Genomic DNA, 57,671 nt, shown 5'->3' on the forward strand with positions numbered 1-57,671 from the left:
CCCATAAGGGACTTGCACCCTCTAGATTAATATTTTACCTTTCGGTAAAACAAAAGATGCCCATACTGGGCACACACACTGTATATGAAATCATAGCACCCTTCGGGATGCTACGCTTCATATACTAAACGTTAGCAAACATTTACCACGACGTCATTTCCTGAAATAGGTTGACCAAAAATCAATCATTTAATTCAGGATCAAGATGAAAGACAACAAACCTCCCTGCCCAAAAAAAGAGTATCAAAAAGTAAGTTTTGAACTCAAGCTAATGATCATTGACCAAATTCAAAATGGTCAGATCTCTATTAATTATGCTGCTAAATCCTATAACGTTTCAAGATCTTCTATTGACTATTGGCTAAAAAAATACAGTACCTTAGAACAAAAGAAACGAGGTATGAGCAAACAAGATGAGATCAAAAAGCTAAAAGATAAGATCGAAGAACTCGAGTTTATTAAAGAGTTTCAAAGGGATTACATTGCTAACCTGGAGAACCTATCAGGACTCGATCTGGCAAAAAAGCATTTGCCCGAAGCATTGGCCAAGGAAATAGAAAAACGCAAAAGAGACCTTTTAAAATGAAATGGGTCTACCAATGCTTCGGGATATCTAAACAAGCTTTTTACAAGCGTCTGGCAACACATCAAAAGTCAAACCAACAAGAACAAGTCATACTTAACCTTGTTGAACAAGTCAGAAAAGAAATGCCAAAAACAGGCAGTTTAAAGCTGTATAAATCAATCAAGCCGGCACTTTTGAAAAGAACATCAAAATGGGCAGAGATCGCTTCTATCTACTTCTTAGAAAACATCGACTCCTCATACCAAGAACTAAAAGAGCACACATTACAACAAACTCTAAGCATCACTTTTATAAATATCCCAACCTAATTAAAAACTTCATCCCTAAAGCTGCAGAGCAGCTATGGGTAAGTGACATTACCTACATCAAAACAGATGGTGGTAATGCATATTTGGCACTGGTAACAGACGCGTACTCCAAAAAAATAATGGGTTACAAAATTGATGATCATATGAAAACGAGCCTCTGCATAGATGCGCTGAAAATAGCTTTAAAACAAAGACAGTACCCCAACCAAAAGCTCATTCATCAACCAGACAGAGGTCTGCAATACTGTAATCCTACCTATACTAACTTTGCTGAGAATAACGGAATCAACATCAGTATGACACAACAATACGATCCCTATGAGAACGCTGTAGCCGAAAGAATAAACGGAATATTGAAACAGGAATTTGGATTGGGTAAAATAATTTTAAGTCTGAAATTGGCTCAGAAAATGGTTAAAAAAGCAGTCAAAATCTACAATTCAAAACGAATACACTACAGCCTGAAATTTAAAACACCAGACTTTGCTCACAGTAATCAAAATCACAATTACAGACAGTACAGAAAAATACCGATATTAGTAACCCTATAAAAACAAAATAGTAAACCAAAAAATGGTCAACCTATTTCAGTATAAGACAATCGTGCTTAAATTCAGCATTTGAACTAATTTTAAAGTTTTTGCAAAAAAATGTCCAAAAATGAATTCGCCAAATGTCTTTAGAGTGAACTAAAACATTTTACAATGAAAAAATATTTATTACTTCTTCACGAAGACATCGAAAAAATGCAAAATCTTTCACCGAAAGAAATGGAGAAATTGACGAATTCCCATATGGCTTGGGCAGAAAAATTAGGCGAATCTGGACATCTGATTTCTGGCGAGGGACTTGAAGAAAATAGCGTACAGATTTCTGGAAAGGACAGTATCGTGAAAGATGGAACATTCTTGGAATCAAAAGAAATGATTGGTGGCTACTATTTACTACAAGCCAAAGATTTAAAAACGGTTATAGAATTGGCAAAAGGTTGTCCTTGCCACTTATGGGGCGGAACTACCGAAATCAGACCGATAATGGAATATGAAGAATAATATATCTTCGCTTGTCGAATCGAGTTACAGAACATTTTACGGAAAATTATTTTCAGCTCTTTTTAGTCAATTCGGTGCTAATTATATAAGTGAAATCGAAGATGCAATTCAAAATTCATTTTACAAATCTTTAAAAAGTTGGAAACCAAACCAAGTTCCCGATAACAAAGAAAATTGGCTTTTTATTGTTGCCCGAAATGATATAATTAACCAAATAAAAAAAGATAGCCGACTGCAATCACAATCTGATTTTATAACAAACGTAGAAACAGAAAATCTAAAAGAAGATTTAAGGCTAAAAACTATTTTATTCTTATCTAAGTCCAAAAAGGTATCGTCAAAAGTAAAAGTGATTTTTGTTCTAAAAAATATCTTTGGACTGCATATCAAAGAAATTAGCGAATGCACTTTACTATCTCAAGATGCTATTTACAAAAGTATAAACAGGGCTAAAAAAGACTTTCGACAATCTACAAAAGATGCAAATTTCGATTTGACTTTTGAGCAAATAGCTGATAAAGAAATTGAAATTGTGGAAGAAATTCTATATGCAGTTTTCAATATTGGTTTTGACTCTTTCAACGAAAAAACCAATTCAATTATCAATGAAGATTTATGTTTAGAGGCTTTATCACTTTCAAAAATTTTGTCCGACAAATTTCAGCAGGTAACAACAAAAAATCTTCTTGCATTATTTTGTTTTCATCTTGCCAGAATTCCGTCAAAGGTTAAAAATGACAAAATCATTTCATTCTTTGAACAGGACAAAACCAATTGGAACCAAGACTTTATCAAATTAGGTTTCCATTATTTGGAAAAACCTGAAAAGCTCAATAAATATTATATAGAGGCTTTGATTGCAAGCAAGCATATGACAGCCACGAAGAACGACATTGAACATTGGAACGGAATAATAGAACTATACCAATTATTAATTTCGGTTTCAAATTCGCCAATTACGAAATTGAACCTTTGTTATTGTTTAAGTAAAGCACAGAGAATCGAGGAGGCAAAAGAATTATTGGAAATTGTCGAAAACGAATTACCGAACGAACACATCTATCTTTCTTTGGTAAAGGCTAACATTTTCGTAAGCAAACAAACCTTGGAATCCGAAAAAATCATTGACCGAGTATTAAAAAATATAAACCAAAATATCAGACGGGAATATATATTGGAAAATATGTCAGCTGACTTCTGAACAAAACATTAAATTATGCGAACACTATTTATAATCCTAATATTAGCATTTACCACATCTTGTACGGAAAGGAACAATTTTTCAAAACAACAAGACCAAAACCAAAAAATAGTTGAACAGTATTTTGAATATTTCAACAATCACAATTGGCAAAAAATGGCAGAAATGTACCTTGAAACAGCGGAATTTAAAGACCCATCGCTTGGCGAGGGAATTGTAAAGATGACAACAGCAGAAATAGTTGCAAAGTATTCGGAACTGAATGGGATATTTAGTGACATACAAGATAACGTAATACAAACTTATGCATCTGGCGAGAAAAATATAATAGTGGAATTTGTGTCAAGAGGGACTGCACCAGATAACTCGAAATTTGAATTGCCTATTTGCACAATATTTACAATCGAAAACGGAAAAATAATTAAGGATTTTTCGTATTTTGACAACTTCGAGGAATAAAGCCAGCGCACAACAAAGAACTCCTATGAAAAGAATTAGTTCAGTTTTTAAATTTAATATTTATTTTAATTAATTCATAATGATGATTTTGGGGTGTTGAATAGTTGATAATTCCGATAGGATTATCAATCATTCAATACCATATAACTTGCTCCTACTCCTATGTGTGATCAATACTCTTTATAGATTGTCACCAGCATCTGTTTGATTATAGTTATAATAAACCCGGCCACTAGCTGAGGTATGTGATAGTGTTATAAGGTCACCTTCTTTGTTTTGTGATACGAGCTTTTTAAATTTTGATTGAGCTTTGTTATTAGTTAGGTATATTCTCTTTTTATGAGATAACCCCTATCACATAGGGAATCTCTGTCTTTATTACTGCCAATGTCCTGCTAAGTAATTTTCTGGCTATTTTCACAATTATTGTCTTTACGTTTTTACCTAAATGCTTGCGATAATAGTCTTGCACAACAGGATCTGTCCGTATGGCTTGCCAAGCAGCTCCTATAAAATAACTCCGCATCAATCTATGAGCACATCTTGTAATACCAGTGTTTCTTATATTATTTCCACTTTGATAAATACCTGGGGCGAGTCCTACGTAACCCGCTAGTTGTTTTAAGTTATTAAAACCTCTTAAATCCCCTAATTCGCTAATAATACCACAGGCCACTATCCCGCCTATTCCTGGAATACTCCTTAGGAGTATGTAGTCTTTCTTAAAGTGAACTTTACAGTAGCGGCGAAGCTGGGAGGAGACATCACGCAGATCTTTATCTACAAATCTAAAATAGGGAATATGACTATCCAACGCCATTCAATCTGCGGAATAGGCAAAATCAACATTGTCTAACCAATCACGAAAAGAATGGCTCCAATGAGAATTATCAAATTCAACAGGAATAGGAATACCTTGGTTTAAAAGCAAACCCTTTATAAGGCTTTTTATTCTTCTAAAATTCTTGACCAAATCATTTCGACGCCGAAATAGAGATCGTAATTGCTCTCGCTCTTGATTAGGTACATGAATACCTTGCAGACGGCTATCCTTGAGTTCTCTTGCAATGAGTTGCGCATTAATACGATTAGTCTTAGTAAATTTTTCTTTCCCCTTTCTATGGATATCCGCAGGGTTTACAACCAATGAGTGCCAGCCATATTCTTCAAAAGACCTATGAGCCTAATAACCACAGCTTCCGGCTTCATAAGCTGTATAGACATCATATCCGCTATAATGACGATCCACATAAAACCTGAGCTTAACTGGATCTGGATTCATTGAAAATGTCTTACCAGAAGAAATATCGGTAGCACAATGTACTTTCCAGCTACACTTGTGAATATCAATGTCAATATATAGCTTTGAATAGTGATTTGCTTTGTTTCCATATCTTATTGTATTAGTGCCTATTAAAGATACTGGACTCGCTACTTTTACATAGATGCTGAGGTAAAAAACAACTCTTTCCTAGTTTAAATTTGAGACATATTTATCCTTTGCTAAAATCTGTCACTACAGATCTTAACTGTTTCATTTATTCCTTTTTCGACCTATTCTTTAGCTAGAACAGATACGTAATTCTCATCGTAGGATAATCCAAATTTAGCAACAGCAAAGGCTTGTTCTAATAGCTTATTAGCTACTGCTATCAACGATAATTTTTTACTCTTGCCCTTAGCTACAATCCGTTCACAAGTATCCCTGCAGCCTTTGTTGTACTTAAAAGCATTTTGACCTCCTCCCATTAATTCGAACATTTAAAATTTAAATCAAAGTTCCAGCTACTAAAAACATAATGAATTTGACGAAAAGAAAGTAATAGATAAAAGTTGGCTGAAGACCATCACATAACATTACAGGAAACAAGTAAAAAACATTAAAAATCCTTCAAGTTTGTTAAAAAGGGGCGAATTCGGTGGAGGTAAAATCTCAATGTCTTTTCGAGCCCAGTAAAAGCAGTAAAATTTCAATTTTGGATAGTTCCTCTTTCTCCGCTGAAAAGCCCCGTAAACGTACTGTTTACGGGGCTTTATTCTTTTATATCTGTTGGAATCTAATACTCCTAAAAGATAAACACTTTTTTTTCCAAAATGCAACTAAAAAATATAGTACGTGCTTATATGCTGCTTATGCCTTTTGCTAAAGTTACATTTTAAGTCTTAAAAATTGCATTAAAACAGGTTGTTACCCCTAAAAGTAAAATACCTACCAAAAATTGACTACCAAACACTAATAACTTAACTAATAAATTTATTAATTGGAATATGGTATAAATCGGATAGCTATTACCCAACTTAGTGTTAGAAAACTATAAAAACAGTTTTAAAACTAAATTTGCAGTTTATTATTTCATATATTGAACGTTTATCAATTATTGTTTTATGAAAGTCATACTGTATTTCAGCTTTATAATTCTAATTCTACCCATATATGGTCAAAATGCGAACAATTACAAAATCACCTACGAACTCACTTATAAACCAGATACAACCGATTTAAATCAAATCAAAAAAGAGCGTATGTTGCTCTATACTAACAGCAAGAGTTCCCTGTTTCTGAGCTATGGGAGGATTTTAAAAGATTCTATGCGCGGTAAGTTTGGAATAGGCGACATAGGAAGTACAGCCTACAAAAAAGCTTCAGCTGCTGCTAAAACAGATTTCAGTTACAGACTTTATAAAAGGCCGCTAGAATCTGAAGTTTTTCATTGCTTGAAAATAGCGACTGATAATTACTATTATTCTGAAATTTCTAGTTTTGATTGGCAAATAAATCAGGAGACCAAAACCATCTTAGGTTATTCTGCTCAAAAAGCTACAACACATTTTGCCGGTAGGTATTACGAAGCCTGGTTTTCAACTAAAATTGCAATACCAGAAGGCCCTTATAAATTTTCAGGCTTACCAGGGCTCATTCTCGAAATATCGAGCACAGACAAGGATTATAAGTTCTCAATTGTTGGGCTTGAAAAAACATCGTTCTTTCTTTCCTGTTTCACAAATACCACCTAAATCCTTTCAGCAAAGTCCTAAAAAAGAACTTCTAGAACTACAAAAAGAATATTATAACGACCCTATAGGCTTTATTAATAATTGGGTAGGTAAAGGTGGCAGAACTGTGCATATAGGACTGCAAGGAAAAGCCAAACGCGATCATTATGCAAAATATGGCAAGAGTGGTATGCCATCACTGAATAATTTTTTAGAGCTGGATTAGATGAAACATTTTTTCTTTACAATATTACTACTGATAGCTTGGTCATCCATTTATGCTCAGGACCTTCAACAAGTCGCATATACCTATAAAGCTACCTACGAACTTCAATTTAAAATAGACTCTACAGATTCTGAGTCTATAAAATCAGAACCGGTACTGCTATACCTCAGCACCAATCAATCTCGCTATTTGAGCCTTAGCCAACAGTTGAAAGATTCTCTGTTTTCCACGTTAGATCGAAAAAACCGAAGTATGGCAGAATTTAGTCGCGTGCGATCGATGATTCCCAAAACAGAATTCAATTATGTAATCTTTAAATCAAAACCTGAAAACAAACTGGTCTACGCCGAAAAGATTTTTAAAGATAAATTCAAATACATGGAAGATCTAGAAATGCGAGACTGGCAAATTAAAGCAGAGACTAAAGAAATTTTAAGCTACACAGCTCAAAAAGCAGAAATTGAATTTGCTGGAAGAAACTATACTGCCTGGTTTACTGCTGAAATTCCTTTTAGTGACGGGCCTTATAAATTTACAGGATTACCTGGTCTTATTTTGGAGATCTATGATGATCAAGATCACTATCATTTTACACTAAGTGGCTTTCAGAAATTCAGTAAGCCGGTTGCTCCTTTTCTTAATTTAAATACCTACAAAACCATCGCAAAATCAGACTTGCTTCAGATAAAAGAAAACTTTGATGAGGATCCTATTTCTGCTTTGGAAGCGGCCGGTGTAAAGCTTGACTTTGCAAATTCTTCATTAAGTAAGACTCAAGCAAAACGCGATCTTTCCAACTCAAAATCTAAAAAGAACAATCCAATTGAGCTCATTACAAACTAATTCGTTAGTTTTAACTATGGATTTAGTTTTTATTTCAAAAGAAGTTTCAGTTTTATTCATTCTAAAAGCTTCATATGAATATTAAAAAAAGTGATATAACTCTAAAAATCAATGCTGTATTTAAAACTTTTTTCTAAAAGTGATTTTCGATAAATAACTATATAAGAAATAGATACACTCAAGTATTAGATAAATAGAAACGGAAAAGTAATGCTTGTAGAAACAACTCTAAAAAAACTACTTTAAAATAATGCTATAATGGATTCTAATATATATATAAAATGAAAACCTCTTACCTCCTCTTTATAATTTTAATACCCATTATAAGCTTCAGTCAGTTTAAAATACAAGGCAAAATAATAGACCCTGAAAATAAAGAGAATTTAGAGATTAACTTAAGCATCAGGAGTGAAATAGAAAAAACGATTCCTGTTAAAATTAATGATGCTTCTTTCTTTCTAGAATATACAATTGACGAACCCATAAATAGCATGCTGCAAATTCAAAATGCTGGAAAGTCTAAATCTGTCAAAATTCTGGTTGATAGAAATAGTTCATACAATGTGGATTTGGTGCTAGAAGATGAGCAAAAATATTTTGATGATAAATGGTTTAAAATTGAAACTAAATCTTCCTACTATCAAGTCTGGAGAAACTTTTACGATGAACAAAATGAACTGTATTTAAAAAAGAGAAACACACTTAGTCTCTTTGAGGTAGGTGAAATATCTAAGAAAGAACTTGACCGGCAAATAGATGCAATAGAATTTAATATCACCCAAGCTTTTAAAAAATTAGCTACAGAGCATCCTGACAACTATGCTACGCCATATATTATTACGGGAGCACCTGATTTTGGCAAGCACTATTTTCCCTATTTTAAAGCACTTTCACAAAATGTAAGAACTAGTTATTGGGGTAGAACGCTTAAGTCTCGTTTAGAAGACTCAAAAACCAATTTATCAAATAACACTGCAAATTCATCAACCATTTTAGGTTCTCGATTTGCAGTATTGAAAGGCAATACACTTTCAGGAAATTACCAAGAATATTCATCAGCAAATTTAAATTCAAAACTCACTCTTATTGATTTTTGGGCAAGTTGGTGTGGTCCCTGTAGAAAAGAAAATACAGCACTAAGCGTTTTAAACAAAAATTACTCTAAAAGCGAATTTCAAATTATAAGCTTCTCGTTAGATACAAACCAAAATAAGTGGGAAAAAGCTTCAAAAATAGACAACATAACGTGGAAAAACATTTCTGATCTAAAAGGAGTAAAATCTTATATCATGAATGATTTTCAAATCCAACAATTACCTAGAAATATTTTGGTAAATGCTGAAGGTAAAATTATTGCTTTGGATAAAACAGGAACTAATTTAAAAGATTTTGTAAGTGAATATCTAAACAGTAATCCTTAATTCAATTTATTATTAAAAAACGGTCTAATATGCGTCTCTATACTTATTCCTTTTTCCTTATCACTTTTCTAATTTCATCATTGGGTTTCAGCCAAAACAAACTCAAAGGAAAACTAGAATATAAAGTAACTTATAAATTGAGCTTTCAGCTCGATTCTACTGATGCAGATTCGCGAAAGTCTGAATTGATGATTCTTTACTTAGGTGAAGACTTTTCCAAGTATTTAAGCCGTGCAAAAACCATCGCCAACCCCATCGTGGTACAAGGGAATTCTGCGCATACCTCGCGCAATGCCTTGACCCATTTTCATTATGAGATCATAAAAGAACGAGAAAAAGATAGCTTATTGTATCTGCTCAAAATCCCTAAAATGGAAGATCGCTTTGTCTATGCAGAATCTAAGCAGCAATTTGATTGGCAAATAGCGCAAGAAACCAAGACTATTGAAGGCTTCACTGCACAAAAGGCAACAACCACTTTTGCCGGTCGGGAGTATACCGCTTGGTTTACTACAGAAATCCCCATCTCAGATGGGCCGTATAAGTTTAATGGTTTACCGGGTTTGATTCTTGAGATCACCGATACGCAAGGCTATTGGGATTTTAAGTTTGTAGGGCTGGAAAAACTTACGCCTAAGATTGCCTACCGACTCAACCTCAAACAATATGAGAAAACCACCAGGCCTTCGCTTGAAAAGCTTTGGCATCGCTACCGAAGCGATCCTATGGGCTATGCTAATAATCCTAATGTTGTTGGAACTCCTGAAGTAGATCAATTTTATCGAGACGCGTTTGCCGAGATGTTAAGTAAAGAAAATAATCCTTTAGAACTAAAATAGGTTGAAGCATAGATATGGATTGATAGTGCTTATTTGGTGTTGGGTTTCGGTCCTTAATGCGCAAGTGATCCTTACGGGCACCGTTAAAGAGGAGGCCAATAAAAACCTAAGCGGGGCGATACTTACCATCAGTAAAGATTCGGTTTCCTCGATTCTCGCCTATGCGATCTCTAAAAGCGATGGAAGCTTTAAAATACGTATCGATAATGCTCCGGAAAAACTCTTTATCAAAGCTTCGTATATAGGGCTTACCACCTTCAAAAAAACGCTTGAGCGCAAATCTCAAGAACTGGAGATCCAACTGCGTCCATCTTCAGAAGCATTAAAAGAAGTAGTAGTCAAATCAGAAATCATTCAGCGGCGTGGCGATACGCTTAGTTTTTCAGTAGAAGCTTTTAAAGACAAAAACGATCGCGTCATTGCCGATGTCTTACGTAAAATGCCGGGTATTGAAATCAAACCCGGCGGGCAAATTCACTATCAGGGCAAACCCATTCAAAAGTATTATATAGAAGGGCTTGATTTGCTTGAAGGGCGCTACAGTCTGGCCAATGAAAACCTTGCTGCAGATGCAGTTTCAAAAGTTGAAATCCTCGAAAACCACCAGCCAATACGGGTTTTAGACAGTCTGGAATTTTCTGAGCGCGCCTCGCTCAACATCAAATTAAAAAACGACGTCACCCTAAGCGGAACCGCAAAGCTTGGTTTGGGCGCAACTCCGCTATTGTGGGAAGCCAATGTAACCCCGATGCTTTTTAATAAAAAGCGCCAGTTTATTGCGAGTTATCAAAGCAACAACACCGGGAAAAATGTTGCCAATCAGGTACGGGATTTCAGCTTCAATCCAGAAGGTACTACCTATAATATTGCCAAAACAGATTGGGTTTCCTTGCTCAATCCTGCAACGCCGCCTTTTTCTCAAGACCGCTGGCTCGACAATAATGTGCATTTAGCTTCGGCTAACGGAATTCAGCGGTTGAAAAGTGATCTGGACCTCAAAGTGAATCTCTCGTATCTCAACGATTACCAGCAACAGCAGGGGAGCACACAGACTACCATCTACACACCGCAGGATACGGTTTCGATTGCAGAAGCAATTGATAATCGCCTTTTTATAAAGAATTTTCAAGGGAAGGCTACCTTAGAACAAAACACTAAAAAGAACTACCTAAAAAACCAATTGGAGTTTAATACCTATCGCAATACCCAGCGGGGCATGGTGCAACGCACAGATGCGGAGATCGCACAACATTTAAGCACTCCTTTTTACGGGTTTAAAAATAACTTGGATCTCTATAAAACCTTCGGTAAGCAATTGGTGCGCTTCAGTTCAAATACCGGATTTTCAGAATCTGATCAATTTTTAAAGGTGCGCCCGGGGCAGTTTGAAGACGTTTTAAACGCCGGGAACCCGTATGCAGAAAGTCTGCAAAATATCGAATCCTCAAAATTATACACCGACAATTCGGCGGGAATGACCAAAATGCTGGGCAAATTTACCACCACCTTAAAACTGGGGTTTGCGCAACAAAAAGAGTCGCTAAAGAGTGCTTTGGTCTTGGAGGAATCTGATACACCACTGGGCCATGCTTTTCAGAATGACACCCAATTTCATACTTCAGAAGTTTATCTCCAACAAAGTTGGCGCTTTAAGAATACTTCAGAAACTTGGAACATCAGACTGGGTGTGCCTATCGCGTTTAAAGCCTTTGATTTAGAAGGTAACAACAGCCAAAATCTGGATGCTTTCGTGTTTGAACCTTCAGCTTATATTCAGCATAAAGTGTCGGCCAAATGGGAGCTTTCGGTCTCGGGAAACCTCGATTATAACTTTGGCAGACTCGAGCGCTTGTATCCGGGATTTATATTGACCAATTACCGAAACCTCCAGCGGTATAATGCACCCATTTTGGAACAAATGGCGCAGAACTATTCGGCCTCTTTAAATTATCGAAATCCGATCAAAAGGCTTTTTGTCAATGCTTCCTACAGCTATGGAAGGACCAAAAGTAATTTGCTCTTTGGGAGTCAGATAGACCCCAACGGTACTAGCATTCTCGAAGCGGTGGTGCGCGACAATTATGTCAACAGCCACCGGTTTAATCTTGAAGCCAGCAAATATTTGAGCCGTTTAAATACTTCGGTCAAGCTGAATGCATCCTATAATATTTCAGAGCGGGAGCAACTGCTCAATGCAGCTTTAGCCAAAAATGAGAATACCAATTTTAATCTGAATGGAAGTCTGGAATCTGAACTGAGTGCCTGGTTGAGTCTGTCGTATTCCGGAAGCCTAAGGTTTTACAATTCGAAGCTGAATACGGCAGCATTGCAGCAACTCAACACGCAACAGCACAATGCGGAGGTGTTTTTGTATCCCTGGGAAAATCAATACCTAAGTTTGGGTGGCGAATACTTTAAAAACTCGCTTACCGATGCGAACCGCAATTACTTTTTAAACCTGAGCTATCAATACACGCTTACCCAAAAGAAGATCGACTTAAAGCTTGTTTGGAGTAATATTTTGAATACCAAAAACTTCATCAACGCTTCCAGCAGTGAATATTATATCACCCAAAACAGCTATGTCTTGCGCCCTTCGCAAGTTTTAGCAAGTATTTCGTTTAGTTTTTAATATTGATTCTATTATAAAATTATTTTTTTAGAAAATCAAAAGAATAAATCGGAATGCGAGCAACAAAAGCTGTAGCTATTGGTAAAGAATTATTGGCTAATAACAAATATGATGAGGCAAGTGGCAATAGAGAAGTTACTTTCATAGGGTGTATAAAATTTAATTCTTGCTTTCAAAATAAGAACGTGTCCACTATAAAAGCTTATTTTTAAGAATTGAAGTTTTTTCTTCCGCTAAAATCTCTTTAAAAATTAAAATTTTCTAAATCTAATATTATTGAACAATGCTAAAAAAGAAGACTAGTTTATTAATAATCCTACTTTTAAACTTCTTTTTGCTAAAAACTCAAGCTCAAAAAAATGACAATTATTGGGACATTTCTTCTTCAAAAAGCATTGTTTGGAATGTAAACAAAACGGATTCCTATCCACATGGAGATAATATTGAAATGTCTGGAAAAAAGGTTTCCGCAATAATTTATTACGATGTTAATGAGGATAAAGAACTCAGTCTAAAGCGTGAAATTATATATCCGCAATTAAGAACTATTGAGGAGGATTGGAGAAAATACCGGGCGTATTATAAGAAAATCTACGCAGATGAAAGTGAACCAACAGTTACAGCGGGTGGTTCTAATTTGGTATTCAAAAAAGTTGATTCTGTAGAAATTAATGGTAAAATCACTTTTTACCATACTCCGGTACAGGAGATAATTCTTAAAAGAACTTTATTTCCATCCATGAATCAAAGAGTATTTGTGGAAAATTGGGAATTAGTAAATACAAGTGACACAACAAAAGAATTACAAATTGGCAAGACAGATACGCTTGATCAACTGAGAGGATACAAAGGAAACTACACGAGTCATGTTTATAATGATGCTGATAGCGCAATTAACCTCCTCCCCCATTCATCTTATAATTTCACGCTTTATTTTTCTGCAGCTATTGATCAAGAACCTATAAAGGGCTTTAAATACAAAGAAATTGAAAAGGAACGGAATCAATTTCTCAAAAAAATTGAAGAAAATCTTGTTTTAGAAACGTCAAATCCTGTAATAGATCAGCTTTTCTATTTTTCAAAAATACGTGCTTCTGAAAGTATTTTTGAATCAGAGATGGGACTGGTACACTCACCGGGAGGAGGAAATTATTATATAGGTATTTGGGCAAATGATCAGGCAGAATACAGCGGTCCCTTTTTTCCTTTTTTAGGCTATGAAACGGGTATTGAAGCTGCAAAAAATGCCTATCTCATGTTCTTAAAAAATATTCCTGAAGATTCTTCTCCTATATGTTACTCATTTGAAATTGATGGTGAGCTCCCCTCCTGCGGTAAAGACAGAGGAGATGCCGCTATGATCGCATATGGAGCTTCCCAGTTCTTATTGCGAAGTGCCGATAAAAAATTTGCAAAGAAAATATGGCCGTTAATTGAGTGGAGTCTAAATTACTGTCATAATAATAGGAATAAAGAAGGAGTCGTTTTATCAGAAACAGATGAGATGGAAGGAAGAATATCTACAGGTGAAGCAAACCTTTCGACTAATTCGTTGTATTATGGAGGACTACTCAATGCCTCATACCTTGCTAAAGAACTTGGTTTCCAAGAGTTATCTGCTCAGTATTCTAAACGCAGTTTTGAAATGGCTCATGCTATTGAAGAGTATTTTGGTGATAACATAGAAGGCCTAAATACCTATCGTTATTTTAAAGGAAATACGCATCTCAGACATTGGATCTGTTTACCGCTGGTTATGGGAATCGAAAAAAGAGCGGAAGAGACTGCCAATGCACTTCTAGAAAAACTTTGGACAGCAAATGGGGTTTTAGTGGAACTAGATCCCAGCTCAACAAAGCCTGAAGTTTTTTGGGACAGAGGGACTCTATATGCCTTAAGAGGAACCTTTAAAGCTGAATTATTTGACCAGTCTCTCCACAAGTTAGTTGATTACTCAAATAAAAGACTATTAGGAGATCACGTACCCTACCCTATAGAAGCTTTTCCTGAGAATAATATGAAACACCTTTCCGCAGAGAGTGCTTTGTATTGCAGATTAATTATTGAAGGTATATTGTCATTTGAACAAACTGAATTCAATTCTTTTAGTATTACACCTCAACTAAACGATGATCTATCCAGATTAAGTCTCAAAAATCTATATATCGGTGAAAAAGCCATTTCAATTGACCTGGAGTTGATAGAAGATAAAATTGACACTAAAATTTATCTAAATGGAGTTGAACTTATTAATAAACGGGTCAAATCCGGTGAAGAAGTAACTCTTAAAATCTAAGTTCAGGGAATAGGGAATTAACATTATTAGAAGCAAAAAAGCCATGAATAATCATGGCTTAAACAGATAGCTTGCAGGAATATGTCTTTTAATCAATTACAATACTATTGATTCCCTTTTCTAATGCTGTATCTTGTATAATAGGTACGTGTAGGCCTTCAGCTCTAAACACGGTAAAATCTGTCATGCCTAAGAATCCTAAGAATGATTTTAGGTAAGGTGCTACAAAATCATGTTCTTTGCCTTGTTCATCTGTATAAATACCTCCTGAACTCATTGCAACATACACTTTTTTACCGGATACGAAACCAATAGGGATTCCAGCTGAATTATAACCAAATGTAATTCCTCGACGTGTTATATGATCTATCCAAGCCTTAAGAGAAGAATGAATGGTCCGGTTGATAAGTGGCGCGCCTATTACCAGTATATCACAATCAAATAATTGTTTCAATAGTTTACCTGACAATTGAAGAGCTTGCTTAATTTCATCAGTATGCTCTTCTTCTGGAGTAAACATTGCATTTAAAGTTTCTGGTGTTAAGTGTGGGATATTACGTTCCACTACATCCAATTGTTCAAGTATACTGTTAGGATATTTTTCCTTTATTTTTTCAACTATAGCATTTCCTAATCTTTTGCTGTATGACTTTTCTCCCATAATACTGGAGTTGATTTGTAATATTCTCTTTGAGTTCATTTTGAATTTTATTAGACTTTAAAAACACAAAACTAAACTGAATAACTATGTAAAAGATAGGAGTTACCTAAAGGAAAGCGGTTCCCTTTAGGTAAGTTAGTATCTTTGTAACATGGCAAAAACTAAAGAAACAGCACCAATTACAAAAGAGGAATGCTCAAGCAATTTGAGAAGTGTAATAGATGCTTTGTATGTTTTGAATGGAAAATGGAAATTGCCCATCGTATTGAGTTTAATCAACTCTCCAAAACGGTTTAATGAGATTATGAGAGACCTGGAAGGTATTTCTCCTAAAATACTAGCTCAAGAGCTCAAGCATTTAGAACAAAACAAACTGGTAGTAAGAAATGTGTTTCCTACTACCCCCGTAAGCATCATGTATGAGGCATCGGCATACAGTGATACATTAAAAGATGTATTAAGAACTTTGAGTGACTGGGGTGCTGGCCATCGGAAGAAAATTATTGAAGAATAAATCGATAAGAAATTCACTAAAAACTTCTGAATTTCATTTGCAAGTTTTGTTTGAATGAACCTGTTGACGACTGAGGTGCTAACGCTATTTAAACCTTTTGTATTAAAAATAATACGCTTCATTAGTTCTCTAAGAAATTTTTCTAAACCTTTTCTCATCTTGCCGTTAACTACCACCTAACCGAAAGTCGTGGCTATTGGGTTTCTATTTTTTTTATGTCTTTGGTGACTATTTAAATTCATTTAATCAACGGTACCCCGTAGTTAGCATTTTAAATTGTTCTACCCATTTTTTTCCACGTTTCTCAAGTTCAGCTTCTCATACAAATCCCTTTTTCCTGTATCCTCTTCTTACTTTATGGAAAAGAATTTCACCCAATCGGTATTATTATAGCATCACAGAAAACACAATGCCCGTTATAAATCTCAACCAAAATTTTAAATAGATTTTACTACTGACAAACTGTTGTCACCCTTCCATTTTACTTTTGGTTTAAATACCAATAATCAACAATTTAAATCATCTATCATGAGTAAAAATGAATCTAAAACAGCTATTCAAGAAGTAATTACACCAGCAGAGTTATTGAAACACTGGCAAGGTCACCGTAGTTTAACCCGTAGGGTCATCGAAGCATTTCCAGAAAAGGAATTTTTCAATCATAGCATAGGCGGTATGCGAACTTTTGCTGAGATGACCCTTGAACTTTTGGCTATTGCAGGGCCGGGTTTGAAAGAAATCGTCACTAAAGAAACTCAAGCATTAAACGAGCATATTGATCATAAAGATCAAAAAAATCTAGTGTTGAAGCTTTGGGATCAAGCTACAGAGGAAATCGATACCTACTTCAACCAAATCACTCCGGACAGCTTTCAAGACACTATTAAAACTTTTGGACAATATGAAGGGACGGTCATTTCTTCTATACTTTATTTTATAGATAATGAAATACACCATCGTGGACAAGGTTATGTATATTTAAGAGACCTCGGAATTGAACCTCCATTTTTTTGGGAGCGCTAGTTGCTTATAATTATGAAAAACGTACTAGTCTTTAAAACATCTGTAAACGAGGAAATGGATATCAACAAGTTACGTCCTGTTTTAAATGCATTGACACCTCCTACAGATCTATGGAATTTTGACCTGGAAGATTGTGACAATATTTTAAGGATTGAAACTCAGAATTTGACAGCCACCGCAGTGCTCGACAGCCTGCATTTCTTAGGATATTTATGCGAGGAATTACACTAAATTCATAAAGCTTAATCATAAAGGGTGCAATGTTCTATATAGTGCATTGCACCCTTTATAGTTTCTTTCACTCCATAAAAAAGGAATTGTTTAAAGCTTATCTGCTATTTTTTTTGACAAGGCTTTAATTCGATGTTTTAAATCCTCAGGTTCTATAATCTCTGCATAATCGCCAAATGTCATATACCATCTGGCAAAACCATCCTCAATATTACGCGGCATGAACGTCATTTCCGTTTGGGCTCCCCTATCTTTTTTTGATAGGAAACCGTAATACCTTAGTCCACTTTGTATATACTTTACAATACTTTTTTCTACCAAGATGCGAACCTGAACTGCAGGCTTTTCATTAGTGCTGTTTAAATAACTATTTAATGATTGGTGTACTTTGGTGAACAAAACTTCTCTACGTTGAATGTGTTTAATCCTGTCTGTTCGAAATTGTCTGTAATCCTTTCGTAAATGACAGTAAGCCATGATGTACCAAAAATTAGCTTCGTGAAACAAACCGACAGGCTCGATAGATCGATGGGTAGGCGTTTCCGTATCCTGAGCTAAATATGCCAAGTGCACTTGTTTTTTTTCTGCTATACTCTCAAAAAGAATTTCTAAAGCATTAGGTACATCTTTGTTAAACAATGCTTCCTGAGGCGTTATAAGTATTTGAGATTCTATAGCATTTACCCAGTCCTTATCTTCACCTTTCATTACAGATTTCAATTTGAACATCGCTGATTCAAAATAAGACCCCAGCCCTTTGTCTGTAAACTTCTGCATAAGTTTTTCAGCAGCGACAAAACTCCCGGCTTCTTCCCGTGTGAACATAATAGGCGGTAAGCGATATCCTTCTACAATAGAATAACCTATACCCGCCTCACTTGAAATAGGAACCCCTGAAGCTTCCAGTGTTCGAATGTCACGATAAATAGTACGAAGACTTACATCAAAACGATCTGCTAATTCTTGGGCTTTAATGATCCGTTTAGACTGTAGCTGAATGAGAATAGCTATAATTCTATCAAATCGCTTAGGAGCTTCTACACGCATTATGGATTAGAAATTTTTCAAAAATAGTGTTTATTACTTAAGTTTTCCTTTCCAGTTCTTTGTTATACTTAGTTTTTACTTATTCCTATTTCAATGCTTCTTTTTCAAAAGTTCAGTGATCTTATTTTCTCTAGCTTTGGAGCTATAAAATTGATTAGATTCTAATATTGATTGATGGGTAGAGTGTTTTGTAATAAACGGTATTATGTTCGATTTAATTTCTAACATACATAAATCTGTAGATGAAGTGAGTTCTTCTGAGTTGCCCCCTTCTATTTTTGGCGTTTTTATTTGAGCCATTACTAAATAGGTGTCAGCTTAAACATCACCAAGTTCAGAATCAAAATAAGATATGGTTATCTCATAAAATCCATATCCAAAAGTTTTGTATTCTAAGATGATAAAAACTGACAATTCATTTCCTAAATTCTTGAATAGCCGCTTTGAGGTTTTAGTATGTCTTCTGAAACCTTCAGAAACAAAAAAAGGATCAATTTTATCTTTGAAGATTTTATTAAATTCTTTTTCTCTATCTTTTTTTAACAGGTTTCTCAGGCATTCATTTTTAATTGAGTACAACGGTAAGTATTTTATTTTTCAAAACCTTTTATCAAATGACTTTCCGTTAAATTTATAAACTCCTCCATCTTCCATTCCAAAAAGTAAGGTTTTGTTTTTATCCAAGTATATATCCCAAATTATTTGTGATTTTTGTCCTTCATCGATTGTGAAATTTGTCAAAGATTCTCCATTATATTTCCAAACTCCTGAATCTCTATCTGCAAACCAAATATTCCCTTCATTATCTTCCTCAATTGCAAAAACGGATTGAAGTCCCGTATTTTTATTGGTTTGACCATTTTGGATGTTAGATCTAAACTCTTTCATTGGAATTAATTTACCTTGTTCCTTTGAAAAGTGTATTGTGAAATCTCCACTTTTAAGGATTACACCAATTCCGTTATTTCCTATCCAAATTCGTCCTTTTGAATCTGCTAATACACTTCGTATATGAATTTGTTCATTATCCTCAAGGTTTAATTTTTCATGCTCATAAACATCTACTATTTCCCCATCGTAACTAAATAATGCAGAGTAGGTTGCAATCCAAACCCGTTCTTCTTTATCAATTGAGATACCAGTTACGCCAAATGAGTTATATGGGTCAATATTCTCAGGCTTTGGAAAGACTAAGTAATTCAAATTTATTCCGTCAAAACGGCTTATACCTTCTTCTTCTCCCGCATAAAACCATAAATTTCCAGTTGTAGTATTCCAGTCAAATTTTGGAGCATTAAACTGAGTTGCATAACTTGTGAATTTACCTTCATTATAACCATTCACACCTCTTGCTGTTGCAATCCAGATTATTCCGTTTTTATCTTCTTGAATTGAACGGATTTGGTTGTCCTGTAAACCGTCATTAGTTGTAAAGTATTTAAATGTATTTCCATCATATTTGCATACTCCTTCATTATGACTTCCAAACCAATAATTGCCTTTACTGTCTTGAAAAATGGCGCGTATACCCGAAGTAAATTTTAAAATGTCGGTTTGTGAGGTATTTACCCATTCTTGACTAATTACTTCATTTTCGGTTGATTTCTTTTCAAAGCAAGAAAAGTTTAGCGTCAATATGATTATTAAGTAGATCAATTTACTTTTTCTGTTCATTTAAATTTTTACTAATGGCTCACAACAAGTTTTATAAAAAATGTTATATGCTAAAAGTCTGTAAGATAGAAAAAGAAAACAAGGTTAGGAATGCCCATTAGACTTTCCGATAAGCACTCATCTATCGATTGTTTTTAAACGGTGGATGCACTGGCATTTTCCCTTTTCTTGCTTTCAGTCGTTACAGACTTGCGAGACTTATAAAAAAATAGAAAAGAAGAAATTTAATTAAAGGTTTGTCTAAATTCTAAAGGCGATTGATTGGTTTTAATCTTAAATAATTTACTGAACGATTGTGAATGTTCAAAGCCTAATTCATATGCGATTTCGCCTACCGTTAATTCTGTGGTTGCTAGTCTTTCTTTGGCTTTTTCAATTAACATATCGTGAATGTGCTGTTGGGTGCTTTGTCCGGTTAGGGTTTTAAGCAAACGGCTTAGATAACTTACAGAAACATTCAATTCCTCAGAAATATACTGAACAGTTGGCAACCCTTTTTGAGTTAGGGCAACATCCCTGAAGTAATCCAACATTAATTTTTCAAACCTCTCAAGAATTTGATGATTGACTTTTTTGTGTTTGAGGAATTGACGATGATAGAAACGGTCGGCATAATTCAATAGTGTTTCTAAATGGGCTATGATGATATCCTGGCTAAAATTGTCAATGTTTGCGTGATACTCTTGCTGAATATGTTCAATAATTCCGACAATCGTTTTTTCTTCTTTCTCTGAAATCATCAATGCTTCATTTGCCGAATACTCAAAATACTCGTACTGCTTGATTTTATTTGCCAATACAGTATTCCAAAAAAAATCGGGATGAACAAGTAACACCCACCCTGATTGTTTTAATGCTTCATTTTTCTCTTTGGAAATATTAAAAATCTGATTGGGTGACATAAATGACATAATGCCCTCATCATAATAATATTGGCCTTGCCCATAATTAACCTTGCCTTTACTCAAAACTCTTTTAAGAGCTATCACATAAAAATCCAACGCTAAATTCATGGGTTCATCAGCATGCCAGTGTTGAACATCTTCAACATCAATAACACTAATTAAATGATGTTCAGGCTTGGGTAAACCCCTGTATTGATGAAATTCGGGTATGGTTTTAATGTGCTTTGTCATTTTAATTTTCTTTTCTCACTTCTACTATAAATTTTCCACGAACGTGTCCGGTTTCACTTTCCTCGTGTGCTTCGGCAACTTGTTCTAAAGCATACACATTGCCCAGAGTCACTTTTACGTTACCTTCATTAAACCACTGTGTAAATTGATTGAGCCATGAGAGATGATTGATTTGTGCAGCAAGAAATTCTCCTTTGACATTCTTGTCCTCCATTGCTTTTTCAACTGTTTCATCAAAAGGGAAGTCCACATTGGCACTAATAAAAATTCCGCCTTCTTTTAATATGCTTATACTCTTTAAACGCTCCTTATTATCCCTAACTGATGAAGCTTCAAATACAATATCAATATCTTGCAATAACGCTTCAAATGATTCTGTCTTATAGTCGATCACTTCATCTGCGCCAAGTTGCTTTACAAATTCCTGATTATCTGTAGAAGCGCTACCAATAACATAAGCACCTTTTATTTTTGCAAATTGCACGGCAAAATTTCCGACACTTCCTGATGCACCTTGAATAAAAATACGTTGCCCTGCTTTCAGTTTTCCAAGGTCAAAAATTGAATTCGCTGCTACAAGTCCCGTTAAAGGAACTGCAGCTGCCTCATTAAAAGAAAGACTTTTAGGTTTCAACGCAAATTGGCTTGCTTTTGCTGCTACATATTCGGCATAGCTGCCGTTACCTGGAAAATTAGGAACGCCATATACTTCATCGCCTTTTTTAAAGTTTGTAACGTTGCTGCCCATTTTTTCTACAACCCCTGATGCGTCCCAACCTAAAATCAAGGGCAGCTTTAAATAAGGTCGCAATACAGCGTTACCGCCTTCACGAACAACCCTGTCCACAGGATTTATACCGCTTGCATAAACCTTTACTAAAATTTCATCTGCTGCTGGTACGGGACGTTCTATTTCTTCTATTTTCAATACATCCGTTCCGCCAAATTCGTTGATTACTACTGCTTTCATGTTTCTGTATTTTATTAATACAAAGTTGAGCAGAAGGAAGAAATCTGATGTAGCCGAAATTGACTTTGTTGTAGGCTAAAATGAAGTTCGTTTGTAAAAACTAAAATTAATTTTAGTACAAGAGGGGCCGGCGGGCTTTTGCTTAATGGTTTGTGCATGGTGAATATCCCGAAGGGTATGCACTATATACCTTGCTGAAAATAGTTATTGTTTTCCTGTACCAGTTCAATTTCTTCAGTTTTTAGATCGTAAATCAAAAGTCCTTGATTTGCTTTATCAAGGTGTCCTATTAATTCTCCCTTTTATTCCAAACAGAACTTAATCCATTAGCGACAAAATTATCGCTATAACCCATAGCGTTACACATTAGAATTGGTGTTGCAAATTCTTTGGCTATTAAGGGAAAATATTTACACGCCTTATCCGTTCCTCTGTTTGATTTTGAAACACTTGCAATATACAAATCAGCATTATTTTCTTTTGCTTTCACAAAATGTTCTCGTTGAAGTGTTTCATTACAAATTCCAAGAGCGATATTTTTATCTTTAGAGAGGGTTGGTTATTACTGCTTACAAAATAGGGTAGTTCATCAAAATGAAGTAAACGCTTGGAATAAGTTATTCGCTCATCATTTGGTTGAAAAATCAACATACTAATATTTATTCCATCCGATGCCTTTGTTGGCATACCAATTCTTATTTGGTTTTCATCAGATAAATTTTGAAATGGATCAAAAATGCTATCATATATCTGTTGCAAACTCATGTGCCAACTTAGGCTCATAGTTGATAATCGAAAGTTCTGGAAACACAATCAGGTCAGATTTCAAATCAATTGCACGCTCAACTAATTCTAAATGGTTTTGTATGTTCTTAATTAAATTTCCTTTTTCAAATTTAGTTTGCGCAAGACTAATTTTCATTTCTTGAGTTTAGTTTGTATTAATTACACCAACGTGTTATACCACTACTAAATATAAAGATATTCTGTCAAAACTTACGGGATATCAATACTTTTTGTTGTTTGTATCCATTTAGAAAAACACTGATTTTATATAACATACAGAACCATAAAGCGCACCCGCCTGTTTAAAGAACCACACCTCTACCCTATTACAATTTCAGATCCCTTTGAACCGACGAGTATACCTTTTTACCCATCAGAAAAAGCTGTATTAGCATGGAGACCCGAAAAGTACTGACTAAGATGTTTCCTTTTGAAGCTGATCATCTTCTTAAACTCGAAGCAGCTCATTCTCAAACTGGCGTATATGTGAACAGTGATCTTACCGCAGGTTTAAGCATTGGTGGTAAAATTGCCGAAGCCGCTTTCACCTGAACTGAATGAAGGTATGAAAATGGCACAAACCTCCAAAGCTGTTTCAGATTCTATCAAACTAGTGGCCTTTACCCGCTTTGGATGGCAATGGGTAAATCTGGAATTTCTTTTTGAATTTCTTATTCTTTTGACCTCGGTATAAAAGATAAACTCTTAAAATTATATTTTCTAGAATTATACGTCTACCCTGCTGGAAACTCAATCCTTACGATTGTTTCGTTTTCGTTTCCAGAGAATATAACCTACGATAAGAATTATGGGAAGTATTACAAAAACAATTACATCAAAAGGATCATTAAAATCCACAGGAAGATTATCATCAGGATTCTGAGTTCCCTGAGGTAATTGGTATAAAGCAAAAAACAGTTTTGTCAGCATAGCCTGAAATTAAAACTTTTACCAATAGAGCGGTATTAAAGAAAACACAAACTTAAAAAGAGTAACTCAGATCAAACCAATTTCCTTTCCTGCTCTTTATCTCCCTATTTCACCTAAAATTCTTTCCTAAAAAAATAAGCCCTTTTAAATATGTCCACTGATATGTGGTTAGTCGGGTTAGCAGATAACTCAACAATGTCCTCCCCCATATTTCTTGTCTCTATGTGATTCAATGTTTGATCCATTCACTGAATATCATTAATTATTTTAAAAAGAACATTAAGATTAATAGTATTTGGCCGTCTTTGATAAATTATGTGATAGACCAAACTAGAATTGCATACTCTATCTAATCCCCCTTAAAGATTCTAGGAAAAACAGCAACTAACTATTTCAATTTCTTCTATTATATTCTATCGGGATAGCTATCAACCTACTGCCACAATCTGATAAGCGTGTAATAAATCATTAAAATAAGAGAGCCTAAATCCGATGACTCAAGCTCCCTTCAAAATAAAATCAACATGAGTTAAAAGTCTTTATTTAAAGGCTAATTCAAATAAATTAATTAATGATATGCTGGTTTTCTTTCGCCAGAGAATATTTCTCAAAATTTAATTTCTAAACTGTCCTAAACCTTCTTTGAGCCAGTTTAGGTACGACTCCACATCAGGATCATAAGCTGTGGGAATGTTTAAATTCTCTCCTTCATTATTGATCAATACATAATACGGCTGTGCATTTGCCTTATAGTGTTTGATTTGAAAATCACTCCATTTATTCCCTATGGTCGTGATTTTCTTACCGGTGGTTTCAGAAATATACTGCTCCGCTTCAGGAAGCTCTTTTTTATCGTCCACGTAAAGTGATATCAACACCAACTCATCTCGCAGCACCTGCTGAACCTTAGGTTCAGGCCATACCCGCTCTTCCATCTTGCGGCAGTTTACACAGGCATAGCCCGTAAAATCAAGCATCACCGGCTTGTTCACCTTTTTGGCATAGGCCATCCCGGCTTCATAATCTTTAAACGTAATCAGATCTAGAGGCCCTAATTCTGCTTGATCAGGAAGCTCTATAGAAGTGCTCGCAACCCCTTTGCTATTCCCTACACCGTACGGAGACTCGCTATACTGCGTGGGTGGTGGGAAACCACTAATCCATTGCAGGGGCGCTCCCCACAGACCCGGAATCATATACACCACAAAGGCTAATACAAAAAGGCCCAAGCCGAGCCTTCCTACCGAGATATGCGGTAAAGGACTATCGTGCGGTAACGTAATCTTTCCGAAGAGATAAAACGCCAAAACTCCAAAAATTGCAATCCAGATCGCTAAAAATGTCTCGCGTTCTAATAGATGTAATTGCAGCACCAAATCGGCATTGCTTAAAAATTTAAAGGCAAAGGCAAGCTCTAAAAAGCCTAAAACCACTTTGACCGTATTGAGCCAGCCACCAGACTTAGGTAACGAGTTTAACCAACCGGGAAAAGCGGCAAACAAGGCAAAGGGTAACGCAATCGCCAGCGAAAAGCCCAACATCCCCACAATTGGGGCTATCCCGCCCTTTGACGCTGATTCTACCAGCAGAGTGCCCACAATGGGACCAGTGCACGAAAACGAAACAATGGCCAGAGCAAGCGCCATAAAAAAGATGCCGATAAGGCCACCGCGGTCTGCCTGTGAATCAATTTTGGTAGCCCACGAACTGGGAAGCACCAGTTCAAAAGCACCCAGAAAGGAACAAGCAAAAAAGACCAACAAGGTAAAAAAGACCAAATTAAAGACCACATTTGTAGAGAGCGCATTGAGCGAATCGGCACCAAAGATCGTAGTCACCGCAGAACCCAGCACCACATAAATCACGATGATAAAAAGGCCGTAGAGCAACGCATTTTTAATCCCGCTGGCACGGGTTTTACTCTGTTTGGTGAAAAAGCTTACCGTCATAGGTATCATCGGGAAGACGCAAGGCGTGAGCAAAGCTGCAAAACCTCCCAGAAAACTTAGAATAAAAATCGTGAGTAAACCCCGGGATTCTTCAGTCTGATTACCGCCAGATGTAAAATTTTCTGATTTCGATTGAATATTCGTTGAAGTTTGAAAGGTATCAAGGGAGTCGTTTTGTTTTTCGGTCTCCTTAATTGCTGCTTGCTGATTTGAGGTGGTATCCAAATTAGCCTGAGCATCTGCCTGGTTGTCAAATTCTTCTTCCCTTGGGGCGGGATTCGAAGGCTTTATAGTTTCTTTAACGGCTTGTTGAGTTTCAGGAGCTGCTTTGGCTGGCTGTTCCGGTTCCTGGTTTAGTAGAAATTCAAGTGCTTTACCTTCCGGCGGAAGACAACTTTCATCATTACAAACCATATAGTTCATAACCGCATTTATTGTAAATACATTGGGGGTTTTGCGTAGTATTTTTTGGGTGAAAAGCACTTCATCTTCAAAATACTTGATCCGCATTTCAAAAACCGGGTCGTCAACTTCTTTTCCCTTAGGTTCTTTAACAACACCGTTAAGCTCATAGTTTTCAGACGCCTCAAATTCAAAAGATGTAGGAATCGGTCCTCCTTCGGGTACCTGCTGGGCATAAAGATGCCAACCCGCTTCAAGCTGAACTTTTATCTGTAATTCGTATTCTCCTTGCTTCTTTTGCACAACTGCCGTTTCAAAGGACACCGGATCATAAATCTGTGCATTTAGACTTTGAAGGCTGAAGCTTATGCTCAATAGGAATAAGAAGACTCTCATTTATCTGTTTTTTTTACGAGTTAGTTGTATCTCAATTACCCGATTGTGCGTAATAAAATTGCTTAAGAATCCAATTAGCAACATCCTGCATTACTTCGGGCGCAAAAACCTCATCCAGCATACTTATTTCCTGCGAAGTACAGGTATTGCAATGTTGATACATATGATTCAGACCTGGGTAAATATGGGTTGTCACTACGGGAGCATTAATTAGATTTTCTTTGAAAGAAGCTACATTCTCAGAAGCCGGAACAAAAATATCAGCATCCCCATTTAGGATAAGAACCGGAACCTCTATTTTGGGTAAATAGTCTTTCGGGTCATATTGAATCATTTCTTTATAGGCCTTGGTTTTTGCGCTGCTGCAAAAGCGGTAAATCAAGGTCTGGTCTCTACCGTCGGCCAATTGCAACACATTAAGGCTTGTGGAACTTTTATCTTGTATCCAGTTTTTTACCCTCTTTTCCAATTCCGTTTTAAGGCTATCAGGTTGCTGATTTTCGTGAACGGTTTTAAACAACACGCGGTATAAATCCATTTGCAGGTTGACCAAACTGTCTGGCATTTTAGAAGCTTTTAAAATGGCGGTATTTTGTAAATCAAGGATTTTTAGCCCTGAGACCCCTACGCCCGAAAGGCTTACCATAAACCGTACATCGCTGTCCTGTGCCGTGAGTCGGGAAGCCACTACTCCCCCTTCACTATGACCAATTAATCCTACAAACCGGCTATCAATATCCTCACGGGATTTTAAATAGTCGAGTGCTTCCTGAGCATCAGCGGTAAAATCACTAATTCCGGCAGTTTCAAAATTTCCGGTAGTACTTCCCGTTCCGCGGTCGTCCATTCGAAAAGAAGCGATTCCGTTACGGGCTAAAGCATCTGCCAAAACCGTAAAAAACTGGTGCCCGCTATAGGTATAATTGCGGTCTTGCCGACCGGTACCATTGAGCAGTATCGCCAAAGGATAGTGTTTCTTATCATTTGGGATCACCAAAGTCCCTCCATAATCAATACCGGTTTTTTTCCCGCTAAATAGAAGTTCGCTGCTTGCATAAGGTAAAGCTCCCTTAGGGTGCTGGGGATAGCTGTGCGGTTGCAACGCATTTACCCGATTAAATTGAATCGAATATTCGCCTTCATAATTGGTAAATACGACCGTAAACGTAGTGTCTAGTTGAGAAGCAAGCTTCAATTCTAAATTGAACTCCTCATTTTTTAAGATCAGACTATCGCCAAAATAGTTTTGCTGAAGCGGAAGCCGATTGTAATAATATTCCGGACTGCTTAAAAAGAACGAATCTTTAGTATTCTGATTTTGACTTTTCTCCAGGAGCAAGCGTTTGGCATGGTATTGCCCCTGCCATAAACCTTGCCCCCAGGAAAGTCCGGTGCTTAAACTTACAAGCACTAGTATAATGTGAATTCTCCTTAAAGTCATTAGGATTTAGATTCAGCCTTCAAATAATCAACTATGGTTTTGATCTCATCTGCCAAGGCACTAGGGCTACCTTCATATCCGGTAGAGCGCCATCTTAGATACCCATCCTGATCTATGATCATTTTCTGTGGAATTCCCGAGAACTGAAACGCTTTTGCATATTTTGTGTACACCATTTCGGGCTTGCCGTTTTCGGGATTAACCGCATCGTAAAGCACTTCAAAAGGATATCCTTTTTCCTTGATAAAGGCAGCCGTTTTGGTCTTGTAATCCTTCACATATTCCTGCGTATCCAGAAAGTAAAACTTCACATTAGCGTCATCGGCATAATGATCTACCGCCATTTTCATCCCCGGCATTGCCTTTTTGCAGGGCGCACACCATGTTGCCCACATATCGATCACCACGATTTTTCCCAGCTGATCTTTGAGATTAACCTTACCACCGTACGAACTTTCCAAAGAAAAATCTTCGATTGGTTTTTTGATCAATTGGGTCAATAGCGTCTCTTTTTCTTTCTGATTTTCGGCACCGGTTTTAAGACTGGCTACATATTCGTCAAAACCAGACGCATCTTTCCCTGATTTTAGATATTCCTCCTTTAAAATCTGGAGCATTTCTGGAGATGTATTATTCTGTCTCAAACAAGCTGCAATAAAGCTTACCGCTTCATCCATCTTGTTCTGACGCACCAATTGCCGGGTGTACAACGCATTATATTCGGTATTCTCATACTTCAACAAGGCTGCTATTTTGTTTAAATAATAGGCTTCATGCTTATAATCTTTCTGCTCATTCAAAATCTTCGCATAGGTCAGGTATTCAGACGCTGCTGCTTTTAAAGCCATCGCTTTCCATTGATTTGGCGAAAGTTTTCCGCGATATGCTTTGGGAACTTCCTGTTCCCTACTTTCAATCTCCGGGAAAATACGATCTGCAAATAGCTGCAAGCTATCTAGCGACATACTCTCATTGGTATAAGGAATGCTCACTAAATGCCAGGCATAATCTACCAGATTTGTGTACGATGCACTTTTTAACTTATCAAAGACAAAACTGTAATCCTTATTTTCTGCGATATAAGTGTAGGCTATACTGCGGTATAGTTTATCGTAGTAAAGCTCTTCGGTGGTTGTAGAAATATCCTCAAATTTTTCTTCCGGAAATTGCTTTATAAAAGCATCGTATGCCTTTACACGCTTGTCAAGATCCGCTTCGCGGAATAGTTGCTTGATGGCACGATCTCTGGCAAGAACACCATCGGGGTATTTGGAAAGTAACACGCTTTCTACAGAATCAACGTAAGTCTGATTTCCCGGGATTAATTCAAGACTGCGTTGCACATCATACTGTTGCTTTAAATCGAGCGCGGGAAGACTCAAAATATAATTGAGTTCTTCTTTGATACGCCCGGTTTGATCTTCAGCCTTGGTACGTTGCAGCAGACGCAAGCCTGAATAAAAAATATGCGATCTGCTGGAAGGATTATCCCGCATTTCATTGTTGAGCCACATTAAAGTCACAGGATCTTCAATAAAAGACAGGGAATCCAGTTGTTGCGGAAAATCTTCACTGATGTTTGGATTACGCATAATCCCCCAGCCCGAATAGGAACCGGGGGCATTATTAATCATCCAGGTGTATGTATTAGCACCACCGCGGTCAAGCGTGTCTTTTGCGTAGAACACACAATTGATTAGGGCTATGCCCGGCTCTAGCTCTAGTTTTCCCTGCCATTTGGCATCATCGGTTTGCTCAAGATTCAAGTTTTTCACATTCCATTGAAAATCGGCATAGGTATATACAACAGCGCTCAGACTATCCCTATCCTTAAGAGGTGCTTGTGAAGCATCGTAGCTTAGTGTAACCAGATCTCCCCCTTTGGGAAACCTGGGTTCTACACTAAATACTTCCTCCTGATCTTGTCCCCATATGTTACCCGTAAAGGCAAGGCTAATTAAAAGGAATGCGAAAACCGTTATTATTTTAAATACATTGAATAATCTCATAGTTCTAGCTTATGGGTTTTGTTCCAGGTTGGGTGCATATTGAAATAAGCTGGATGCAAATGGAAACTGATAACGATCTCCACCGGGTTCAAGGGTGAACACCTCATCAACATAGCGATGCGTGATGGTTTTAGCAAAACGCGGATCTTTATTGAGTCGCTTAAGGTCAAACCAGCGGAAACCACCCTTTGCCATCAACTCCTTACGTCGCTCTTCTAGAACTTTAACCAAAGCATCATCAGCATCTGCTGCAGCAAGAGGCTGATATTCGTCAGCCTTAAATCGTGCCTGGCGCAGTTTATTAATCGTGGCCATAGCTGCATCGGCATTGCCGGCACGCGCCTCTCCTTCTGCCTTGATGAGTAACATTTCTGGTACCGTAGGTCCTGCATTACGCGCCTCTCCCGTTAGAAGTGCCACACAATAGGCTCTTCCGCCGCTAACCTGATCATAACTCATTTCACTTATAGGTCGTGTATACGACTGATAGCGTAAATCTTCTTCTTCAAACGTGTTTAGCAATTCATCATTTAACGTAAGTAAGGAAGGTGCATAAACATAGGTACTAATACTTTTTTTAGACAAGATCAATTCCGGATCTTCAATACGTCTTGGCCAGCCAGAATCTGGAGTCTCTATATAGTCCTCCATGTTTAACAAACTGCTTTGTAAACCCAATGCACTTTCAGCCTCAGCCTGAGCTTCGGCATAACGCCCCATATACAAATATGTACGGGCAAGTAACGCGTGTGCACTGGCTAACGATGGGAATCCTACCTCAATCCCGGTACGTTTGGGTGAAAGCCCACCATCAATAGCTTGTTGCAGATCACTAACAATCTGATCGTAAACTTCTTTAACACTGGCACGGGTTATATCTTCAGTTACCGTAGGCTCTGTAAACATCGGGATTCCCAAATCTGTTTCCGACGTTTCTGCGTCATAGGCTTTTCCAAAAATATTTACCAAATCGAGAAAGATATACGCTCTGTGTACTAAAGCTTCAGCCTGTAGGGAGGCTTTTTCTGCTTCGGTACCATTATTACTTTCTAAAACTTCAGTAATCACCACATTGGCCGTATAAAGCCCTTCATACATTACAACAAGATCATTATCTGTATCGCCTGTGTAATAAATGGAATCAGCCCATTTATAGGTATCCTTAAAAGGACGGTAATAATCTGATGTACCATAATTATTTTCAAAAAAGCTCGAATAGTTTTCACGCATCTCGATATCATCAGAGGCTACATCTACTAAGCTGTATGAGGCATCAAAGATTGCAGTCTGATTTAAAAGATACCGGTAATTTTCGGTCTCCTCAGGATACAGGCGGCCTTCGGTCTTGATGTCTACATAATCATCGCAGCTTACAAAAACCACACTTATTAAGAGAAACAGGATATATAAAGAATGTTTTTTCATAATCATCAAATTAAAAATTAAGGTTTACGCCTACTGAATACATCGCAGTGGGTGGTATACGTATAAGGTTACCACTGGTAAAGGGCAAGAAATCGGGATCTATATCATCATCATTTGCTCTCCAGATTAGACCTAAATTGCGAGCTGTAAGCGATAGAGAGGCATTGCGTAAGAACGTGTTGGCAACCAAATCAGAAAAATCATAAGTCAGTGAAATTTCACGCAGGCGTATATGATCTCCATCTATAATTCGATCACTGCTATATAGATAACGGCTTAGACTAAATCCGCCAAGACCTTGTACTCCGGGAACATTGGTGTTTGCCTCATCGCCAGGGGCTCTCCAGCGGTCTGCAATATCGGTGTTCAAATCGTATGCCTCAAAAGATCCGTATCGGGACATATAATTGCCAAAGCTGGGTTTAAATAAAACATAGTCCAGTTTGTAGGTGGCCAACGCATAAAGTGACAACTTCTTATAGGTGAATGTCGTGGCAAAACTTCCGTAATATTGGGGCGTTGTCGTGCCCATATACTGCATATCGTCAATTTCGGTTAAAGGGGTGAAGGCATCAACGATTTCTTCATTACGGTCGTATACAATAGTAGAACCATTCTCATCCAGGCCTGCAGACCTAAAAGCAAAAACGCTGTTAAGCGGATAGTTCACGATTGGGGGTGCACTTGCGGTACCATTAAGAAAGCTAGAATAATTTTCGTAACGCGAATCTGTCACCTCGTTTTTATTATACGATAAAACAAAGGTTGAATTGATGCTGAAATCAGGAGTTCTTAACCACTCGCCGTTTAGGTTAATATCTACTCCTTCTCCGCGTAAAGTTGCCGTGTTGCGGGTTAAGGTATTATTAGGTAATCCATAAAATTCAGAAACCGGAAAGTCCTGAATTAGATCATCACTGTTTTTAACGTAATATTCTACGCTTCCATTAAGTCTGTTGTCAAACAAACCAAAATCAAGACCAAAGTTGAGTACCCCTGTTTTTTCCCATCGCAAAGCCGGGTTTGCAGGTGCTGAAATAAACGCAAAAGGCAGTCTGGATAAGTTATAGTCTGTACCGGCAATAGAAATGTTTGTAAAAGGAAACGTGGTAAGGCTGATGTTTCCGTTAAAACCATACGTAGCTCTAAAACTCAGGTTATTAATCCGCTCCACGTCTTTTAAGAAGTCCTCACGGCTGATATTCCATTTTAAACCTGTAGACCATAATGGTGTACGTCTATAACTTTTATCTACACCAAAATTATTGTAGTCATCTAAGCGTACACTACCCGATACCACATATTTGGTGTCAAAAGTATATGCTGCATTGGCGTAATACGATAAAAAGCGACGACGTTGATTTGTCTCTGTCTGATTATAGCTTATATTATTATTAAACCCATAAATACTCGTATAAGTGGTTGATGGCAAATCTATGGCCCGCTGGGTACGCTCATTATAACCGTAGAGAAATCCACCGGAAACTTCGGTGCGTATTTGGCGGAGCTCTATACCTGCAATTGCATCTATCGCGTGCTTGCCAAAAGCCTTATTGTAATTAAGTTGGCCGCGCATGGTTTGACTACCTTCAGTATAATCGTTTTTCTGATAGATTGCTCCCAATGGAATACCTCTTGTTAGCTCCTGAGTTGTTGGATTAAGGTATGTAGCCATATTGATTCGGTCTCTGGTGTAATAGGTATTTTCACCATAAATATTATCTTGTTTGGTATTGGAACGCTCAATAAAATAAGTTCCCATGGCTGATAAACCATCAAAAAGAGGTAGGGTTACACTTATATTAGCAGAATAATTTTGCTCCTTGATACCCTGGTTAGAATTGGCTAATTCATCCAGGTAGTTGTAGGTCCAGGGCAAATAACCCGCCTCCTCAAAATTTTGTATATCTGCACTATAAAAAGAACGGTAATAATCTACCGGATTTCCGGCTTCATCCACGATCTGATCATAAGGTAAAAATGTAGTTCTTGATGCTGATAAAGGACTTATGCCCAAACCGTTTTGATTAAAGTCAAAAAACGACCCTTTAAGACTGGTTGATACTTTAGCAAAATCAAATAATTCAAAATTCTGATTGGCTGTTAACGTAAGACGTTTACCATCTACGCCTTTACTTTGCGTTTCTTCTTTAGCATAAGAAGCCGAAGTGAAATACGAATAGTTCTCCTGTCCTCCGCTTATTGAAAGATTATAATTGGTTGAAGAAGCTGCCTGAAGCATATAATCTTCAATCTGGCTGTAGTTGTTACGCCCACGTAATACTGAGAGTTTATCTGAAAGCTCTGCATCGCTAAGAGTACCACGCTGGTTTTGTAATAAAAGCTCTACCCCTGCACTTACCGGGACTGAACTGAATAAACTTCCCGCAGCCAAGGGGTCAAAAATAATATTCTTGTCTACGAGCTCTTGCTCAAGATCCAGAACCTGATCTGAATTCATCAATGGAAGACTGGAGAGCGAGGGCTTACTGGAGAAGGTATAGTTTTGAGAAAAACTAATACGTGTAGCACCCTCTTTACCCTTTTTAGTATCAATTACGATTACCCCGTTAGCAGCCCGCGCACCGTAAATAGAAGCTGACGCTGCATCTTTTAAGAAGGTGATTTTCTCGATATCATTAGAGTTCAGGTTTTTGATATCCAATTCTGAAGGAACCCCGTCAATAACTAAAAGTGGTTTATCATTGCCCTGATAGGTTGACTGCCCGCGAATTCTATATTTGTAACTGGTATTTCCTTCTGTTTCACCTAAAAGGTTACTGTATACAAAGGTATTATCAGACTCGAGAATGTCTATTTGTAAACCGGCAACTCTCCCCTCTAATTGATGCATCACATTATTTACAGGAACTTTCTCCAATTCTTCAGCCTTAATTACTGAAAATGAACCTGTGGCGCGTTCTTTTTGAATATTCTGGTAACCGGTAGACAAAACTGTTACTTCGCTCAGGCTGTTAATATCTTCCTGCAAGGTTATATTGATAGCGTTCTCCTCGCCTACACGCTTTTCTTCCTGTTTAAAACCCAGAAAATTGAACACTAAAGTATCGCCAATTGCAGCCTGTACGCGGTATTTACCCGCTTCATCAGTAACTGTTCCGCTGCGTGTACCTTTACGCCACACCGTAACCCCCATCAAAGGATATCCGTAAGGATCATTTACAATACCGTAAATTTCATTTTGATCTAAAGTGCCGTAATCTGTATTTGATTGATTACCTGCTCCGGGAACGGGTTTGGCCTTTAGAATAATTTGTTTTTTCTTGATGATATAGTCCACCGGTAAATCGGCGAAAAGCTGCTTGAGCACATCATCAATAGCTGCACTGCTTGTTTGTACAGATACCTTCCAGTCATCCTGAAGCAAATCTTCACGATAAAAAAATTTGTAGTCGCTCTGCTTTTTGATTTGATCAATCACCGTAGCGACTTTGACTCCTTCGAGGTTGATGCTGAATTTTTGGGCACTACCCTTAAATGCAAAAACCTGCAAGGCACAAAACAAGGTTAAAATGACCGAAGCCTTCATCTTTAATTGCTTTATTTTCATAATTTTGAAAACTGTTAATTGTTGTAGGAAATAATTAATGTGAGTTAGAGAGGGTGTTGGCGCATCCTCTTTTTTATGAGTTACTGTTTTAATTCATGAGTACTTATTTAATAGTTATTATGTTGTTTTTGTAGGAATATTCAAAAAAGTCTATAGCCGTAAAAGCATCTAACACATCGTTTACACTTTCGGTCTTGAGATCAAAATCTCCGTTAAAGCGGGTTGCTGCAAGCGATGGGTTGTTATTGATTATTTTTACGCCGTAACTGCGTTCTATTTTTTCGACAATAGTTTCAAAGGGTTCATCAATAAATAAAAGTCTATTTTCAATCCACGCGGTATTATTTGACACCAACACTTCACTGACTTCGATTTGGTCTGCATTTGCCTTCCAGATACCAGCTTCACCCGGTACAAGCTTAGCTTCCTGATTACCCTGTACTAGTTTTACAGATCCTTCTGCCAGGGTTGTGGTGATTTCTTGTGCCCCGTCATACGCGTTTACATTAAAGCGCGTACCCAAAACCTCAACCTGCAATTCTTCAGCATTAACTCGAAAGGGATGCTGGGCATCTTTAGCAACTTCAAAAAAACCTTCTCCGGTGAGATAGACTTCACGGGTTCCGGTTTCAGGGAAATGCGCAGGAAACCGCAGTGTACTTTCTGAATTGAGATAAACCCGGCTGCCGTCTGCCAGCAGCAGGTTAAGGCGTTTTCCTCTGGGGACATTTAGCGTATTATAAGTAGTATCCTGTGTTTTTGAAGCCGTAAAATCAAGCTCACCCTGCTTTTGAACTCCCAGGGTATTACCAGATTCATCGGTTAGTGTAACCTGTACGCTTTCATCGAGTGTCATGGTTTCTCCATTTGGGTAGGTAAAGGTAATTTTGCCCGGGTTGTAGACAGCTTCTTCCTGATTGGTTAAATAGAAATAACCCAAAGCCGTGGTAAAAATACCCAAGACTAATATTGCCGCATATTTAAATAGTGTGGCTGGGATTATTCTTCGGCTTGAAGACTTAACAGGGCGAAGTAGTTTATCAAAATCTGAGAATTTTTCATCTTTGCGGCTGTAAGCAGTTAGCAAGTAATCCTGCTCTATTGCATTTTTAAAGTAATACGTATTTCGTTTGCTGCTTTTCACCCATTGCTCAAGCTGCGTCAACTCCTCGTCACTTATGCAACGGTTCTGGAATTTTTGTATTAAATCATCAACGTTTTCCATGGTTTTCAATCATAAATCACCCTAGTGACGAAAAAAAATCTAACATCCCTTAAAAAAATTTAATTTTTTTTTAACCTTTACTTCATAATGCATAATCCCTATGAATAACCAAGCATTAAATGATTTGCTTAAGAAAGGTGATGAGCATTCTTTTGCCCAAATTTTTGAGGCATTATACCAACCCCTGGTATCCTATTTAATGCAATACGTTGATAAAGCGGCAGACGCCGAAGATATTGCTCAAAATACCTTCATAAAACTCTGGGAGAAAAAAGATCGGTTGCATCTTACTACATCAGTTAAAAGTTACATTTATAGCGCTGCTTATAATCAGTTTATAGATAACTACCGAAAAAATAAAAAGCAGCAAACCTACCTCGACCAGCTAAAAAATGAAACGCTAACTAACCTTGCGGAAGAACCAGACGATCTGCTTGAGCGTAAGCTTCAACTCATCACCAAAGCTGTTGAGTCCCTCCCAGAGCGGTGCAGGATCATTTTTACTATGCATAAAAAGCAAGGGTATTCACATAAGGAAATATCCAAAAAACTGGAAATCTCAACAAAAACCATAGAAGCTCAATTACGCATTGCCTATACCCGACTGCGGGAAGAACTTAAAAACAGACCGGATTTATATCTTACCTTAATATTTGCCAAAAGTAGATTTAAGTAACCAACATAAAAACAGTCAAACAATTTTTTTCTACATTCTTATATAAGAACAACTCTGCACAAAATAGACAACTATAAATACAAAGTTGATAGTGCTAATAAAAATACGAGAGGCAAACCAATCAAAAAGTCCTTCTAAGATCGGAATATAAATTAAATGTGCTCACCAAATCATTTACTAAACCAGTTGATTCCAAAATTAAGCAATCGATTGTGTATTAAATAAAAATGAGTACCTTAATACCTGAAAACAAATAAGTTAATTTCAATTTCCAGATATGTTTATCCCGTCGAAAGCTAAATTTCGCATAGTTCTGTTTTTAGCATTCTTAAGTTTCCTAGAATGTACAAATCCTCTTACACCAACCTATGAATTTAAGGAGGGAATGATTTACATCGATGGATTTGTAGGTACTACCGAAGGTTCATCATACGTCAACATCACAGAGTCTGATGTGGCTCTTTACTACAGGAATATTTTTGTTAGTGGTGCAAAAGTCGCTTTTGTAAATGAAGTCACAGGAGAAAGAGTCGCCTTATTTGAAGAGGATTTTAAGTATATCCCTGAAGATATCAATTTTAAGGGAAGCGTTGGTGAGCGATGGTATTTGGAAGCAAGTCTACCCTATGGGAACACCTATTTATCTGAGGTTGAGACAATCAATCCTTCAGTTCCTATTAAAAGTATAAGTGCTGTATTTGATAATGAACTGGAATTTAGTGAGGATTATGATGATTTTATACCGGGCCATGAGGTTTTGATAAGCTTTGATGATCCGGGAAATCAGGATAATTACTATTACTGGCGCTATAGAACCTACGACCAGCCCAGCATTTGTAAGGTCTGCGTACAAGGTAAGTTTAGAGACGGAATCTGCATCCCTGATGAGACCGTAGAGTATTATACCTATTGGTGTGAATCGGATTGCTGGCAAATAGATTATGGAGATAACATCAATATCTTTTCAGATAGCTTTTCTAATGGAACCACTACCACCTCCCTACCCGTAGCGCAGGTGCCACTAACCCGAAAAACCAGGGTTCTCGTTGAAATTCAACAATTTTCTTTAACACCAAAAGCTTATGAGTATTACAGGGCCATCAAGGATCTGGTAGATAATAACGGGGGATTCAATGCTCCTTTACCCGCAGCCCTTATAGGAAACATTTATAATCCGGAAGACCCGGATGAATATGTTTTAGGAAGGTTCACGGCCGCTTCAGCATTTACCGAATCCATTATGATTGATCGTACCACAGTTGAAGCGTCTCCCATCGAAAACCAGCGGACTCCAAAACCAGAGCCACCGCCTACCGCAGGAGGCCCTCACTTCCTGTATGCCCCCTGTAATGAAAGCAGGCACAGAACATCAATACAACCTGAGGGATGGATAGATTAATAAAAGTGCTGAATAAACAGGGAAGCCTTTGGGTAGTGGGTTTTATCTTCTGGTTATGTTTAACAAACGGTATTTTAGCACAAGAACATACGCTGTCCTTTCAAATACGGAATAGCCTTACCAATAAACCCATTGAGAATGTTCAGATTAGTTTAAATCCTTGTTCTTGCGGAGGTGTGACCGATAGTGATGGAGCGTTTAACTTAACTCTGGAACAAGACACGTATACCGCAGTAGTCTCCTACATCGGTTATAAAACCTTGAAAACAGAAATTTTTCTCAATGAAAATAAAACCATACAACTAAGACTGAGCGAAGAACAGCAGCAACTTTCGGAGGTTATACTCAACGCCAAACGCGTTAGTGAACGATTAGAAACATCGCAGATGGGAGCGGTGAAATTGGCTCCTGCTGAACTTAAAAAAATGCCCGCAGTTCTGGGGGAGGTCGACGTTTTACGGAGTATGACCTTACTGCCCGGTGTCAACAATGCCGGTGAAGTAAGCAACGGACTTTCCGTGCGAGGTGGTTCCCTGGATCAAAATCTGGTATTATATGATTATGCACCTGTTTTCAATCCTACACACTTATTTGGCTTATTCTCTGTTTTTACGCCTGAAGCTCTTGGTTCAATAGATCTCTATCGTGCTAATATTCCTGCACGTTACGGTGGAAGAACAACTTCGGTTTTGGACGTCAAAGTTAGAAATCCCTATGTAGATAAGTTTAAGTTAAGCGGTGGTATCGGTTTGGTTTCCAGTAGGCTTTCTTTGGAGACACCCGTTATTAAGGATAAACTATTTCTATATGCCGGTGCGAGAGCCGGATTTACCGATTTTTTATTGCCCATCGTTTCAAAACGTCTGAAAAATACTAAAGCCCGGTTTTATGACCATACCATCAAATTACTCTATCTACCTACCGAAAAAGACCAAATCTCCTTCACGAATTTTTACAGCACAGATTTTTACCAACTTGATCTTATTGCGAAAATTGAAAACGTAAATGCCGAAAGTAATCAATACGATTTTAAAACGTTCAACAACACGCTTCAGTGGACACATTCCTTTAATGATAATTCCAGCTTAAGAACCGTTTTTCTGCTTAGTGACTACACTCCAAAAACCTTATTTCCCGAAAAGGAAAGGGATAACACTATAGAATATGAATCGCAAATCAATTTGGCCAGTATCTTTTCAGAATATGAAAAAAGAGTAACTAAAAGTCTGAACTATTATGCCGGTATTCAGGGTAATCGATACAAAATAAAACCTGGAAAGTTGGACCCCGGCACGTCGGAAGGCATTCTATCAATTTCTTTAGATGAGGAAAAAAGTTATGAAGTTTCCGCATACACCAATTTTAATTGGAAGCCTATTGAAACTCTAACGCTGTCAGGAGGCTTTCGGTTTACCAACTTTACATTTGTTGGCCCATATACTGCTGCAGCATTTGATGACAGCACTGGAGAAATCATCAGTACAACGGAATTTGACAAGGGAGAAAAGGTTAAAAGCTATAACGCTTTGGAACCGCGTTTGGGTCTGAATTTAAAATTGGGAGAAAATACGTCGTTTAAAGCCAGCTACGCACGATTAAATCAGTACTTACAGAACATCTACAACGCTACAACCCCGCTTCCTACCTCCAGATGGAAAACCTCGGATGCCAATATACCACCACAAACTAGCGACAGCTATAGCGTTGGCCTTTATCAGGATGTTCTGGATAAGCGTGTAGAACTTGGTATGGAAACCTATTATAGAAGCAGCGAAAATAATTTGACCTATAAGCCGGGAGCCGATTTCTTTTTAGAAGAATTTGTAGAACGCGACCTGGTACAGGCAAAGGGTGAAGCTTATGGAGTAGAATTCAGTTTGAGAAAGCCCAAGGGTAAAATCAATGGTTGGGTCAATTATACGTGGTCAAGAAGCTTCCTTAAGACAGAAAGCGAAAAATTAGCAGATCGGGTCAATAATAACGCGTGGTATCCCTCAGATTTTGACAGACCTCATGTTTTTAATAGCACCATTAATTTAGAGGGAAGCAAATACAATACGCTAAGCTTTAACTTCACAGCGCAAACCGGACGCCCCTATACTACGGCTAACGGCTATTTTGATATAGAAGGTATTGATGTGCCCATTTTTTTAGAACGCAATAATGTCCGCTTAAAAACCTACCATCGCCTAGATCTTTCGTGGAAGGTTAACTATAGTAAAAAATTGAATCGAAGATGGGCAGGCGACTGGACCTTCACCATTTATAATATCTATGCCAGAAAAAACCAGTATAACATCTATTATTCACAACGGAATGGGGATGCCAATGCCAATATTTTTCGAGGAAGCCCTTTAGGATCCTACGAGCTTACAATTATGAATAGCCCCATATTCTCTCTGACCTACAACTTTGTGTTTGATTGATCTGTATAGTTATTTTAGCACGGGTCATAGGACGGGTCAACTTCCAGGCATCCCCTAGGCAAAGCCTACTCAAAGCCTAGGATAGAGTATGAAGAGAATATGAAAACGGGTTTTGAAAAGAGGAAATTTAAGAGTTTCTTAACAAAAAAGGGAGCATTTGACTTAGTGGCTAATTCGAGGCAGTAAATTTAAACGCGTCCTCCTTCTCTGTATTTCCTGTATCTGAACAATTCAATGCTTGATAATTCACCGAATCATTCACTAAACTGCTTGATACCAAACCATATCATTTGGTAAGGTATAAAATGAAAAAACCTGTTAATCAATAGATTAACAGGTTTTTGATGCCCACTGTAAAGTGGTTCGTCGGGGTGGCAGGATTCTAAAAAATCAACCAACCCGCTATATACCAACAAATTACATTCTTATTTCTAAAATAGGACACCAATTAGGACATTAAAATGAACCATTATGGCTTTCATATATTCAAAAATATATAAAATCTACTGTAATTAATTATTTCCACCTAATCAATATCTTTTTTTACTATCTTTTCAGTGGAAAATTGCCTTTATAAACTTTCCCTCCATCATATTCAAAACTAAACCAATATGCCAGCCAAAGTTTCTACTTAAAAGTTATAAAGGCCTGGTAAAACAATCGATGAGTCTAAAAGGAAACTGCTGTTACGGCATTGTAACAGCAGTTTCCTTTTTTAAATCTCTGAAAGTAGAATGGTTATATTGGCATAAATATAAGCTTAGATCTCAAACAGACTTTAGTTTACACCCTCTAGATATGTATAATCAAAAACTAGCATAGTCACGCAACTTAAAGTCCAGTTTTTTGTTGCAAGTTAACGATCTGATAATCTGTGAATTTTAAACGTTTCATAAGTAAATAATCTATTTAAAGTTTAACTTTTATTTGCCCGAAAACCTCTAGTTTTTATCAGTCACATTTTATGGAAGTAGGTCAATTTATAAATTTCGAGTAAATAGTAATACTTTCTATTAATCCTTCATAATTCTGCCCTATCGTAATATCTTCATTGGAAGGTTCTGATGAATGAACATCCTCCCAGGTTTGAATTAAATTTCCGTTATAAAAGAGTTGCAACTGTAATCTAAGATTATTGTATTTCCAAGTAATCTCAGACCATTGTTCAACAGATAGAGAAAAATCACTTTGATAAAAATACATTTTATCGTTAATTTTATAGTTTAATTTACCCTCATCTGAAATCCCGAAAGTGATACCAGAAGAATCTTTTGCATTAGATAATAAAATTGCATCATTTTTAAATGCTTTCGGTTTCAACTTAAATGTAACTGTAAATGATTTATTATGAAAATCAAGAGTCTCATCCTGAACGACACGAAGACTAGTAGTACTAGAAAACTTTCCGGCATAATTCAATTTTTCTGCTGAGTCCTTTCCATATTTTAAGTGTACAGCTTTTATTGTATGTTTCTTGGGAGATTCATCTATTAATTTATTCCTAAAATTTAATTCCAGTTCCTTTGCTTCACTATTAGAGCTCGTTAATGTGTTTTGATGAATAATTTTAGAAAAGAAAACCTCATCTCTTCCATTTACAAACTCAATAAGCATTCTTCGGTTTCCTGCTTTTCCATATACACTCGTTCTCAGAAAAGCATGTAAAGATCCTCTTAACAAATCAAATTCACTTGAGTAATCTATCTTATAGTTAGCGTAGCGTTTATCTGTTTCAGGGGCATCTGAATTCAAATTACCTGACACAACATCTATTAATGGATAATCTGTATCTTTCTCTCTTAGCATAAAACGTTGTTGATGCAAATCTGCGCTATACGATAATACCCCATTAATTTTATTTTCTCTTATAAATTGCAGCAAATGAGGAGCCCTTTTACTACTTCCCCAGATTCTACCGCCGAGTTCTCTAAAGCTAGGTGTACCATTCACAATTATTTTGAATGTAGCTGTAGAGTTTAGTAGGGCTTGCTCTAACCATTCTAATTGTTCATCACCAAATTGGTCTTTAATATTGTTTCTATAACTTCGGTTATCAGTCAAAAAAAACTCGACATCCTTATACCGGTAAGATGAAAATAATCCTTCCCCTTCTACCGTATTTTTATATTCTGGATTTGGCCACCAATCTTTAAAAATTTTTCGAGTGGCCGGCAACCCTGGTAAGGTTTTATCAAATTCATTTGAACCTGTATCATGATTATCTGTTATAGCCAATTGCGGCATAGCTTGTAATAATTTGTCATAATACTTTCTATACCATAAGTACCTTTTAAATGCTTGCTCTTCATTGTCCCAATCACTTTTAAAACTTTCAGGACAACCGCCATGGGCGTGTTCTTCTCCCAGCAAGTAAACTGCATCTCCCAGCCAGACCATAAGATCGCTATCTTGTTTTGCCATAAGCTCATCGTACATCGCCGGATCTCCATTTGTAATTCGCTTAGATTCCCACTGATCAATGCATCGGCTTAGATCAAAAATCCTTCCGCAACCTCCTGCCAAAAACGTAAAATCATTTATGATATCCTGCTCTGCCTGTATAACTGCAATCCGTCCGGTTTCCTTGCCGTTTTCAAGTAATTTTGCCGTGTAGGTTTCACCAGAAGCGATATTAAATTCATAAGAGCGTAAATTATAGTCCTCTTCTCTGGTGATGGTTTCGCTGTCCAAATCCCCAGTCTCAAAACCGGTATATACCAAATGCCTATCATCTGAATTATAGATCGTGCCCTCCAGTTGCTTTTTAGTATTTGCATTTGAGGTCATCGACAAAGTCAGATTACTGGCACTACCCGTATTATCTTTTGTCAAAACCCACACCCGTACCTTATTTTGATACACGGGACTAAACATGGGACCATATACAAGAGAATCTCCCGGTATGGTTATTTGCGCGTCGGCATTATACATTGCCAGTAATATTATAATCGTGATAATCTTCTTCATTAAAGTAAGTTTCAAAGTTAATTTTGGTTTATTGATCTTTTCGTTCGCTTTTGGGTACATCGGTTAAGGATTCTATAAATGTGATTAGTTGTTCCATTTCCTTCTGTGTTAGATTAAGCTTCGTAGAGCTCAATGTTTGATGTGGTATTTGTGCTTCAAGTCCCATCCCTGCAGCACCTCCCTCGTTATAAAAATCGAGTACTTCAGCAAGGGTTTCATAGCTCCCATTATGAAAATAGGGGGCAGTAAGGGCAGCGTTTCTTACCGTCATCGTCTTGAATGATTTCTCAAAAATATATTTATCTTCATTCTTAATTCCGTTTTTTATGCGGCCTTGGTCACTATCCACGATACTGTCACCGGGTTTGGCAAGAACTCCCAGAACTTCACTTTCGTTTTCACAAAATAAAGGCGGAACCAACCCACTAAAAGTGGGTGCATAATGACAGGTTGCGCAATTAGCCTTTCCCATAAACAGGTTAAAACCTGCTTTTACACTTGCATCAAGCTCCTCTTCTTCACGTATATATTTATCAAAGGGACTATCAAAAGATTTCAAGGAAATGAGAAAAGAAATTAGGGCTGATGTAAACTGATACCGTGTAATGGTATCGGTTTTAAAAATTTGATTAAATGATTGCTTATAAGATTTATCTGAGTTTAGTTTAGAAACTATTTCTTCGAAAGAGGTATCGTATTCTAAATGCTCTTCTATTACCTGTTCCAACTGATCCTCAATCCCATAAGAACGTAAATCATAAAAAAAACGGTTAGCAAAGATGGCGTTTATCAAAGTGGGGGCATTACGCTTTACGGTAAGATTAGGCACCCCTGCAAGTGATTTCATTTTTCCATCAGTATAAGCAAGTTCCGGTTGATGACAACTGGCACAGCTTATGTTTCCACGTTGACTTAATGAAGTGTCAAAAAATAGGTCTTTACCTAATGCCTGTAATTGCTGGTTATCCTTTTCCCTGGTCAAAAGTGTATAATTATATGGATTGAGAAAATCTTTACCGAAAATATTCTCGCTATAGGCATTCCAAGATGGAGTTTCATTCCTAAGTCTTGCCGTGCTTTCAATACCCAGTTCCCGCTGTATATCAAGCAGTCCTTTATATAAGGGATTTATATAAGAACGTATAAATTCAAAACGGTCAAAAGTCTCAAAATCATTATTCTCAAGTAAAAACACTTTCGCCTGTTCAAACAAATCAAGTACATCTATTTGACGTTCGATACTGGCTTTAACGATAAGCGGTTTTAATAACTCCTGGACACCTTGCATGGCATAATAGGATTCTTGTAAACCATTTAAAGACCCCGGAGTATCAAAACCGGTAATTCCCTTTGTCGTAATCCTCACCAATTCCAGCCTAGAGAATTCAATAACTTCATAATCGTGATAGTATTTTCGAGAAAGAAGTGCTTCTTTCAGGACCTCAAATTTTGTCTGTAAGACCTCTATAAGTCTTGACAACTTTTCCCTATAAGAATCTACCTCATCGCTATAAATCAATTCATCCAACCTTTGCAAACCGATGGGTTCAAGAACTTTTGCACCACCATCCATAAAATAACCACCGTCAAGGTCATCAAGCGGCTGTGAATTGAGATAATCAGTTACGCCTGCAGTATCGGCCTGGCCTACAGGATAAGGGTCCAGATGCGGGATGGGAGCTCCATTAATGTAGGCCTTTTCATGTTCTGGAAAGTAATAAGTCACGTAGCTTTCTACTTGCTTATAGGCGTTACGCGTATTTGAAAGTTGCTTTCGTAAAAAAGCTTCTGTCAGAATCCCTTTTCTAAATTTCTGAATCACAATTTGCAAACTGTCTAGCTCATCCTCCAAAGTTTCAAGCTGATTTGCGACAGTCTCTTTCACAGAAGGGGAATTTGAATCTTGCCTTTTTGTAAATCCATAAAGGATCATAAAGGCAAAAATGACAGCGTTAGCAAAGACAAATCTAAATCGATATTTAACTTTATGCTTGATGAAATCTAACATGATTAATGACTTGGTGTTTTATTTTATGGTAAATTTCCCTTCTAGCTTGATATCCTCTGAAGATGCGCCCACCATTACTTTAAAACTTCCTGGCTCTACGGTAAACTTATCATTGATATCCCATAGCCCAAGTTCCTGTTTTCCCAGCACGAAATGAATCTCTTTTTCTTCCCCCGGATTCAGGGTTATCCTATCAAAACCGCGCAAAACCTTAGTATATGAAATTACGCTGCTGTACTCGTCGCGTAAATATAATTGCACCACCTCATCACCTGTGCGTTTTCCGGTGTTGGTGACAGTAAAGTTTACGTTAACATTTCCCTCGATTCCTTGACTTGTGGGTGTAATTTTTAGACTACTATACTTAAATGTGGTGTAACTCAATCCATATCCAAAAGGATAGAGCGCACCGTAAACTGATGTTCCCGAAGAAGCTTTTGACCCTGGTTTAAAAGGAAAGGCATAGGGGATTTGACCTACAGACTTAGGAAAAGTGACGGCCAACTTCCCACCTGGATTATAGTCACCAAACAAGACTTTTGCCACAGCATCGCCGCCAAACTCTCCAGGAAACCATGCATGAATAATAGCCGGAACGTTTTGCTGCGCGTAGTTTATTGCGGCTGCTCTGCCATCAATCATGACTAGTATAACAGGTTTGTCTGTGGCGCAAATGGCCTCGAGCAGACGCTGCTGACTTTGTGGAAGGTCAAGACTGGTACGAGAACGGTCTTCACGAACGGTAAGCTCTGAACCTCCCAATACTAAAATGGTCAGATCAGTTTCTTTTGCTACTTGCACCGCTTTATCAAGCATTTCCTGTGCTTCGCTTTCAATGGGAAATGGCATGATTTCATCTTCTGGAAAATGCGAGCTTATAATTTCGGCGCCCTTTTCATAAACTACTTTTGTGTCTGGCAGCATCTTTTTGATTCCTTCATAGACGGTAACGATTGGTAGGTTTGCAGGGCCGTATCGCGAAATCAACCCTTCCTTTTCTTTGGCATTGGGACCTATCACCGCAACGGAATTCAAGGATTTTTTAAGCGGAAGTAGATTATCTTCATTTTTTAATAAAACAATAGATTCTAGCGCTGCCTGCAGGGATAATGCTTGGTTTTCCTTAGACTGCACAAGCTTATCGGCAAGTTTCTTATCTCCTTTATAGGGATTGTCAAAAAGCCCTAGTTTAAACTTGACCTTGAGTACATCAGCGACACGATCATCAATTGTGGCAGGCGCTATTTTGCCCTGAGCGATAGCTTCCCGCAATGGAGTAATATAATCCTCTGGCTCGGTAAAATCTGTACGGATGTTCACTCCGGCATTTACGCCTTGTGCCACGGCATCTACCATGCTTTCTGCCACTTTATGCTTTTTATGAATAAACTCCAGAGCGGCACTATCTGTGGTAACATATCCCTTAAATCCCCACTGTTGACGCAATATTTCAGTAAGAAAATAGGGGCTTCCTGTGATGGGTACACCGTCATAATCATTGTATGAACTCATCACTCCCAACGCTCCAGCTTCTTGTACCGCCACCCGAAAAGGCTCAAGATACAAGGTTTTCATCTCTCTAGGCGCAACGTGTGGATCTGTTCTTGTACCTCCATCACGTCCTCCCACAGGTATAGAATACACAGCAAAATGTTTGGCTGTTGCAGCTACCCCATTTTCCTGCAGTCCTAAGATCATCTGTTTACCCAGTTGTCCAACAAGGTATGGGTCTTCTCCATAACTTTCGACAGCTCTGCCCCAACGTGGATCCTGAGCGACACCTAATATTGGAGCATAAATATTAGTATACCCTAAAGCTGAAGCTTCTTTAGCTTCAACTTCACCTATTTGTCTAATAAGTTTTTTATCCCAAGTAGCACCCTGTCCACATTGAGCAGGAAAAGAAGTCGCTCTATCATGAGCCAAACCCCGTATCCCCTCGTTTGTAAAATCCACCGGAATGCCCAAGCGAGTTTCTTCTACAAACCAGCGCTGTATACGCTGTAGTGTCTCTACGTGCTTACTATAGGGATAGGAATATTCAGATTTAAACGTACCTAGCCCGTTATGTTGTTCATCTATATTACCTATTCCATCTTTCCAAACCTCATTTTTCCAACCATCTGTAGGCAATGGATCCTTCAAAACCCTACCAGAACCATATAATGTAGCAAGCTGACAGGTTTTTTCTTCTATGTTCATTCGAGAAAGTAAATCTTTTACACGATCCTCTTTTGAAGCCTTTGGATCTTCATAGACATCCTTCTTCCCGTTTTTATTAAAATCTATATATTCCTTTTTATAAATATTCGGTTTCTTATTAAAGGAAAGAAAAAAATATAAAAGGCTTAAACAGATTATTGGTTTTATTTTCATCACATATAAGTTAATCAGTCTCGTATTCTAGGTTAGATAGAAACCGGAGACTGCCAGGCAGCCCCCAGGTTTCATCCAATCTAATAAACAAGCATGAATTTTGAATGCAAAATGTTAGTTACGTAACTCCACTTTTTTTGCATAATTAAAATCTTCTGATATGGGGGATAGAGTTTCTAAATCTACTGTTGATTCATCAACAGCTGTTATAGCAAAAATGCGTATAGACTCATTATCAGGTAAGGTGAGTTTTTTAGCATTCTTAGATAGCTTTAGTTTATAGGCATACAAATAACTATATTCGTAGGCTTTATTTGCGGAAGGATATCCCAAATGTCTATGCGTGGCAAACCAAGCAATGCTAGAAGTTTTCAGATAGGGACTTTGTATACCTTTTACTGCAACACGCTCTTCAGTATCCTTATGCTCAACCCTATCAACTGCAAATTCTCTTTTATAAAACTGACCTATTTTACCAGTCCAATCCTGAATTTTTAGCGTGTTTACTTCACCATCAATCACGAAGTCCCCTTGGGTTTCTTTAGTAGCGGCAGCAAGCACGTATAACGTGTTATACGCTCCTTCAGGCAGTTGTATTTGTTGTCCTTTGCTAATTAGAACATTATCTGAACGATCTGCAGTAGGTCCCATTTTAAAAATCACATCTTCATGTACAATTCTTGCTGGGATAAGCTCTGCAGGTATACTGTATTTATCTTCCAGGTTTCCGTCGTTTCGATTTGTATCAAAACTAAAAGCATCTGAATTATAGGGAAGCGCTATACTAAGTTGTTTAGAAACTTCTTTAGGAGCTATTGAACTGAATTTCACAGCAAACGCTTTTATACCGTAATGTTTCAAATCAAATTTAATCTGATTTTGAGCAAAGTCAACCTGCCCTAGTCTCTCCTCCTGTCCATTTACTTCATAAGCATCAACAACCGTTGCTGGCAATGTTATATTCACGCCATTTTGATCACGTCCTAGAAGTTCATTTACCCGAATTAGATAATAACTACTATTCTCCATCTTTTTAAAAGCCATTAATCCTATGCCGTCATTATCAATGTGGAGTATAGAAATTTCTTTTCCTGCTCTCCCCTTATGCTTTGAAGACTCGAAAGCCATTAAGGGTTGATTGAAAAATTTACCTTGCCAGGGAGTACGTCCTTCTTGCCAATTTCCCGAGTGAGCATATAATCCGTAATTAAATTCATGAACACCCCAGTCTTGAGATTTTTGAAAAATATAACGTTTATCAGTTTCTGGTGTAAACATCAGTGTCAACCTCAATGTTTCAGGATCTGGTTTGTCAGATCCGTATTTAGAATCTTCCAGAATACTTATTCCAAATTCATTTGATTCATCAGTCTGATCAAACCATTGCTTTGAAGGAACTTCATATTTTTTTTCTGAGTTTACCCCTCGTTCTATAGTTCCTACTCCCCAGCTATACGTTGTATTATCATTTACTGCAGTAAGAGGAAATGCTGCTTTAAGACTAACACCTGTAGCTTGCCAGTCTAAAACATTATTAATCTCTAAGCGTTTACCTGCCGCTCCAGATGCTAAACTAAGTGTTTGCTTAAGAATCGAATTTTGAGCATATCGTGTAACCTCTATTGCGACTCTAAGGGGACCCTTTTCTACAATCTTCATTTCGACGCTATCACTCATTGTAGCAAAAGGAGGCTTCTGACGTTCATCCCATAGCATATTCCAAGCCGGCCACGTAAATGATTTTTCACTTTGAAAATCAAGTCTAGTAGGATATTTAAGTAAAGACTTATTCAAATTTTTATCATATAATTGAGTTATATCCCCAGTAGAATTTAATTCAACCTTATAGTGCTCATTTTCTAACATATTTGTCTTTACATTCAAATCAGGATTCTCTTGTATATTCGATTTTGAATCTCTTACATCATAAACCTTAATCCCCATAGAAGGTATGTTGACTTCAAAAATAAATGATATCGAATCTTGAGTTTTACTTATAATTTGAGTTTTAACAGGTTTACCCGAAGGCTCATAAACTAGTATAGTTTGAGGGACTTTTTTATAAGCAAGTGTCGCTGTTACAATACCCTCTCGCTTTTTTTCTACAGGATTGTATACGATAACAGATCTACCTTTTCCACGGGTATCCATATCAGCAGTTACTTGTTTTAATGAATGTTTAAGCACATTGCTAAAACTGTTTGCTGCTATTAGTTCATCATTCCAGGCATACTCATAAACTGAAGGAATAGACGTCCCCGGCAAAATGTCGTGCATTTGATTACTTAAAACCAATTCCCAAGCTGCATTTATTTTTGAGAATGGATAAGTAGCCTGCTTCTTCCAATCTGCTATTACTGCAAGGGGTTCTGCGGCTTTTGCAAGCAATTCATTCTTCCGGTTCATTTTTTTCATAAATGCTTTAGAAGTAATAGAACCGGCACTGTGCTCTGTAAGTAATAAATCCCCTTTATAAGTGGGAAGATTTTTTTTAATTTCTGGGATAATATCTTTAAACATCTGATCTGAGCTTGATAAAACCACTTTGAAATTACTATCTGCATTATTCAAACTTTCTTCTGCATGCACGACGTCATTTTCTCGCGGTGCGCCACCCTGATCTCCTACTCCGTAATATCTGTAATCAAAGGCATATCCGGTATTTTTTTTATTTTTATCTAGACGCTTATTCCAACCCTTATCAAGGTCAAAACGATCTGGAATATGGCTTACATAAGCACCAGCATTTAAAGCTGATACAATACCATTACCATCTGGTCCGTACCACGTTCCCACGTTAAATGGTACCCCTACTGCAGATCCCCAAGATAATTTTTGCGTTGAAAAACCAATCAGACCTGAATGATTCAATATCGTTGGCAAGCTAGAAGGAAAACCAAAACAGTCAGGCAGCATATAATCATTACTCTTTTTATCAAATTCTGACTGAAAAAAATTATTCCCATATAAGGTTTGTCTAATTATAGACTCTGGTGAAGAAATTACAGTTTCTGCTTCATCTACAGAAGATCCAGCAACAAACCACTTTCCATTGGCAATGTACTTTTTCAACTCTTCATATAATTCGGGATAGTATTCTTTCATCATTTTATAGCGTCGAGACCCCGTAAAGTTGAAACGGTAGTTAGGATACTTTTTAAAAAGATAAAAATTCTCTGTAAGTATATTTTTTATGTATTCATTTACAACGGTAGGATAATCCCAATTCCATTCCGTATCTAAATGCGCATAGCCTACTGTATATACTATCCTGTCTTTTGTTAAGTCATAACTTCTTGAGTTCTCTTGTGCCACTGCCGGGATTGAAAATCGTATCAAAAATGCTAGAAAAACACTTAATTTACAATTAGAAAAAAATTGATCTAAATTCATGGTAATGTGTGTATTGTATTTTGCTCGTGGTGAACATTGAAAAAGACAATAGGAGACACAACGGGTTTTCACCCGTTATGCCCTATTTAATACTATAAGTAAAGTATTACTGTTAATTAGTATAACCCGGATTTTGCTCTAGAGGTGCACCCGTATTAAGATCTATTTCACTCTGAGGAATAGGAAAATAACGATTATAGTCCTGTATACCCAAACCTGGATTACCTGGATTATCATTATATTTTAAAACTCTTTCTACAAGATTATTCATACGCATTAAGGTGAGCATACGCCATTCTTCGGTATATAATTCACGAGCTCGTTCATCGAGAATTAGATCTATATTTACATCTCCTGCATTCACAAGACTAGCGTTCGCTCTTGACCTTACTAAATTAATATCTGCTGCAGCTTTCCCTAGCTCATTGAGTTTAAGATATGCCTCTGCCCTTAGCAAATAAGTCTCTGCTAAACGCATAGCGTACAAATCTTTGTGGTTATAACCACCCCCTGATCGGTTTCCTTGTGTAAAATGCTGGGTAGGCGTTGCTACTTTCATAAAATAAGGATACAACAATCGTGTTGTATCTATCATTTTGGGATTTTCTAAAACAATTTCTTTCCCATTATATGCGGAATTTGAATTGGTATAGTAAAAATGTCTTTTGACATTAGACTCCGCATTTCGTAAATCTGTATCAAAGTCATCTTTCCAAATATCGTAAGCAACATAATTAGTAGGCCTTACCCATCCTACTGGCCTTCCAAGGGTATCATTATAAACTATTTTGGATCCCTCATAATAGCCTTCATAACCATTAAAATTATCAGGTGTTTTAAGATTATAATAAGCTGGGCCAAAGGCACGCTCACCAGAGTATATTCCTCCTCCAGTAACATTAGGATCATTTTGTATCACCCAGATTGCTTCGGTATTACTTGAAAGATTTTGATTATTTAATGCAAAGAGATCTGTAATTACATTTTCGTCTTCAAAGATATTATATTGATTTCCAAAACGTTCTGTCATTAATTTATAGCCATAATCATTTATTACGTGCGAAGCTGCAGCTGCAGCACTTTCATTATCATCTAGTGCCAAGTAAACATCTGCCAGTAAATGCCAAGCTGCTCCTTGAGTTAAACGTCCTGGAGCTGGCTCATTACCACGAGTTGGTAAATTGGAAGCTGCATAGTTTAAATCTTCGGTTATAAGATCTAAGATAGATGACTTAGGGGCTCTAACAAAATCAGTCTTAGGAGATTCTATAGGCTCTGTTACAAGAGGTACATCACCAAACATATATACTAATATGCGGTAAGCGAAAGCTCTAAAAAAATGGGCTTCAGCCAAATATTCATTTTTATCAGTCTCATCGGTAAACTCTAAACTCTCTACACCCCTAATCACTAAATTTGCCTGATATACCAGGTCAAAGGCTTTATCCCAATACCGATTAGGCAGTGAAGATGATGGAGTAATATCAATACCCCAATTGCTCATAGTCCCACCTGAAGGATTTTCTCCAAAATAGGCTTCGTCTGTTCCCAACGCCACATAGATAAACATATATTGTTCATCTACATCTGTATACCACTCCTGAGCCAGACCATAAAGACCTATGACACCCGTCTCTGCATCTCCAGTATCTTCATAGGCATTATTTGAAGATACAAAATCAAGAGGTATCTCGTCTAAAACCTCATCATTACATGATATAATAAAACTTGCTAAGATGATGTTTAAAAAATGAATTTTGAATTTTGATATATTGACTTTCATAATTTTAGTTTTATAAAGTTTCATTCTTAGAAGCTTATATTGGTTCCAAGTGTTATTGTTCTGGTTAAGGGAGAATTAAACTCAGGATCCCAACCAGACCATTGAGTCCACGTGTATAGGTTTTTACCTGCCATATAAACCCGTAGTGTATCGAAACCTATTTTTTTAAGCAGGCTTTTATTAAAATCATACGCCAAAGTCACATCTTGTAATCGTACAAAACTGCGGGACTGGTATACAGAAGGATTTATCTCTGGATTATTATAAATTCCAGGAGCATTATTTACGGGTCTATCTGGTCTCCAATAAGGCAAAACATTGGTTTGGTTAAGTCTCTGTGACCTAAAAGTCCCCCCCGATACAAGTACTCCTCCATTACTACCCATATAATATCCGTTTCCGCCTTGAACAGAATTGACAATCACGTTTAAGGATACGCCTTTATACCTAAAATTATTAGTGATACTAAATCTGTAATTGGGATCTGAATAACCTAAAATTTTTCGATCTTGATCTGCATCAATCTCCCCGTCTCCATTCTGATCTACCACGCGCCACTGACCTGGATAATAACCACTCATGATTGTACCGTCATACAAGTCATTTTCCTGCCAGATGCCATTACTATCATAACCGTAATAAACATCAATGGGCTCGCCTACAAACCAGCCATTTCCTATATCTTCTGTAACTTCCCCATAGAGTTTTGTGATTTTGTTACGATTTAAAGAGAATGTAGCTCCTGATGTCCAATTAAAATTTGTAGATTCTATATTTTTAGATTGTAAAGCCACTTCAAAACCGTGATTTTTCATCCCTCCTATATTACTCCAAACGCTAGAATTTCCTGAAATACTGGGAATAGAGCGTTGTACTAATACATCTTGAGTTTCTGCATGATATGCGTCTAAACTACCTGTGAGAACACTCTCAAGAATATCAAAATCAACACCTATGTTTGTTGCTGTTGTTTTTTCCCACCCTAAATCATTATTACCCATAGTACCTGAATACATCCCTATAGCGGTACTTCCGTCAAAAGTTGTGGTCAGAGTATTCATTTGTGACTGGCTTTTATATCTGCCTATACCTTGATTTCCATTGACACCATATGATAATCTCAATTTTAAATAATCAAGTACCTTGGATTCTGATAAAAAATCTTCTTCAGAGATTACCCAACCTGCAGATACGGATGGAAAATTCCCCCATTTTTTATTAGGGCCAAAACCTGAATAGCCGTCACGTCTTAAGGTTCCAGATATCAAATATCTATTATTGTAATTGTATGCAATTCGCCCCATATAAGAACGAGTATATTCCTCATAAGATTCAGAGCTGAAAGACTGAACCTCAGCAAGCTCCATAGCATTATAACCTAATTTGTCTGAACTAAATTGTTCGCCATTTAATGTGGAGCCTTCACCAAAGAACTTCTCATCACTGTGCAGTAAAGTCACATCAAAATTGTGGGCACCTAGGCTTTTCTTATAGGTTACTATATTGTTAATCAACCATTTTTGATTATTTGTGACATCTTTATAACCTACGCCATTTACCTTGGAACCATCACCAATGTTTCGAGGTGTATATTGAAATTGTCTTGCAAAATAGTAGTTTCGAGAATAATTAACCTCATACTTTAGACCAGGAATCATAGGTACATTTACTTCTGCCCTAAATGCTAAAAATAAATTATCATAATATTGCTCATCTTTAATATTCGTCAATGCTAAAGGGTGATAATTATAGGATTCATCAGAAATATACACAGGGTAATTACCATTCTCATCAAACTTATTACCTAATGGACTAGAGTCTTGAGCATCGCCTACAGAGGCAGATACACCAGAATAGTCCCTGTGGGTAAACCTTGGGTTTATAGTAAAAGCAAACCAGTCTGTAACTTGGTTCCTAAACTTTCCAAAAAAACTAAAGCGTTCAAAATCGTCATTCAAAACAATTCCCTTTTGATTTAAATAATCTCCAGAAAAATAATAATCTGTTTTATCTGTCTTTCCTGAAATACTTAAATTGTAAGATTGTATTTGGGAGGATTGAAAAACCTCATCCAACCAGTTTATATCGTGACCACCTTCTAGATAGTTCTCACGATCAATTTGGGTATATAAATAAGGTGCTACGATTTGTTTGTTGGTAATATCTGGTCTTTCTGGCCGTCCACCATTATCAGTTACATTTGTGGGCATAGTTTTATACCATTGTATCAAATCCTGCTGATATTGATAATCTACTGCTTTTTCGGCATATTGCTGGGCATTCATAATATGGGTAATATCTGTCTCATTTAAACTTTGAATACCACTATAAGCATTAATGCTAAATTTAGGCTTACCCTTTGTCCCTGTTTTAGTTGATATCACAATTACACCATTTGCAGAGCGAGAGCCGTAAACAGCTGCTGCACTTGCATCTTTTAAAACATCTATAGATTTTATATCATTTATATTAATGTCGGTAAGGTTTCCATAAAAAATCATACCATCTACAACAATCATAGGAGAATCACTTGCAGAAAGCGATGTCCTACCTCTTATACTTATAGACCCAGGTTGCCCAGATCCTGAAGGAGGTGTGATGTTTAGACCGGGAATAGCTCCCTGAAGTACCTGAGTTAATGAAGCTGCAGGAATCATCTCTTTATCTTCTAAATCTATATGTGCTATAGCTCCGGTAAGATCTTTTTTACGCTGAGTACCATAACCAATAACAACAACCTCATTAAGTTCTCCTATAGTTTGAGTCATGGTTAAATTAATTTCTTCAGTATCAGTAACCTTTTTTTCTATAGGTGAAAAGCCTAAATAAGTGAAAACAAGAATACTTGGTGAAGAGGTTATGTCAATACTAAATTTGCCATCGAAATCAGTCAACACACCATTGTTAGTATCTTTTTCAAGAACCTCAACTCCTGGCAATGGCACTCCATCTTCATCAGTAATTATTCCACTTGCTTTAGTTTTTTGCTGAGATTTTAAAAAGAAAATAAGATTTTCATCGTAGTATTTAAAATTAAGTTGTGTTTTTTTTAGTAAATCAAGTAAAATCTTTCTAACACTTGAATTTTTTGCACTGTAAGTAACTTTTGAATCATTTTTAATATCTGAGTCATTAAATGTTATACCAAGGTTACTCCTTTCTGCTATTAATGTTAGTGCGTCACTAAGTTTAGTAGATTTAAAGTCAACGGAAATTTTTATAGAGTCTAAGTCTATTTGTCTATTTTCAGCTCTAATATGTAAGCTAACGCTTAGGCATATAAAAAATGTAGTTACACATTTTAAGGTATAGCGTTTTAAATAATTTTTCATAATATTACATTCAGTTTTGTATTCATTTGTATAAATCTTAAAGGAGATAAGACAAGTAATGCATAGAGCGGAAGTGGAGTCAACACTTCCGTTTTTTTATTTTTTATTTATTAATCCATTAGGTTATATTATTTAAGGTTTATATAGATTACATCATTTATTTTATTGTATTCTAATTTATTAGTGAGACTTAGTATTTTTAAAATATCTTCAAGTGAGGTTCTAGCTTTTATACTTGTCGTAAATGTAGAGGTCTTACTATGAGGTGAATCTTTTATTACAATACTATCTTCAAATCTTCTTCTTAGCTCTTTGACAACCTCACTAATATTCTCCTGTCTAAAATATAAGTCACCACTCTTCCAAGAAGTAATTCCATTTAAATTATCAAGTGTATATTTTTTAAAAGAATTATCAGTCCTTATGCTCAATCCTTCATTAGGATTTAAAATCGAAAACTTCTTGTAGCCTTTAGTTTCAATATGACCAACTTCAACCTTCCCTTCTATAAGTGTTATATCAAGATTAGCTGAATTAGGATATGCTTTTATATTAAATGATGTTCCTAGTACACGGGTATAATTATCATCAAAACAGACTATAAAAGGCTTTTTTTCATTCTTCACAACTTCAAAATGAGCCTCTCCGATTATTCGTACGGACCGTGTTTCAGAATCAAAAATTTCTGGATAACTAATAGATGTATTGTAATTTAAAAAAACATCTGATCCATCAGGAAGCACAATTTCCTTTTGTTCACCAACTTCAGTAGAAACTGTTATCCAAGCAACATCTTTTGTTAATTGTTGATTAAAATTGGAATGTTTTATATATTGATATCCTAAACCTGTGCTTATTAAAACTAAGAAAATTGCAGCAGACCAATACCACGCGTGACGACTAGACTGACGAAATTTACGAATGACTAGTTTTTTATAACGTGCATCTGCTTTCTTAGAGTCTGTACTGATAAACTCAGGGAGCTTTTCCCATTCTTGTCTTAAATGATCTGAAAGTTCTTTATTATTGCTATTTAGCAAAAACCGCTCAATTAATTCTCGTTC

41 protein-coding genes and 3 pseudogenes (1 of these 44 running past the window's edge) are annotated in these 57,671 nt (G+C 37.0%); 20 read left to right on the plus strand and 24 right to left on the minus strand.

The annotated features are described in order from the left end of the window. Window positions 1–205: 205 nt before the first annotated feature. The 5 genes from DSM03_RS17390 to DSM03_RS17410 all read left to right on the plus strand — a co-directional run bounded on the left by DSM03_RS17390 (window position 206) and on the right by DSM03_RS17410 (window position 3,606). Window positions 206–586: a helix-turn-helix domain-containing protein gene (locus DSM03_RS17390; RefSeq protein WP_128763426.1), complete on the plus strand. Its 381-nt coding sequence runs from the start codon at window positions 206–208 to the stop codon at window positions 584–586. A gap of 190 nt (window positions 587–776) precedes the next feature. Next, window positions 777–1,445 carry an IS3 family transposase gene (locus tag DSM03_RS17395; protein ID WP_128763427.1) on the plus strand — a complete coding sequence of 223 codons (669 nt, stop codon included), beginning with the start codon at window positions 777–779 and terminating at the stop codon, window positions 1,443–1,445. Window positions 1,446–1,598: 153 nt separating this feature from the next. Further along, the gene (locus tag DSM03_RS17400; protein WP_128762779.1) at window positions 1,599–1,946 is read left to right on the plus strand and encodes a YciI family protein; all 348 of its coding nucleotides are present in this window, start codon (window positions 1,599–1,601) and stop codon (window positions 1,944–1,946) included. After that, window positions 1,936–3,147, plus strand: coding sequence for a DUF6596 domain-containing protein (locus tag DSM03_RS17405; protein ID WP_128762780.1), 1,212 nt, complete (start codon window positions 1,936–1,938; stop codon window positions 3,145–3,147). The genes DSM03_RS17400 and DSM03_RS17405 overlap by 11 nt, the downstream gene beginning before the upstream one ends. A 15-nt stretch (window positions 3,148–3,162) precedes the next feature. Next, window positions 3,163–3,606 (plus strand): nuclear transport factor 2 family protein, encoded by a 444-nt coding sequence (locus DSM03_RS17410; protein ID WP_128762781.1) that lies wholly within the window; start codon window positions 3,163–3,165, stop codon window positions 3,604–3,606. A gap of 337 nt (window positions 3,607–3,943) precedes the next feature. Here DSM03_RS17410 and DSM03_RS17415 read toward each other — a convergent pair whose 3' ends face one another. The 3 genes and pseudogenes from DSM03_RS17415 to DSM03_RS17425 form a co-directional block, all read right to left on the minus strand. Then, window positions 3,944–4,426, minus strand: a complete 483-nt coding sequence (locus DSM03_RS17415; RefSeq protein ID WP_128762782.1) for a transposase — start codon at window positions 4,424–4,426, stop codon at window positions 3,944–3,946. Then, window positions 4,427–4,762: pseudogene (locus DSM03_RS17420) on the minus strand (IS110 family transposase); the annotation flags it as partial. Between the two features lie 398 nt (window positions 4,763–5,160). After that, window positions 5,161–5,340, minus strand: a pseudogene (locus DSM03_RS17425) (IS110 family transposase); the annotation flags it as partial. A 651-nt stretch (window positions 5,341–5,991) separates the two neighbouring features. Here DSM03_RS17425 and DSM03_RS17430 point away from each other — a divergent pair. From DSM03_RS17430 to DSM03_RS17465, 7 genes are all read left to right on the plus strand, one after another. Continuing rightward, on the plus strand, window positions 5,992–6,621 hold the full coding sequence (locus DSM03_RS17430; RefSeq protein ID WP_128762784.1) for a GLPGLI family protein: 630 nt from the start codon (window positions 5,992–5,994) through the stop codon (window positions 6,619–6,621). After that, window positions 6,575–6,826, plus strand: coding sequence for a hypothetical protein (locus DSM03_RS17435; RefSeq protein ID WP_128762785.1), 252 nt, complete (start codon window positions 6,575–6,577; stop codon window positions 6,824–6,826). The genes DSM03_RS17430 and DSM03_RS17435 overlap by 47 nt, the downstream gene beginning before the upstream one ends. Then, on the plus strand, window positions 6,827–7,669 hold the full coding sequence (locus DSM03_RS17440; RefSeq protein ID WP_128762786.1) for a GLPGLI family protein: 843 nt from the start codon (window positions 6,827–6,829) through the stop codon (window positions 7,667–7,669). Between the two features lie 491 nt (window positions 7,670–8,160). Further along, window positions 8,161–9,090: a TlpA family protein disulfide reductase gene (locus DSM03_RS17445; RefSeq protein ID WP_161567112.1), complete on the plus strand. Its 930-nt coding sequence runs from the start codon at window positions 8,161–8,163 to the stop codon at window positions 9,088–9,090. Between the two features lie 29 nt (window positions 9,091–9,119). Further along, the gene (locus DSM03_RS17450; protein ID WP_128762788.1) at window positions 9,120–9,929 is read left to right on the plus strand and encodes a GLPGLI family protein; all 810 of its coding nucleotides are present in this window, start codon (window positions 9,120–9,122) and stop codon (window positions 9,927–9,929) included. Between the two features lies 1 nt (window position 9,930). Then, window positions 9,931–12,561: an outer membrane beta-barrel family protein gene (locus DSM03_RS17455; RefSeq protein ID WP_236638943.1), complete on the plus strand. Its 2,631-nt coding sequence runs from the start codon at window positions 9,931–9,933 to the stop codon at window positions 12,559–12,561. A gap of 334 nt (window positions 12,562–12,895) precedes the next feature. Beyond that, window positions 12,896–14,857 carry a six-hairpin glycosidase-like protein gene (locus tag DSM03_RS17465; RefSeq protein ID WP_201740476.1) on the plus strand — a complete coding sequence of 654 codons (1,962 nt, stop codon included), beginning with the start codon at window positions 12,896–12,898 and terminating at the stop codon, window positions 14,855–14,857. An 88-nt stretch (window positions 14,858–14,945) separates the two neighbouring features. On the opposite strand, the gene DSM03_RS17470 is transcribed toward DSM03_RS17465, so the two are convergent. Further along, window positions 14,946–15,557 (minus strand): FMN-dependent NADH-azoreductase, encoded by a 612-nt coding sequence (locus DSM03_RS17470; RefSeq protein WP_128762790.1) that lies wholly within the window; start codon window positions 15,555–15,557, stop codon window positions 14,946–14,948. A gap of 112 nt (window positions 15,558–15,669) precedes the next feature. On the opposite strand from DSM03_RS17470, the gene DSM03_RS17475 reads away from it, so the two are divergent. The 3 genes from DSM03_RS17475 to DSM03_RS17485 all read left to right on the plus strand — a co-directional run bounded on the left by DSM03_RS17475 (window position 15,670) and on the right by DSM03_RS17485 (window position 17,286). Continuing rightward, window positions 15,670–16,032, plus strand: coding sequence for a winged helix-turn-helix transcriptional regulator (locus DSM03_RS17475; protein ID WP_128762791.1), 363 nt, complete (start codon window positions 15,670–15,672; stop codon window positions 16,030–16,032). A 528-nt stretch (window positions 16,033–16,560) separates the two neighbouring features. Continuing rightward, window positions 16,561–17,055: a DinB family protein gene (locus DSM03_RS17480; RefSeq protein ID WP_128762792.1), complete on the plus strand. Its 495-nt coding sequence runs from the start codon at window positions 16,561–16,563 to the stop codon at window positions 17,053–17,055. A gap of 12 nt (window positions 17,056–17,067) precedes the next feature. Next, complete coding sequence (locus tag DSM03_RS17485) at window positions 17,068–17,286, plus strand: hypothetical protein (RefSeq protein ID WP_128762793.1); 219 nt, start codon at window positions 17,068–17,070, stop codon at window positions 17,284–17,286. Between the two features lie 90 nt (window positions 17,287–17,376). Here the strand turns inward: DSM03_RS17485 and DSM03_RS17490 are convergent, their stop codons facing one another. From DSM03_RS17490 to DSM03_RS17520, 6 genes are all read right to left on the minus strand, one after another. Then, window positions 17,377–18,333, minus strand: a complete 957-nt coding sequence (locus DSM03_RS17490; protein WP_128762794.1) for a helix-turn-helix transcriptional regulator — start codon at window positions 18,331–18,333, stop codon at window positions 17,377–17,379. Window positions 18,334–18,930: 597 nt separating this feature from the next. Next, window positions 18,931–20,007, minus strand: coding sequence for a ligand-binding sensor domain-containing protein (locus DSM03_RS17500; RefSeq protein ID WP_128762795.1), 1,077 nt, complete (start codon window positions 20,005–20,007; stop codon window positions 18,931–18,933). A 224-nt stretch (window positions 20,008–20,231) separates the two neighbouring features. Then, window positions 20,232–21,143 carry a helix-turn-helix domain-containing protein gene (locus tag DSM03_RS17505; RefSeq protein ID WP_128762796.1) on the minus strand — a complete coding sequence of 304 codons (912 nt, stop codon included), beginning with the start codon at window positions 21,141–21,143 and terminating at the stop codon, window positions 20,232–20,234. A gap of 1 nt (window position 21,144) precedes the next feature. Next, entirely contained in the window at window positions 21,145–22,113 is a 969-nt protein-coding gene (locus tag DSM03_RS17510) for an NADP-dependent oxidoreductase (protein ID WP_128762797.1), read from the minus strand. Between the two features lie 289 nt (window positions 22,114–22,402). Beyond that, a complete protein-coding gene (locus DSM03_RS17515) occupies window positions 22,403–22,603 on the minus strand; it encodes a hypothetical protein (RefSeq protein WP_128762798.1) in 201 nt (66 codons plus the stop codon). A gap of 252 nt (window positions 22,604–22,855) precedes the next feature. Then, window positions 22,856–23,035 (minus strand): nitrilase-related carbon-nitrogen hydrolase, encoded by a 180-nt coding sequence (locus tag DSM03_RS17520; protein ID WP_128762799.1) that lies wholly within the window; start codon window positions 23,033–23,035, stop codon window positions 22,856–22,858. 257 nt (window positions 23,036–23,292) lie between these two features. On the opposite strand from DSM03_RS17520, the gene DSM03_RS19000 reads away from it, so the two are divergent. After that, a complete protein-coding gene (locus DSM03_RS19000) occupies window positions 23,293–23,451 on the plus strand; it encodes a hypothetical protein (RefSeq protein WP_161567113.1) in 159 nt (52 codons plus the stop codon). 198 nt (window positions 23,452–23,649) lie between these two features. On the opposite strand, the gene DSM03_RS17525 is transcribed toward DSM03_RS19000, so the two are convergent. The 7 genes from DSM03_RS17525 to DSM03_RS17555 form a co-directional block, all read right to left on the minus strand. Beyond that, window positions 23,650–23,829 (minus strand): adenylosuccinate synthetase, encoded by a 180-nt coding sequence (locus DSM03_RS17525; protein WP_128762800.1) that lies wholly within the window; start codon window positions 23,827–23,829, stop codon window positions 23,650–23,652. Window positions 23,830–24,443: 614 nt separating this feature from the next. Further along, window positions 24,444–26,576, minus strand: a complete 2,133-nt coding sequence (locus DSM03_RS17530) for a protein-disulfide reductase DsbD family protein (RefSeq protein WP_128762801.1) — start codon at window positions 26,574–26,576, stop codon at window positions 24,444–24,446. A gap of 31 nt (window positions 26,577–26,607) precedes the next feature. After that, window positions 26,608–28,017 carry an alpha/beta hydrolase family protein gene (locus tag DSM03_RS17535; RefSeq protein ID WP_128762802.1) on the minus strand — a complete coding sequence of 470 codons (1,410 nt, stop codon included), beginning with the start codon at window positions 28,015–28,017 and terminating at the stop codon, window positions 26,608–26,610. Next, window positions 28,017–30,026 carry a TlpA family protein disulfide reductase gene (locus DSM03_RS17540; RefSeq protein WP_128762803.1) on the minus strand — a complete coding sequence of 670 codons (2,010 nt, stop codon included), beginning with the start codon at window positions 30,024–30,026 and terminating at the stop codon, window positions 28,017–28,019. Before DSM03_RS17540 ends, DSM03_RS17535 begins: the two co-directional genes overlap by 1 nt. Window positions 30,027–30,035: 9 nt before the next feature. After that, window positions 30,036–31,451, minus strand: coding sequence for a RagB/SusD family nutrient uptake outer membrane protein (locus tag DSM03_RS17545; RefSeq protein ID WP_236638944.1), 1,416 nt, complete (start codon window positions 31,449–31,451; stop codon window positions 30,036–30,038). Window positions 31,452–31,461: 10 nt separating this feature from the next. After that, the gene (locus DSM03_RS17550) at window positions 31,462–35,022 is read right to left on the minus strand and encodes a SusC/RagA family TonB-linked outer membrane protein (RefSeq protein ID WP_236638945.1); all 3,561 of its coding nucleotides are present in this window, start codon (window positions 35,020–35,022) and stop codon (window positions 31,462–31,464) included. Window positions 35,023–35,125: 103 nt separating this feature from the next. Beyond that, window positions 35,126–36,247, minus strand: coding sequence for a FecR family protein (locus DSM03_RS17555; protein WP_128762805.1), 1,122 nt, complete (start codon window positions 36,245–36,247; stop codon window positions 35,126–35,128). Window positions 36,248–36,347: 100 nt separating this feature from the next. On the opposite strand from DSM03_RS17555, the gene DSM03_RS17560 reads away from it, so the two are divergent. From DSM03_RS17560 to DSM03_RS19160, 4 genes and pseudogenes are all read left to right on the plus strand, one after another. Continuing rightward, on the plus strand, window positions 36,348–36,923 hold the full coding sequence (locus DSM03_RS17560) for an RNA polymerase sigma factor (RefSeq protein ID WP_128762806.1): 576 nt from the start codon (window positions 36,348–36,350) through the stop codon (window positions 36,921–36,923). 277 nt (window positions 36,924–37,200) lie between these two features. Next, complete coding sequence (locus DSM03_RS17565; RefSeq protein WP_128762807.1) at window positions 37,201–38,322, plus strand: DUF4249 domain-containing protein; 1,122 nt, start codon at window positions 37,201–37,203, stop codon at window positions 38,320–38,322. Then, window positions 38,310–40,748 carry a TonB-dependent receptor gene (locus DSM03_RS17570; RefSeq protein WP_128762808.1) on the plus strand — a complete coding sequence of 813 codons (2,439 nt, stop codon included), beginning with the start codon at window positions 38,310–38,312 and terminating at the stop codon, window positions 40,746–40,748. The genes DSM03_RS17565 and DSM03_RS17570 overlap by 13 nt, the downstream gene beginning before the upstream one ends. A 627-nt stretch (window positions 40,749–41,375) precedes the next feature. After that, window positions 41,376–41,519 (plus strand): annotated as a pseudogene (locus DSM03_RS19160) (IS3-like element ISLbl1 family transposase); the annotation flags it as partial. A gap of 204 nt (window positions 41,520–41,723) precedes the next feature. Here the strand turns inward: DSM03_RS19160 and DSM03_RS17575 are convergent. The 7 genes from DSM03_RS17575 to DSM03_RS17605 all read right to left on the minus strand — a co-directional run. Further along, the gene (locus tag DSM03_RS17575) at window positions 41,724–43,715 is read right to left on the minus strand and encodes an alkaline phosphatase D family protein (RefSeq protein WP_161567114.1); all 1,992 of its coding nucleotides are present in this window, start codon (window positions 43,713–43,715) and stop codon (window positions 41,724–41,726) included. A 28-nt stretch (window positions 43,716–43,743) separates the two neighbouring features. Continuing rightward, window positions 43,744–45,600 carry a cytochrome-c peroxidase gene (locus DSM03_RS17580; protein ID WP_161567115.1) on the minus strand — a complete coding sequence of 619 codons (1,857 nt, stop codon included), beginning with the start codon at window positions 45,598–45,600 and terminating at the stop codon, window positions 43,744–43,746. Between the two features lie 141 nt (window positions 45,601–45,741). After that, the gene (locus tag DSM03_RS17585) at window positions 45,742–48,099 is read right to left on the minus strand and encodes a glycoside hydrolase family 3 N-terminal domain-containing protein (RefSeq protein WP_128762811.1); all 2,358 of its coding nucleotides are present in this window, start codon (window positions 48,097–48,099) and stop codon (window positions 45,742–45,744) included. A 114-nt stretch (window positions 48,100–48,213) separates the two neighbouring features. Next, complete coding sequence (locus tag DSM03_RS17590; protein ID WP_128762812.1) at window positions 48,214–51,492, minus strand: alpha-mannosidase; 3,279 nt, start codon at window positions 51,490–51,492, stop codon at window positions 48,214–48,216. Window positions 51,493–51,604: 112 nt separating this feature from the next. After that, complete coding sequence (locus DSM03_RS17595; RefSeq protein WP_161567116.1) at window positions 51,605–53,275, minus strand: RagB/SusD family nutrient uptake outer membrane protein; 1,671 nt, start codon at window positions 53,273–53,275, stop codon at window positions 51,605–51,607. A 26-nt stretch (window positions 53,276–53,301) separates the two neighbouring features. Next, on the minus strand, window positions 53,302–56,607 hold the full coding sequence (locus tag DSM03_RS17600; RefSeq protein WP_128762814.1) for a SusC/RagA family TonB-linked outer membrane protein: 3,306 nt from the start codon (window positions 56,605–56,607) through the stop codon (window positions 53,302–53,304). A 128-nt stretch (window positions 56,608–56,735) separates the two neighbouring features. Next, window positions 56,736–57,671 carry the 3' portion of a FecR family protein gene (locus DSM03_RS17605; protein ID WP_128762815.1) on the minus strand. It continues 60 nt past the right edge of the window, so only the last 936 of its 996 coding nucleotides appear in the window; its start codon lies off the right edge, out of view; the stop codon is at window positions 56,736–56,738.

The organism is Leeuwenhoekiella aestuarii, assembly GCF_004104055.1.
Lineage (GTDB): Bacteria > Bacteroidota > Bacteroidia > Flavobacteriales > Flavobacteriaceae > Leeuwenhoekiella > Leeuwenhoekiella aestuarii.

Coding starts and splice junctions, on each gene's coding strand:
- DSM03_RS17390 (WP_128763426.1), top strand. CDS start 206: ATGAAAGACAACAAACCTCCCTGCCCAAAAAAAGAGTATCAAAAAGTA.
- DSM03_RS17395 (WP_128763427.1), top strand. CDS start 777: ATGGGCAGAGATCGCTTCTATCTACTTCTTAGAAAACATCGACTCCTC.
- DSM03_RS17400 (WP_128762779.1), top strand. CDS start 1,599: ATGAAAAAATATTTATTACTTCTTCACGAAGACATCGAAAAAATGCAA.
- DSM03_RS17405 (WP_128762780.1), top strand. CDS start 1,936: ATGAAGAATAATATATCTTCGCTTGTCGAATCGAGTTACAGAACATTT.
- DSM03_RS17410 (WP_128762781.1), top strand. CDS start 3,163: ATGCGAACACTATTTATAATCCTAATATTAGCATTTACCACATCTTGT.
- DSM03_RS17415 (WP_128762782.1), bottom strand. CDS start 4,426: ATGGCGTTGGATAGTCATATTCCCTATTTTAGATTTGTAGATAAAGAT.
- DSM03_RS17430 (WP_128762784.1), top strand. CDS start 5,992: ATGAAAGTCATACTGTATTTCAGCTTTATAATTCTAATTCTACCCATA.
- DSM03_RS17440 (WP_128762786.1), top strand. CDS start 6,827: ATGAAACATTTTTTCTTTACAATATTACTACTGATAGCTTGGTCATCC.
- DSM03_RS17445 (WP_161567112.1), top strand. CDS start 8,161: ATGCTGCAAATTCAAAATGCTGGAAAGTCTAAATCTGTCAAAATTCTG.
- DSM03_RS17450 (WP_128762788.1), top strand. CDS start 9,120: ATGCGTCTCTATACTTATTCCTTTTTCCTTATCACTTTTCTAATTTCA.
- DSM03_RS17470 (WP_128762790.1), bottom strand. CDS start 15,557: ATGAACTCAAAGAGAATATTACAAATCAACTCCAGTATTATGGGAGAA.
- DSM03_RS17475 (WP_128762791.1), top strand. CDS start 15,670: ATGGCAAAAACTAAAGAAACAGCACCAATTACAAAAGAGGAATGCTCA.
- DSM03_RS17480 (WP_128762792.1), top strand. CDS start 16,561: ATGAGTAAAAATGAATCTAAAACAGCTATTCAAGAAGTAATTACACCA.
- DSM03_RS17485 (WP_128762793.1), top strand. CDS start 17,068: ATGAAAAACGTACTAGTCTTTAAAACATCTGTAAACGAGGAAATGGAT.
- DSM03_RS17490 (WP_128762794.1), bottom strand. CDS start 18,333: ATGCGTGTAGAAGCTCCTAAGCGATTTGATAGAATTATAGCTATTCTC.
- DSM03_RS17500 (WP_128762795.1), bottom strand. CDS start 20,007: ATGAACAGAAAAAGTAAATTGATCTACTTAATAATCATATTGACGCTA.
- DSM03_RS17505 (WP_128762796.1), bottom strand. CDS start 21,143: ATGACAAAGCACATTAAAACCATACCCGAATTTCATCAATACAGGGGT.
- DSM03_RS17510 (WP_128762797.1), bottom strand. CDS start 22,113: ATGAAAGCAGTAGTAATCAACGAATTTGGCGGAACGGATGTATTGAAA.
- DSM03_RS17520 (WP_128762799.1), bottom strand. CDS start 23,035: ATGAAAATTAGTCTTGCGCAAACTAAATTTGAAAAAGGAAATTTAATT.
- DSM03_RS19000 (WP_161567113.1), top strand. CDS start 23,293: ATGGAGACCCGAAAAGTACTGACTAAGATGTTTCCTTTTGAAGCTGAT.
- DSM03_RS17525 (WP_128762800.1), bottom strand. CDS start 23,829: ATGCTGACAAAACTGTTTTTTGCTTTATACCAATTACCTCAGGGAACT.
- DSM03_RS17530 (WP_128762801.1), bottom strand. CDS start 26,576: ATGAGAGTCTTCTTATTCCTATTGAGCATAAGCTTCAGCCTTCAAAGT.
- DSM03_RS17535 (WP_128762802.1), bottom strand. CDS start 28,017: ATGACTTTAAGGAGAATTCACATTATACTAGTGCTTGTAAGTTTAAGC.
- DSM03_RS17540 (WP_128762803.1), bottom strand. CDS start 30,026: ATGAGATTATTCAATGTATTTAAAATAATAACGGTTTTCGCATTCCTT.
- DSM03_RS17545 (WP_236638944.1), bottom strand. CDS start 31,451: ATGAAAAAACATTCTTTATATATCCTGTTTCTCTTAATAAGTGTGGTT.
- DSM03_RS17550 (WP_236638945.1), bottom strand. CDS start 35,022: ATGAAAATAAAGCAATTAAAGATGAAGGCTTCGGTCATTTTAACCTTG.
- DSM03_RS17555 (WP_128762805.1), bottom strand. CDS start 36,247: ATGGAAAACGTTGATGATTTAATACAAAAATTCCAGAACCGTTGCATA.
- DSM03_RS17560 (WP_128762806.1), top strand. CDS start 36,348: ATGAATAACCAAGCATTAAATGATTTGCTTAAGAAAGGTGATGAGCAT.
- DSM03_RS17565 (WP_128762807.1), top strand. CDS start 37,201: ATGTTTATCCCGTCGAAAGCTAAATTTCGCATAGTTCTGTTTTTAGCA.
- DSM03_RS17570 (WP_128762808.1), top strand. CDS start 38,310: ATGGATAGATTAATAAAAGTGCTGAATAAACAGGGAAGCCTTTGGGTA.
- DSM03_RS17575 (WP_161567114.1), bottom strand. CDS start 43,715: ATGAAGAAGATTATCACGATTATAATATTACTGGCAATGTATAATGCC.
- DSM03_RS17585 (WP_128762811.1), bottom strand. CDS start 48,099: ATGAAAATAAAACCAATAATCTGTTTAAGCCTTTTATATTTTTTTCTT.
- DSM03_RS17590 (WP_128762812.1), bottom strand. CDS start 51,492: ATGAATTTAGATCAATTTTTTTCTAATTGTAAATTAAGTGTTTTTCTA.
- DSM03_RS17595 (WP_161567116.1), bottom strand. CDS start 53,275: ATGAAAGTCAATATATCAAAATTCAAAATTCATTTTTTAAACATCATC.
- DSM03_RS17600 (WP_128762814.1), bottom strand. CDS start 56,607: ATGAAAAATTATTTAAAACGCTATACCTTAAAATGTGTAACTACATTT.